This window comes from Mycobacterium sp. 4D054, from assembly GCF_052245755.1.
GTDB lineage: Bacteria > Actinomycetota > Actinomycetes > Mycobacteriales > Mycobacteriaceae > Mycobacterium.
The window spans coordinates 1-43286 of record NZ_JBQQCF010000045.1; the positions used below are offsets into that span (position 1 = coordinate 1).

39 protein-coding genes and 2 pseudogenes are annotated in these 43286 nt (G+C 69.2%); 20 read left to right on the plus strand and 21 right to left on the minus strand.

The annotated features are described in order from the left end of the window. Positions 1 to 200: 200 nt before the first annotated feature. On the plus strand, positions 201 to 1589 hold the full coding sequence (locus tag ACTWP6_RS24315; RefSeq protein ID WP_443189002.1) for a sulfatase family protein: 1389 nt from the start codon (positions 201 to 203) through the stop codon (positions 1587 to 1589). Between the two features lie 51 nt (positions 1590 to 1640). After that, positions 1641 to 2444 (plus strand): trehalose 2-sulfotransferase, encoded by an 804-nt coding sequence (gene stf0, locus ACTWP6_RS24320; protein ID WP_260756534.1) that lies wholly within the window; start codon positions 1641 to 1643, stop codon positions 2442 to 2444. A 4-nt stretch (positions 2445 to 2448) separates the two neighbouring features. On the opposite strand, the gene ACTWP6_RS24325 is transcribed toward stf0, so the two are convergent. Beyond that, the gene (locus ACTWP6_RS24325) at positions 2449 to 3213 is read right to left on the minus strand and encodes a trans-aconitate 2-methyltransferase (protein ID WP_443189003.1); all 765 of its coding nucleotides are present in this window, start codon (positions 3211 to 3213) and stop codon (positions 2449 to 2451) included. A gap of 44 nt (positions 3214 to 3257) precedes the next feature. Here ACTWP6_RS24325 and ACTWP6_RS24330 point away from each other — a divergent pair, with 44 nt between their 5' ends. Together ACTWP6_RS24330 and ACTWP6_RS24335 are read left to right on the plus strand one after the other, a co-directional pair. Then, entirely contained in the window at positions 3258 to 4190 is a 933-nt protein-coding gene (locus tag ACTWP6_RS24330) for an amidohydrolase family protein (protein WP_396884921.1), read from the plus strand. Then, positions 4187 to 5383, plus strand: coding sequence for an alpha/beta hydrolase family protein (locus tag ACTWP6_RS24335; RefSeq protein ID WP_260756532.1), 1197 nt, complete (start codon positions 4187 to 4189; stop codon positions 5381 to 5383). The genes ACTWP6_RS24330 and ACTWP6_RS24335 overlap by 4 nt, the downstream gene beginning before the upstream one ends. On the opposite strand, the gene eccE is transcribed toward ACTWP6_RS24335, so the two are convergent. The 12 genes from eccE to ACTWP6_RS24395 form a co-directional block, all read right to left on the minus strand. Then, positions 5370 to 6254 (minus strand): type VII secretion protein EccE, encoded by an 885-nt coding sequence (gene eccE, locus ACTWP6_RS24340; RefSeq protein ID WP_260756531.1) that lies wholly within the window; start codon positions 6252 to 6254, stop codon positions 5370 to 5372. The two genes, ACTWP6_RS24335 and eccE, sit on opposite strands and share 14 nt — an antisense overlap. Beyond that, the gene (mycP, locus tag ACTWP6_RS24345) at positions 6251 to 7606 is read right to left on the minus strand and encodes a type VII secretion-associated serine protease mycosin (RefSeq protein WP_313901368.1); all 1356 of its coding nucleotides are present in this window, start codon (positions 7604 to 7606) and stop codon (positions 6251 to 6253) included. Before mycP ends, eccE begins: the two co-directional genes overlap by 4 nt. Further along, a complete protein-coding gene (gene eccD / locus ACTWP6_RS24350) occupies positions 7606 to 9066 on the minus strand; it encodes a type VII secretion integral membrane protein EccD (RefSeq protein WP_260756530.1) in 1461 nt (486 codons plus the stop codon). The genes mycP and eccD overlap by 1 nt, the downstream gene beginning before the upstream one ends. Further along, complete coding sequence (locus tag ACTWP6_RS24355; protein WP_260756529.1) at positions 9054 to 9914, minus strand: ESX secretion-associated protein EspG; 861 nt, start codon at positions 9912 to 9914, stop codon at positions 9054 to 9056. The genes eccD and ACTWP6_RS24355 overlap by 13 nt, the downstream gene beginning before the upstream one ends. Positions 9915 to 9923: 9 nt before the next feature. Continuing rightward, a complete protein-coding gene (locus ACTWP6_RS24360) occupies positions 9924 to 10211 on the minus strand; it encodes a WXG100 family type VII secretion target (RefSeq protein ID WP_260756528.1) in 288 nt (95 codons plus the stop codon). Between the two features lie 36 nt (positions 10212 to 10247). Next, entirely contained in the window at positions 10248 to 10541 is a 294-nt protein-coding gene (gene esxG / locus ACTWP6_RS24365) for a type VII secretion system protein EsxG (RefSeq protein ID WP_260756527.1), read from the minus strand. After that, positions 10538 to 12124: a PPE family protein gene (locus ACTWP6_RS24370; protein WP_443189004.1), complete on the minus strand. Its 1587-nt coding sequence runs from the start codon at positions 12122 to 12124 to the stop codon at positions 10538 to 10540. The genes esxG and ACTWP6_RS24370 overlap by 4 nt, the downstream gene beginning before the upstream one ends. 2 nt (positions 12125 to 12126) lie before the next feature. After that, positions 12127 to 12435 carry a PE family protein gene (locus tag ACTWP6_RS24375; protein WP_443189005.1) on the minus strand — a complete coding sequence of 103 codons (309 nt, stop codon included), beginning with the start codon at positions 12433 to 12435 and terminating at the stop codon, positions 12127 to 12129. Further along, positions 12435 to 16421: a type VII secretion protein EccCa gene (eccCa, locus tag ACTWP6_RS24380; protein WP_443189006.1), complete on the minus strand. Its 3987-nt coding sequence runs from the start codon at positions 16419 to 16421 to the stop codon at positions 12435 to 12437. The genes ACTWP6_RS24375 and eccCa overlap by 1 nt, the downstream gene beginning before the upstream one ends. Beyond that, positions 16418 to 17962, minus strand: a complete 1545-nt coding sequence (eccB, locus tag ACTWP6_RS24385) for a type VII secretion protein EccB (protein WP_443189007.1) — start codon at positions 17960 to 17962, stop codon at positions 16418 to 16420. The genes eccCa and eccB overlap by 4 nt, the downstream gene beginning before the upstream one ends. After that, the gene (eccA, locus tag ACTWP6_RS24390) at positions 17959 to 19806 is read right to left on the minus strand and encodes a type VII secretion AAA-ATPase EccA (protein ID WP_443189008.1); all 1848 of its coding nucleotides are present in this window, start codon (positions 19804 to 19806) and stop codon (positions 17959 to 17961) included. Before eccA ends, eccB begins: the two co-directional genes overlap by 4 nt. Positions 19807 to 19972: 166 nt before the next feature. Further along, complete coding sequence (locus tag ACTWP6_RS24395; RefSeq protein ID WP_443189009.1) at positions 19973 to 20887, minus strand: oxygenase MpaB family protein; 915 nt, start codon at positions 20885 to 20887, stop codon at positions 19973 to 19975. 85 nt (positions 20888 to 20972) lie between these two features. On the opposite strand from ACTWP6_RS24395, the gene ACTWP6_RS24400 reads away from it, so the two are divergent. After that, complete coding sequence (locus ACTWP6_RS24400) at positions 20973 to 21602, plus strand: TetR/AcrR family transcriptional regulator (RefSeq protein WP_260756517.1); 630 nt, start codon at positions 20973 to 20975, stop codon at positions 21600 to 21602. On the opposite strand, the gene ACTWP6_RS24405 is transcribed toward ACTWP6_RS24400, so the two are convergent. Then, positions 21590 to 22174 (minus strand): VOC family protein, encoded by a 585-nt coding sequence (locus ACTWP6_RS24405; RefSeq protein ID WP_443189010.1) that lies wholly within the window; start codon positions 22172 to 22174, stop codon positions 21590 to 21592. The two genes, ACTWP6_RS24400 and ACTWP6_RS24405, sit on opposite strands and share 13 nt — an antisense overlap. A 119-nt stretch (positions 22175 to 22293) precedes the next feature. On the opposite strand from ACTWP6_RS24405, the gene ACTWP6_RS24410 reads away from it, so the two are divergent. From ACTWP6_RS24410 to ACTWP6_RS24445, 8 genes are all read left to right on the plus strand, one after another. After that, complete coding sequence (locus ACTWP6_RS24410; protein ID WP_260756514.1) at positions 22294 to 22932, plus strand: TetR/AcrR family transcriptional regulator; 639 nt, start codon at positions 22294 to 22296, stop codon at positions 22930 to 22932. After that, a complete protein-coding gene (locus ACTWP6_RS24415) occupies positions 22929 to 24062 on the plus strand; it encodes an alpha/beta hydrolase (protein WP_443189011.1) in 1134 nt (377 codons plus the stop codon). The genes ACTWP6_RS24410 and ACTWP6_RS24415 overlap by 4 nt, the downstream gene beginning before the upstream one ends. Further along, positions 24059 to 25006, plus strand: a complete 948-nt coding sequence (locus ACTWP6_RS24420) for a 2-hydroxyacid dehydrogenase (RefSeq protein WP_443189025.1) — start codon at positions 24059 to 24061, stop codon at positions 25004 to 25006. The genes ACTWP6_RS24415 and ACTWP6_RS24420 overlap by 4 nt, the downstream gene beginning before the upstream one ends. A 58-nt stretch (positions 25007 to 25064) precedes the next feature. Next, positions 25065 to 27251, plus strand: coding sequence for an acyl-CoA dehydrogenase (locus ACTWP6_RS24425; RefSeq protein WP_443189012.1), 2187 nt, complete (start codon positions 25065 to 25067; stop codon positions 27249 to 27251). Between the two features lie 98 nt (positions 27252 to 27349). Next, a complete protein-coding gene (locus tag ACTWP6_RS24430) occupies positions 27350 to 27532 on the plus strand; it encodes a hypothetical protein (RefSeq protein WP_260756511.1) in 183 nt (60 codons plus the stop codon). A 9-nt stretch (positions 27533 to 27541) separates the two neighbouring features. Further along, positions 27542 to 28747, plus strand: a complete 1206-nt coding sequence (locus tag ACTWP6_RS24435; RefSeq protein WP_443189013.1) for a cupin domain-containing protein — start codon at positions 27542 to 27544, stop codon at positions 28745 to 28747. Beyond that, positions 28747 to 29628: a sucrase ferredoxin gene (locus ACTWP6_RS24440; protein ID WP_443189014.1), complete on the plus strand. Its 882-nt coding sequence runs from the start codon at positions 28747 to 28749 to the stop codon at positions 29626 to 29628. Before ACTWP6_RS24435 ends, ACTWP6_RS24440 begins: the two co-directional genes overlap by 1 nt. A gap of 71 nt (positions 29629 to 29699) precedes the next feature. Then, positions 29700 to 30020, plus strand: coding sequence for a hypothetical protein (locus ACTWP6_RS24445; protein WP_260756508.1), 321 nt, complete (start codon positions 29700 to 29702; stop codon positions 30018 to 30020). Between the two features lie 11 nt (positions 30021 to 30031). Here ACTWP6_RS24445 and ACTWP6_RS24450 read toward each other — a convergent pair whose 3' ends face one another. Next, positions 30032 to 30811, minus strand: a complete 780-nt coding sequence (locus ACTWP6_RS24450; protein WP_443189015.1) for an SDR family NAD(P)-dependent oxidoreductase — start codon at positions 30809 to 30811, stop codon at positions 30032 to 30034. 73 nt (positions 30812 to 30884) lie between these two features. Further along, positions 30885 to 32576 carry a long-chain-fatty-acid--CoA ligase FadD2 gene (gene fadD2, locus ACTWP6_RS24455; RefSeq protein ID WP_260756505.1) on the minus strand — a complete coding sequence of 564 codons (1692 nt, stop codon included), beginning with the start codon at positions 32574 to 32576 and terminating at the stop codon, positions 30885 to 30887. Between the two features lie 55 nt (positions 32577 to 32631). Between fadD2 and ACTWP6_RS24460 the strand changes: the two genes are divergently transcribed. The 6 genes and pseudogenes from ACTWP6_RS24460 to ACTWP6_RS24485 all read left to right on the plus strand — a co-directional run bounded on the left by ACTWP6_RS24460 (position 32632) and on the right by ACTWP6_RS24485 (position 38640). Next, positions 32632 to 33870, plus strand: a complete 1239-nt coding sequence (locus tag ACTWP6_RS24460) for a DNA polymerase domain-containing protein (protein WP_443189016.1) — start codon at positions 32632 to 32634, stop codon at positions 33868 to 33870. Positions 33871 to 34021: 151 nt separating this feature from the next. Next, complete coding sequence (locus tag ACTWP6_RS24465) at positions 34022 to 34429, plus strand: STAS domain-containing protein (protein WP_443189017.1); 408 nt, start codon at positions 34022 to 34024, stop codon at positions 34427 to 34429. A gap of 171 nt (positions 34430 to 34600) precedes the next feature. Further along, complete coding sequence (locus ACTWP6_RS24470; protein ID WP_443189018.1) at positions 34601 to 35785, plus strand: acyl-CoA dehydrogenase family protein; 1185 nt, start codon at positions 34601 to 34603, stop codon at positions 35783 to 35785. Then, the gene (locus ACTWP6_RS24475; RefSeq protein ID WP_443189019.1) at positions 35748 to 36950 is read left to right on the plus strand and encodes an acyl-CoA dehydrogenase family protein; all 1203 of its coding nucleotides are present in this window, start codon (positions 35748 to 35750) and stop codon (positions 36948 to 36950) included. Before ACTWP6_RS24470 ends, ACTWP6_RS24475 begins: the two co-directional genes overlap by 38 nt. A gap of 11 nt (positions 36951 to 36961) precedes the next feature. Further along, positions 36962 to 37219: a hypothetical protein gene (locus ACTWP6_RS24480; RefSeq protein WP_443189020.1), complete on the plus strand. Its 258-nt coding sequence runs from the start codon at positions 36962 to 36964 to the stop codon at positions 37217 to 37219. A 9-nt stretch (positions 37220 to 37228) separates the two neighbouring features. Continuing rightward, a pseudogene (locus ACTWP6_RS24485) lies at positions 37229 to 38640 on the plus strand (NCS2 family permease). An 82-nt stretch (positions 38641 to 38722) separates the two neighbouring features. Here ACTWP6_RS24485 and ACTWP6_RS24490 read toward each other — a convergent pair. Continuing rightward, positions 38723 to 39100 (minus strand): hypothetical protein, encoded by a 378-nt coding sequence (locus ACTWP6_RS24490; protein WP_443189021.1) that lies wholly within the window; start codon positions 39098 to 39100, stop codon positions 38723 to 38725. A gap of 102 nt (positions 39101 to 39202) precedes the next feature. Here ACTWP6_RS24490 and ACTWP6_RS24495 point away from each other — a divergent pair, with 102 nt between their 5' ends. Further along, positions 39203 to 40078, plus strand: a complete 876-nt coding sequence (locus ACTWP6_RS24495) for a LysR substrate-binding domain-containing protein (RefSeq protein ID WP_260756493.1) — start codon at positions 39203 to 39205, stop codon at positions 40076 to 40078. 77 nt (positions 40079 to 40155) lie between these two features. Here ACTWP6_RS24495 and ACTWP6_RS24500 read toward each other — a convergent pair whose 3' ends face one another. The 4 genes and pseudogenes from ACTWP6_RS24500 to ACTWP6_RS24515 all read right to left on the minus strand — a co-directional run. Further along, positions 40156 to 41151 (minus strand): sugar phosphate isomerase/epimerase family protein, encoded by a 996-nt coding sequence (locus ACTWP6_RS24500; protein ID WP_443189022.1) that lies wholly within the window; start codon positions 41149 to 41151, stop codon positions 40156 to 40158. 84 nt (positions 41152 to 41235) lie between these two features. Continuing rightward, positions 41236 to 42108 carry a sugar phosphate isomerase/epimerase family protein gene (locus tag ACTWP6_RS24505; RefSeq protein ID WP_443189023.1) on the minus strand — a complete coding sequence of 291 codons (873 nt, stop codon included), beginning with the start codon at positions 42106 to 42108 and terminating at the stop codon, positions 41236 to 41238. Between the two features lie 3 nt (positions 42109 to 42111). After that, positions 42112 to 43143 carry a Gfo/Idh/MocA family protein gene (locus ACTWP6_RS24510; protein WP_443189024.1) on the minus strand — a complete coding sequence of 344 codons (1032 nt, stop codon included), beginning with the start codon at positions 43141 to 43143 and terminating at the stop codon, positions 42112 to 42114. 11 nt (positions 43144 to 43154) lie between these two features. Then, positions 43155 to 43286 (minus strand): annotated as a pseudogene (locus ACTWP6_RS24515) (2-keto-myo-inositol dehydratase); the annotation flags it as partial.

A 43286-nucleotide genomic window follows, 5' to 3' on the forward strand; every position in this document is an offset into this window, starting at 1 on the left:
CCGCCCAGCTCTTGACGATCACCACCAGCAAAGCTGGTCCCGCCACTAAGGCCCCAGTCACCAAGCGCGCACGTTCACGTGAGGCAACGAATCAGCCTTCGCGCGCATCTTGACATGAGGCAACAGGGACGGCCAACTTATCCGGCTGTGGATAGATTCGGGTTTGGGGATAACGCGCCGTCGCGACGGAAAGGGCATCCGTGACCACACCGCACCGAGACAACGTCCTGCTCGTGCACTGGCACGACCTCGGCCGCCATCTCGGCGCCTACGGCCACGCCGACGTCCATAGCCCCCGGCTTGACCGACTGGCCGAAGAGGGCGTCCTTTTCACCGCCGCCCACGCAACCGCCCCGCTGTGCAGCCCGTCCCGAGGGTCGCTGTTCACCGGCCGCTACCCCCAATCCAACGGACTGGTCGGGCTCGCGCATCACGGCTGGGAGTACCGCGCGGGAGTCCGCACCCTGCCGCACATCCTCGGTGAGAATGGTTGGTACACCGCTCTTCTCGGAATGCAGCACGAGACGTCGTTCCCGGACCGGCTCGGCTTCGAGGAGTTCGATGTGTCCAACTCGTACTGCGAGTACGTCGTCGAGCAGGCCACCCGCTGGCTCACCGACCCGCCGGACAAGCCGTTCCTGCTCACCGCCGGGTTCTTCGAGACGCACCGGCCCTACCCCCACGACCGCTACCAGCCGGCCGACCCGCACGCGGTCTCCCTGCCCGAATACCTCCCCGACACCGCCGACGTCCGCCAGGATCTCGCGGACTTCTACGGATCGATTTCCGTCGCCGACGCCGCCGTCGGCCAGCTGCTGGACACGCTGGAAGCCACCGGCCTGGACCGCAGCACCTGGGTGGTCTTCGTCACCGACCACGGGCCGGCGCTGCCCCGTGCCAAGTCCACGCTCTACGACGCGGGCACCGGCGTCGCACTGATCGTCCGGCCGCCCCGGAACGCCGACGTCACACCTCGGGTCTACGAGGAACTGTTCAGCGGTGTCGACCTGGTCCCGACCCTGCTCGAGCTGCTCGGCCTCGACGTTCCGCCGGACGTCGAAGGACTCTCGCACGCAATGCAATTGACGGCTCCCGACGAGCAGCCGGTCAGGACTGCGGTCTACACGATGAAGACCTACCACGACTCGTTCGACCCGATCCGGGCCGTCCGCACCAAGGAGTACAGCTACATCGAGAACTACGCGCCGCGACCGCTTCTCGACCTGCCGTGGGACATCGCCGACAGCGCGCCGGGGCGTGAAGTCGGGCCGCGGGTACGAACCCCGCGTCCTGAACGTGAGCTCTACGACCTGACCAACGATCCCACCGAGCAACACAATTTGCTGGGCGCAGAGGTCAGCGATACCGCCGACGCCGTGAGCACCGAGTTGGCACTTCTGCTCGACGCCTGGCGACAGCAGGTCAAGGACGTCATTCCGTCGGACTTCGTGGGCACCCGTATCGCCGACCGCTACACCCAGACGTATGCGCGAGTTCAGGGGATCCAAATCCCAAGCCGCTCAGCGAATGCCGCTGAGCGCGGCATCGACCACGCTCGCAGCTCCACGCAAGAGTTCGACTCACGCTGATCGCAAATACCAGGGCTGCCGCGCTCCCGGTTTCCGGTTAAGCTCTCGCGCATGTCAGCCAGTTCGACGGCGTATCTCGTGCTCGCGTCTCAGCGCAGCGGCAGCACGTTGCTGGTCGAATCCCTGCGCGCCACCGGCGTCGCCGGCGAGCCCGGCGAGTTCTTCCAGTACCTCCCGACCACGAGTCAGTCACCCCAGCCGCGGCAGTGGTTCGAAGGCGTCGAGGACGAGTCGATCCTGCGTCTGCTGGATCCCACCGACGAAGGCAAGCCCGACCTGGCGCCACCGGAGATCTGGCGGGACTACATCCGCACCGTCGGGCGTACGCCGAACGGGGTGTGGGGCGGCAAGCTGATGTGGAACCAGACCCCGCTGCTGCTCCAGCGGGCCGCGGGTCTGCCGGACCGCTCCGGCACCGGACTGCTGTCGGCGATCCGTGACGTCGTCGGTAGCGACCCAGTGCTGATTCACGTTCACCGCCCCGACGTTGTGTCCCAAGCGATTTCGTTCTGGCGCGCGGTGCAGACGCGGGTCTGGCGCGGACGGCCCGACCCCAACCGCGACGCGCGCGCCGAATACCACGCCGGCGCCATCGCGCACGTCGTCAGGATGCTGCGCGAGCAGGAGGCAGGGTGGCGTAACTGGTTCGCCGAGGAGAACGTCGAGCCGATGGAGGTGCCGTATCCGGTGCTGTGGCGCAACCTGACCCAGGTCGTCGCCGAGGTGCTGGAGAAGCTCGGCCAGGACCCGCGTCTGGCCCCGCCGCCCGCACTGGAACGGCAGGCCGATCAACGCTCTGACGAATGGGTCGACCGGTACCGCGCCGACGCGGAGAGGGAAGGGCTGCCGATCTGACCGGTCACTTCACCTGGGCGACGACGAATATCCGGCGGAACGGAAAGAACGTGATTCCGTCGGCGCGTTTCGGGTAGTGCGCGTCGAGTACCGGACTCAACTCGGCGCGGTACCGCTGCCAGGCGCCCTCGGTCAGCCGTTCCCGTACCTGGGTTAGCGCGGTACCGGTGATCCAGTCCAACACCGGTGTTTCACCGCGCAATTCGTGTACATAGGTGGTCTCCCAGGCATCCACGGCACAACCGGCGTCGGTGAGCAGACCGGCGTACTCGGCCGGGGTTCCCACCACGTCCGCGTCCCGCCACGGCATGTCGGCCAACGCCTCGGCGAACGGGTCGCGACGGGCCACCTCCCGGATCGCGGCGTGCGACGGGGCCTCGAAGTTGCCCGGCACCTGGAACGCGATCCACGACCCGGGTTCCAGCTGCCCGGCCCAGCGCACCAGCAGATCGCGGTGTCCGGGCACCCACTGCAGCGCGGCGTTGGCGATCACCACGTCGGTGCCGGGTTCGGGCGCCCAGTCCGCGATATCACCCAGACGCGCGTCTACCCCACGTTCGCACGCCGCGGCCACCATCTCCGCAGAAGTGTCCCAGCCCGCCACCTGCGCGTCCGGCCAGCGCATGGGCAGCACCCCGGTCAGATTGCCCGGGCCGCAGCCCAGGTCCACCACCCGGCGCGGGGCGTCGGCCCCGACCCGGGCCAGCAGATCGAAGAACGGCCGCCCGCGGTGGTCGGCGAAACTCAGGTAGACGTCGGGGTCCCACATACCCGCCGATTCTGCTCCCCCACGGCGGTGTCATCATCGACTCGATGGATGAACCCGAATCGGTCCGGCGGATATGGCAGGCTCTCGGCCTCCCCGGCATCGTGGATGTGCACACGCACTTCATGCCGAAGAACGTGATGGACAAGGTCTGGCAGTACTTCGACGACGCGGGTCCGCTGATCGGCAGGCCGTGGCCGATCACCTACCGCAGCGACGAGAACGACCGGTTACGCACCCTGCGCTCGTTCGGCGTGCTGGCCTTCACGTCGCTGGTCTATCCGCACAAACCCGAGATGGCGGCGTGGCTGAACCAGTGGGCGGCCGGCTTCGCCGCGGACACCCCGGACTGCCTGCACACCGCGACGTTCTTCCCCGAACCGGGCGCCGCCCGGTACGTCACCGCCGCGCTCGACTCCGGCGCCCGCGTGTTCAAGGCGCATGTCCAGGTCGGCGGCTACGACCCGGCGGACCCTCTGCTCGACGCCGTCTGGGGCGTGATCGAGGACGCCGGCGTCCCGGTGGTCATCCACTGCGGATCGGGCCCGGCCCCCGGCCAGCACACCGGGCCCGCTCCGATTCGGGCCGTCCTCGACAGGCATCCCCGGCTGCGGCTGATCATCGCCCACATGGGTGGCCCGGAATATCGCGAGTTCCTGGATCTCTGCAACGAATTCGAGCAGCTGCACCTGGACACGACGATGGCGTTCACCGGCTTCATGGAGGAGAAGATGCCGTTCCCGGACGCCGAGTACGGCCGGCTCCGCGACATGGGGCACCGCATTCTGTTCGGCAGCGACTTCCCCAACATCCCGTACGGCTACGCACATGCACTGTCCGCACTCACCGAGTTGCCCGGGGTGGACGATTCCTGGCTGCGTAACGTGTTCCACGACAACGGGGTTCGGTTGTTCGGCCCAACTGGGCCCGACACCGGGGCTACCATCGGGCCGCAACCGGTGAGAAAGGCGGCGCCGTGACCGAATCGCAGGCTCCCGTGGAGGCGCCGCTCATCCCGGTTCCCGACGTCCCCGGCGCCGACGCCACCGCCCGCGGTCTGCCGCGCCGGGTCGACCTGACGTGGCAGCAACGCCTGATCGTGGATTCGTCCGCGATCGCCGACCTGGCGCTGCGCACGTCGATCGCGTCGCTGCTCAGCGCCACGATGGTGCCGTCGGTGGCCGGCGCCCTGCGCAGATCGGACACAAGGGCCGAGCGTGAGCATCTGCGCTTCTACGCCGAGCTCGCCGCCGCCCAGGATCCGCAGACCTCGTTCCCGGCGCCGCAGTCGCCGCCCCGGGTGTCGTCGCGGCCCGCCAATCCGGTCGCGGAATGGGTCGCGCGCGGCAACGTCCGCAACATCCGCTTCCAGAGCAGCTTCCAGGCCGTCAACCCCGCACTGCGCGACCAGTGCGCGGGATTCGTCCGCAACAACGTCGTCCACGCTCAGCACTGGCGCCACGACGACGGCCCGCGCCCGACGCTGTGTCTGATCCACGGATTCATGGGATCGGCATACCTGTTCAACGGGTTGTTCTTCTCGCTGCCCTGGTTCTACCGCAGCGGTTACGACGTGATGCTGTACACGCTGCCGTTCCACGGCCGGCGCGCCGAGAAGTACTCACCGTTCAGCGGGCACGGCTACTTCGCGCACGGCATGGCGGGCTTCGCCGAGGCGATGGCGCAGGCGGTGCACGACTTCCGTTCGGTGATCGACTATCTCGAGTTCACCGGCGTGGACCGGATCGCGCTGACCGGGATGTCGCTGGGCGGATACACCTCGGCGCTGATCGCCAGCGTCGACGACCGCGTCCAGGCCGTCATCCCGAACGTCCCGGTCGTCACCCCGGACCGCACCGTGGACGAGTGGTTCCCCGCGAACAAGGTGGTGGCGCTGCGGGACTGGATCGCCCGCACCGACACCGAGCTCGTCGACGCGGCCACCATGTACTCGTCGCCGCTGAACTACCGGCCGCTGGTCCCGAAGGACCGGCGGCTGATCATCGCCGGCCTCGGCGACCGGCTGGCGCCACCCGAGCAGGCCGAGATGCTGTGGCGGCACTGGGATCAGTGCGCCTTCCACTGGTTCCCGGGCAACCACGTGCTCCATGTCAGCCAACCCGACTACCTGCGCCGGATGACCCGCTTCCTCGGCGGGTTCATGTTCGACTGAGCACCGGCGGCACCGGGCGGGTGGGACCGGGCAACCGCTGATCCGAAGCCGGTGCCAGCGCCGCCAACGCCGCGGCGTGCCGGCCATGTTGCGGGCTCAGCCCCGGCAGCGGCGCCCGGGCTCCCGGTCGTTGAGCGGTGCGCACGGCACAGGCCGCCGCGAACTCGGGTCGCGTTCTGTCCCCGGTGAATTCCACAGCGGTCCAGAGCTCGACCGCGTCGAGGTCCCGGACCGCCGAGAGCATGTCGTCGAGTGGTTCGTCGGAGACGAGCGCGTATGCGGCGAGGTAGCCCCGGCCGTCCTCGACACTGCGCCACCGCTCCTTGGCTTCATCCTGGAGCGGGACCGCCGCGGTATCGTCGACCGACACCTCCCACCCGGTCTCACGCAGGTGGTCGGCGAGCCGACGAGCCGCCAATTCTGCGGTGTCGCGCAACGGGATAGCAGCCGACCGGGCCGACAGCGCCGCGATGTTACCGGCCGCGCCGAGGGTGAGTCCGACCCAGGTGATCCGGGTTCCGTCCGCCTCCCGGCTTGTCACGCGGACCTTGTCGAACCTGATGCCGTAGCGGTCCAGGTAGCCGGCCACCAATGTCAATGCAGGCTCGGCGGTGTCCGATGGTTCAAGCCGTAGCACGACGGTGACGTACTCGTCGGACCTGGAGTCGTCGCGGATCCGTCCGCCCCGCAGCAGGATCGCCAACCGCCGGCCGACGATGGTCGTCACATACCGGCCGCGCCAGCGGGCGAACAAGACGATGACCGCAACCACGGCCACACCGAGCAGCCATCGGTGTGGAACGGTCTGCCACGGGTAGGCCATCACGGCCGGTACGACGAGCAACGCGGCCAGGGTGAGCCGGACGGTCATGACGACGTTTCCTTCCTTCTCGCGCTTGATACCGCTACGGCGAGCACCACGAGCGCCAGCACCCCGGCCCCGGTGAACGCGACCGCGCGCGGGACGGGATCATGCGGCGGCGGTGGCGGCGGTGCGGCGATCGGCTTGACCGCCGCGGGGTCGATGTCGTTGGTGTCGGGCACATTCCAGGTCAGCGCTGCCACGGGGTCGACCCGGCCGGCGCCGACGAGGTTCGACGGGGATCGGGCCGCCGACTGCGCCGTACCGGTCAGACGCTCGATCACCTGCCGTGCCGGCAGCTCCGGAAACCTGCTGCGCACCAACGCCGCGACGCCGGCCACGTATGCCGTCGCATAGCCGGTACCGCGAACGGGGTCGATCCGGTCCTGTTCTGCGGGCAGGCCGTTGGCCAGGCCGCCGGTGTCGTCGTTGCTCACGGACGTGATGTTCTCCCCCGGTGCGGCGATGCCGACCCAGGGCCCGGCCATCGTGAACGACGACGGCCGCCCGTCGGATCCGAGCGAACCGACCGACAGCACATACTCGTGCCACCACGCCGGTATCGACACGGCCGAAACCCCGGACCAGTTGCGCGGATCCGCCGGCAGCGCCGGATCGGAGGGCGGATTGGATTCGCATGCGGGACCGTTGTCGCCGGCGGCAGCGACGATCACCACATCCTTGTCGACTGCGGCGTACCGCAGTGCCGCGCCCAGCCCGTCCTGATCGAAGTTCTTGCCGACCGGCACACAGGTCACCGCGGAGATGCTGATCACCCGGGCGCCCTGGTCTGCGGCGCGCACAATCGCAGCCGCCATCGCCTGAGTGTCGAGTGCCGCGCGGGTGAGGGCCGGGTCCTCACCGCCATCACGGGGCGCGTACCGCGGCGATGCCACGCGGATCGACAGGATGCGTGCGTCCGGTGCGACACCCGAGAAGCCATCTGCGCCAGGCTGTCCGGCGATCAGTCCAGCGACGAGCGTGCCGTGCCCGTCGCAGTCGGTCAGGCCGTCCCCGGAGGCGACATAGTCACCGCCGGCCTCGACGTCGGGCAGCCGGGGTCCGGGCCTGACCCCGGTGTCGAGCACCGCGACGGTCTGCCCCTCGCCCCTGCTGTGGGTCCAGGCCTGGGACAGATTCAGCGCGGACGCATTCACGTCAGAGGCAAAGGGCTCGGTCCCCGGGATAGCGGTGCTCGTCACACACGGATTGCGTTGCGCCAGTGCCCCGATCGGGCCCGCGCTGCCGTTGGGGGTGGGGGTGGCGGGGTCGACCTGAGGCGGCGGAATGGCACCGGCCGGCGCTGCACCGACCGCCAGCATCGTGACCGTCACCGCCAGCGCGGCACTCGCACGCCGCATCAGAATCCGTTCAGCGCCCAGGCGAAAAGCCCGACGAGATAGGCCATCACCGGGATCACCGACGCGTCCACGGCGGCGGCGGCGAAGCCGAGCAGTCGGCGCATCGGCAGGGAGTAGGTCTCCGGTTCGGCGATACGCGGGTTCAACGCCGCCACCACCCACGCCGCGACGACGACGGCGAACGCGCCCGCAGCCCACCACGCCGCATCGTATCGGCCGGCCGCCGCGAAGACGGCGGACAGCACGGCCGAGATCAGGAACGGCTGAGCGAGCAGCCACGCCTTGCAGGAGGACGAATCCCACACGCGGGCACGCAGCACCGCACCGAGCGCGGTCGCGCCGACCAGGAACCATGCCCACGGCGACGTGCTGCCTTGGCCGGCGACGCCGGGCCACACGACGAACACCGAACCGGCCACACCGAGCAGCACACCGGCGGCGATGAACCCGGTCTGGTGCGCGTCGCTCGCACGGATGCGGCGCGGCAGGTCCTCGAGCACCCGGCGCGACGGCGCCGACGGTGCGGGGTCGCCCGGTGCGGGGATCACCGGCACGGGCAGCCGGGCGCAGATGGCCGACAACTGCGCCGCCTGCACCGTGACGATCAGCGCGACCACGATCAGGATGCAGCCGATGTGGACCGGCGTCAGGGTCCAGATCGCAGCCGCCGCGGAGACCAGCAGCACGCCGAGCGCGGACGCCGCCGCGGCGGTGAACAACGCGATGGCCCGCTCACCGACCGTGATGCTGATGATCGACCACGCCGCCACCCCGGCTGCGCCGAGCACGATATTCGAGGCGCCGAATTCGCCGGGCACTGCCAGTGTGAAGGCCGCGGCCACCGAGGGCAGCGCCGCAGCGGCAAGCGCGGCGGCCAACCGCGGCGAGTTGGCCCGGGCCACCAGCGCGCCCAGCACGGCGCCGACTGCGACCGCGCTGACCGCGAACAGGCCGATCATCGAATCGGTGAACACCCGGTGGGCGACGGCGAGGGCGGTGGCCGCCAGGGTCAGGGCGATCACCGCCGCGGTGGCGCCGCGCCGGATGTGCCCTTGTCCCCAGGGCTTCTCACGGGACGCCGAGAAGATCATCGCCGCGTCGGCGATGTCCTCGACGATGCGAGGCGCCGGCGGACCTGCTGGAATCGGCTGCAGCGCAAGCAGATCGCCGTCGACGACACCGACCGTGTTCAAGGTCGCGTCCAGGCTGAAGGGCGCACCGCCGATCGGTGCGAGGCTGAGTCGGCCTGCCGTGCCGTCGTCGTCGCTCGGCGTCACGATGCGCTGCACCGCCGGAACGATCTCGCGCAGCGGGAGATCTGCGGGCAGCGCGATCTCGGTGATGCGTCCGCCGCGGTCCGCGGCGTCCTCGTCGCCCACCGCGGCGGTGAGGACCGCGACGCGGACGATCGGCATCACGGCGCCGGCCGGGCCGAGGGTGTTGGTGTCTAGCGGTGGCATATCTCTTCTCTCTGGCTTCTGCTGTCGAAGTCTCTGGTGACGGACTGGTCGGGGAACCAGGGTCCGTCCGGGAGCGCAGCGGTCAGCCGCTCCACGGCGGCGGCCACGGCCACCGGCTCCCCGGGTGTGAACGTCGAGATCCACTCCCCGTCACGGGCTTTGGTCGGACTGACCAGCACTCGGCCCACCGCGGTGTCGACAACGCTGACACCGACGTCGGTGCTGACGCGGTGCCCGTCGCGATGCTGACCGGCCACGATCTCGACGTAGGTCCGGGCCTGTTCGAACGCGGCCACCACAACAGGGCGCGCGGACGGGGGGACACCGAGGTAGTCGAGCAGGTCCCGCGCCGTGGCACCCCTGCGGATCTGGTCGTCGGCCTTGGCCCCGACCCGGGCGGGCAGCGAGAACTCTGTGAACCGCGCGGGCGCGCGCCCCGACAGGCCGACGGTCAGCACCGGAACCAATGCCTGTGGATGGTCGATCTGCATCTCGGTCAGGGTGATCAGCCCGCCGCTGCGCAGCGCCACGACCGTGCGCATGGCGTCGCGGGCGATGATGCCGCGCAGCATCGCGCCGCGCTCCCCGACGAATCGGAGCTCCAACCACTGCGTGGGCCGGCACACCACCCGGATCCACCGCGCCACCGCGGGATCGATCACCCGGTCGGCAGTCATGACGCTCAGCCGGGCCAGCCGCTCGAACTGTTCCCGCTCGAACTGTGCCCGCTGTGAGTGGTCGCTGTAGGGCGGCGTGATCGCCAGCACCCACGGGAACGTTCCCGCCCCGAGGATGTCTGCGAGAAACCAGGCCGCGTCGGCGTTCAGCTCGACGGCATTAGCGTGCACGGCTACCGGTCAGCCCCACTTGGCGCCTTCGGCCTGATCGCGTGCGGCCATCGACGTTGTGTTCATCTCGTGGGTACTGGCCATCGCGCGGTAGGCCCGGACCAATTCCTCCAGGGCGCCGTTCCACTGCGCCTGCCAGGCCTGGTAGGTCATACCGGTATCGCCCTGCCAGGCGCTCTGCAGCGCGGTCTGCTCGCTGGCGATGTCAGCACCGACCGCGTGCAAGGCGCCGGCGTAGCTGTTCATCTCGCCGGCGTGCGCGAGCATCGCCGGGTAGTTGTACATGATCTGTGACATCGAGGTCTCTTTCCGCTGAGGTGTCGGTCGGCCGGGTCAGATGGCGGTGTAATTGCTTGCGGCGGCGGCATCTTCGGCCACGTAGGAGGCCGCTGCATCACCGATGTTGGCCTGCGCGAGGTCCAGAAGGGCGTTGATCTTGGCCGAGGCCTCCACGAAACGGGCGTGCGCGGCCTGAAACGCCGCCGACGACTCGCCCATGTGAAAGGCCTGGGCAGACTGCGCCGCCTGTTCGGCCTGGGCAATCGTGCTGCGCATCAGCGCGGCCTTGGCACCGAACGCCGCCTCGGAGGCGACCAGTTGCGGGATGTGAGCGTCCAGCATGCTCATTGAGAGTCCTTTCCATTGGATCCATCGTGGTGGTTGCGGTGCTCGTCGGGTTCGGTGTTCGGGTCCCACGTGCCCGGGAGCATCGGCGCTTTCGGGCCGCCGCCGAACGCGTCGCCGGCCAGCGTGGTCAGGCCGCCGGCCTGTTCACCGTCCTTTGACACGGTGCCGGCGAAACCCATCGGCCCTGCGCCGCGCTCGGTCGCCGCGATGCGGGGTTCCTGTCGTGCCGGCGGCTCGTCGTCGGGCTCAGGCTCATAGTCGGCGAACGCGTCGGCATAAGCGCGGCCGGTGATCTCGTCCTTCTGTCTGCGCCGGCGCTTGCGACGCTCGGCCGCCGAGGCGGCGATGCCCGAGGCCGCCGCCGGGATACCCGACGACGGGGCTTTGGCACTGCTGGAATCGCGCACTGTCGGCGAGAACCCCGAACCTGGGTCGCGGCCGGCCACCGCGTAGGGCACAAACGGCGCGGCCGCGGCGGCGGGAGCGCCCGGTGCCGGTGCCGTCCCCGTCGCCACCGTGCCCGCCGTCGCCGCAACGCCGCTCGGTGCCGGCGGAGCCGAGATGGCGACCGCGGGATTCGGCTGGTCGGCGCGGCTGGGAGCCGGCGCAGACGATGCGGCGGGTTCCTCGGCGGGTACGTCCGCGGCGGGCGCCGGAAGCCTTTCCAAGAGGTAGGCACCCACGCCGAGCACGATCGCCAGCGTGGTCGCCACCAGCGGCAGAAGAATCAGCGACGGGTACAGGATCGACGCGCCGACCCATGAGACCGCCTGGTAGGCCACGGCAGCCAGAAACGGGCCCCAGGTGATCAGAGCCTGCGCCGGGTTGGTGAGGAAGTCGGTGATGAGCCTGATCGTGTTGCCCAGGGGGTCGCTCAGGAAGTCGAAGATCGGCTCGAAAAGGAACCTCAGCACTTCGCCGTAGGCGCGGATGAGGTCGGCGATGATGTTGGACAGGTCGAGCGCCGACCCGGCCTCGGCGGCCTGCAGCTGGGCCCCCATCTGCGTCATGTCCGCCATCGCCCTGCCCGCCTCCCCGACGCCGGGTGCCAGCACGAACGGCGCGGGTGTGGCGGTCGGCGCGGCGGCCAGCGCGGCACTCGACACCGCCTGGTAGGTCGCCATGGTGGTGGCCGCCTGGATCCACATCCGGACGTAGTCAGCCTCGTTCAGTGCGATCGGAATGGTGTTGATGCCAAGGAAGTTGGTGGCCACCAGCACGGCGTGAGTGGTGTGGTTGAGTGCCAGCTCGGGCAGGGTGGGCATGGTGGCCAACGCGGTCGAGTACGCGGCCGCCGCGGTCTCGTGCTGCACCGCCGAGGCCGCGCCGGCCGCGCTCTGCTGGGCCAGCCATGCCAGGTACGGCGTGTGCGCGGCGACGTATTGTTCCGAGCTCGGGCCCTCCCACGCCCCGGCCTGTACGCCGGCCAGAATCATGCTGAGTTCCGCTGCAGCCGAGGCATATTCGGTGCTCAATGACTGCCACGCCGCCGCCGCGGCGAGCATCGACCCCGGCCCCGGGCCGCTGCTGAGCAGCGCCGAGTGCACTTCGGGCGGCAGTGCCATCCAGACCGGCGAAGTCATGCTCAGCCTCGGGCGATCAGGTAGGACGATGCGGCCATCGCGTCACCGCCGGCGTAGCTGGCGGCCGACTCGCCGACGCCGATGCCGGACCGCCCGAGTTCATCGACGCCCTGGGCCGCCACGGTCTGGTGTTCGGCGGCGTTGGCGCTGAACCCGGTGGCGGTCTGCAGGGACACCGCGTCGGCTGCCGGCGGCAACACCGCGGTGACCAGCGGCGCGGCGGCGGCGTGCGCCGCGACCATCCGGGCGGTCAGTGCCTCCACCGCCGCGGCGGCCGCCGTCAGGCCTTCGGGGACTACGCGCAGGGTCATCAGCTGTATTCCTTTCCGCTGTGGCCGGATCGGGCGGCCGTGTCCTCGGCGAGGGGGTTGACGAGCTGGACGAACGTCGGGCTGTCTGCATCATCGAGCAGCATCGCCCGCCCGGCCGGGAGCCGGGCGAACCGGTGGCCACGGATCTTGCCGCTGTCCTGGGGGTTGCAGGACAGCAGCAGCGTGGTGGCCTGCAGATCGTTGAGGCGCCGCAGTAACGGCGCGGTCATCACCGCGTGCGCCGAGCCGGCCGCGCGGGCGGTGACGATCACGCGCAGGCCCAGGTCGGCGGCCTGGGCCAGCAGTCCGATCAGCGGCGTCCAGGGACGGTGCCCCGCGAACGGGCCGCTGACGGCGGGACCGTCCGGGATCTGGTCGACGTCGTCGATGATCAGGTAGTGCAGGTGGTTGCCCGCACCGTTATCCGCCGCCCGGAAGTCCCAGCGACTCAGCTCCTGCGGGTTCAGACCTGCTGGTGGACGCCGCTTTTCGAGTAGCGCCGACAGTCCGAGCATGGCAGGGGTGATCCGGTCGATGTTGGGCGTGTACTCGTTGTCCGGGAAGAGCGGTTCGTCGACCAGCTGCAGCCGCCGGTCGATCACGGTGAACGCGACCTGGTCGGGGTGGGAGTTCTCCCGCACCGTGCGGATCAGGTGCCGCAGAAGGGTGGTCTTGCCGGTCTTGGCGTCGCCGAACACCATCATCAGCGGGTTGTCGCCGAAGTCGACGGTGACTGCGGCCAGGTCCTCTTCGCGCTGGCCGACCACCACCCGCTCGGCTGCCGGGTACAGCGTCGGGAACGCGGCCGGCGAGAGGTCGGTGGGCAGCAGCCGTACCGGCGGCGCGCTCTGGTCCGGGTAGCGGGCGTTGAGCGCGGGAATGGACTCCAGCGCCGGGGCGGCGAACAGGAAGTGCTCGGCGGCCATGGTAAGGCCACGCCCGGGCTGATCGGCGGGCACGCTCTCGGCGGGCCGGCGCAACGCTGCGTCCTTGGCCGCCACACGCACGTTGCTGTCGCGCGCGTCGTGCAGCCGCAGCTCCAGCCGCAGCCCGAGGCCGTCGCGCATCGCCAGCGGCACCTCGAGCCAGTTCGGAGTGGTGAGCACGACGTGGATGCCGTAGGACAGACCGGTGTTGACGAGCTCGGTCACCTTCGCCAGCAACGGGTTCCGTGCGTTGAACGTGTCGGTGTTGTCGCGGCTGAACGCGTACAGGTTGTCGATCAGCAGGAAGACCTCACCGTACCCGTCGCGATATCCGCCGTTGCCCGTGGTCGCGCCGTGTCGCTGACGGAGCCGCAGCAGCTGCTCGAGCTCGCCGAACGTGCGGCGGATCCGCTCGGGCTCCAGCGGGGAGGCCACGCTTCCGACGTGGGCCAGGTTCTCCAGCGCGCGCAGCTGGCCGCCTCCGTAGTCCAGGCAGTAGAAGGACACCTCGCCGGGGGCGTGCAGCGCCGCGGCCGACAGCACGAAAGTCTGCAGCGCGCTGGACTTCCCGGACTTCGGGCCGCCGTGGATCACCATGTTGGCCGCCGCCGACGTGGCGTCGAAGACGAGCGGGTCGCGGCGCATCTCGAATGGGCGGTCGATCTCGCCGAGCGGCCAGCGCCACTGCCGCGCACTGACACCGGAGCGCTCCAGCACGTCGCGCAGCGCGATCGGCTCGTCCAGCGGGGGCAGCCACAGCTGGGGTGCGCGGGGCCCGTACTGCGCGAGCTGTTCGCCGATCGTGGTGGTCAGCTTCCTTGGGGGCAGCACCTCGACGTCTGCGCCGTCTTCGACGATGACCGTGTCGGGTTCGGGATCGACCCATCCCGCGCTGAAAAGCTGGGGTTTGGGGATCGCGTGCACCACGACGGACCTGTCGACCCGCGGCGGTTCATAGATGCCGTCGACGTAGGTGCTGCGGAACTTGATCGGCAGTGCGCCCGGTGCAGGCACCAGGAAGCCCTCGCCTTTGTGTTCGCGGCCGGACTCGATGTGATACGCGTCCTCGACACCGATGATCTGCCGGGACACGCTCGGGCTGGCCACCTTCAGACCGATGCGGTACGAGGTGTTCTTGTCGATGTCCTTGATCCGCCCCACGTCGAGCGTCTGCGACGCGAACAGCAGATGAATGCGGAACGAGCGGCCCTTGCGGGCCACGTAATCGAACAACTCGGCGTACTCGGGGTGTTCGGCCAGCATGAGAGTGAACTCGTCGGCGACCACGAACAGCGTGGGCAGCGGCGGCAGGTCATGGCCTTCTGCGATCGCGTTCTCGTACTCGGTGACCGAGTTGAACGCGCTGCCCTGGATCCGGCGGCCGCTCTCCTTGAGCAGCTGTTCGCGCCGGGCCACCTCACCGCGCAGCGTGTCGGCGAATCGATCTGCCAGCGAGCGCTTTTCGGCCATATTGGAGATGACGGCCACGACCTGCGGGAAGTTACGGAAGATGTCCGCACCGGCCTCACCCTTGAAGTCGGCGTAGATCACGATCAGCCGGTCAGCCGGGTGAGTCGTCAACAACGACAGCAGGATCGCCATCAGGGTCTGTGACTTGCCCGACCCGGTCATGCCGATCATCAGGCCGTGCGGGCCCATCCCGCCTTCGGCCTCGTCCTTGAGGTCGAAGATCAGCGGTTCTCCCGTCGCGGTCACCCCGATGGGTACCCGCAGTTCGTCGTCCCGGTTGCGGGGCGCCCACAGTGCCGCGACGTCGAGCGCCGACGCATCCGGAATGCCGAGCAGCGTCGTGAACGCCGCGCCCCCGGTGCTCGCGGACCGGCCGTGGTGCGGGTTGGAGTCCCAGCGGGCCAGCCGTCGCGCGACGTGCCGGGCGTCCTCGGCTGCCATCCGGTCAGCGGTGTCGACGTAGGGCGCCCAGCTTCCGTTCTGCCAGCGCGAGATCCGTCCTGCGGCGACGCGCAGGACGGGCCGCTCCGGATCGGAATACTGGTCGCGGTCGGGGTCCCGGTCGGTGCGGTGGATCACCGTCACGCCGGCCAGCCCCCGGCCGATGAACTGGTCGGGGTCGGCGTCGGGGTCGTCGAGCACGACGAGCAGGTGTTTGGCGTCGGCCGGGCCGTCCCCGGTGAACGGTCCCCGTTCGGCCAACGCCGGGGCCAGCAGCGCGCGCAGCGCGGCGGCGTCGGTGGCCAGATAGCGGGCCGTGCCGACACCGTCGACCTGTCCCGGGATATCGGTGTGCGGCAACCACTTCAGCCATGACCACGAGTCGGACTCCAGCCGCGCACCCGCGAAGGCGACGCCGAGCACCGACGGGTCGTGCCAGGTCACGGCCTGGGTGAGCCAGGCCCGCACCGCGCCGACGACCGCGGCGTCGTCCCCGGTCACGGTGATCCGTGCGACCCTGGTCAGGTCGAGGCCCGTGGGCGCGTCGTGGACGGTGCGCTGGGTGTCGAGAAGGCTTCGTAACGTGCTGTGCGACACCGGTTCCAGGTCGATCTCATCGGCTGTGTCCTTGACCCGCAGCGTGGTGGCCAGCGGCTGGTCGTGCAGTCCGGCGCGCAGCACCAGGAAGTCGGGGTCGTGCGGATCGCGTTCCCACTGCCGGCGGGTTCCCGGGACAGCCACCAGTGCAGCCGGTTCCGGATGCGACCACTGTAGCGCCGCGCGCTGTCCGTCGGCATGCGCGCGTACGTTGTCCCGCACCACCGACAAGTAGCGCAGGTAGTCGGCGCGTTCGGCGTCGACCTCCTCGGTGCGCATCTTGTTGTCGGTCCCCCGGTACAGCGCGGTCGCGGCGAGCAGCAGCACGAACGGGAAGAACAGCATGGTCGGCGATATCATCCGCAGCCCCGTGGCCACGAGCGCGACGATCATGCCGACGATCAGGATCACGATCAGGTACGGCAGCGCCCGCCGCAGCAGCGACGGCGGGACCACCCGCGGCAGCTCCGGGGGCGGCTCGATGGTGATGGTACCTTTCGGGACCGCCGGCGCCGGCACCCGCTTGCGGTGCTCGAAGATCAGCCTGCTCATGGTTTCTCCAACGCAGAGGTGGTCTCCAACCGGGCCGGTGCCGGGTTGGGGGCCAGCGAATCGTGGGCCAGCAGCGCGTCGGTGCGCGACAGCGTCGGGCCGGCGGCGAACTGGGACAGCACCGACGACGGGATGGGCAGCGGCGCGGTGGTCAGCCCTAGCGCGGCCACGGTGTCGATTTCCCCTTCCGCGGCGCCGCCGCCCGTGTCGATGCCGTAACGCACCCCGGTGTCGCTGATCCAGAACAGCGCGCCGCCGCTGTCGACGAAGTAGCCGGTGCCGGGCGCAAGCGCGACCCGGTCGGCGGGACCGCCGGGGGTTCCGGAGCTGACCAATTCCACGGTGCGCACCCCGTCGGCGACCGGCAGCACCGCTCCGGACAGCAGTGTCAGGGAACTCTCCTGTGCGCCTTCCGGTTTGGACCACGCCGCACAGATCACCGGGTCAACGGTCGCGTCGACGAGCGTGATCCGCTGCGTGGGATAGGCCCCGGTGTCGATGCCGGTGGCCTCCGGGATCCTGGCGACGACGTCTGCGTCGAGCCGCGGCGGCTGTGCGAGACCGTAGGAGTTCGCATTGCGCAGGATCGCGGCCACCACCGGCGAAACCGGCTGCAGACCGTCGGCGAGAACCACATGGTGGCGGATCGCGTTGTCGGTGTCGTAGGACACGACGACCGCGCCGACCGGAAGCGGTTCGGGCAGCGGGGCGGCCGACGGCAGTCCGGCTCCCGGGATCGCCGGGACGGTCAGCTGCGGCGCCTCCGGGATCGCGTTGAACAGCCCCGTTGCGATCGGTTGCGGCGCAGCGACATCCACGCCGATGCCGAGGCCGCCGGTGACGGCGCGGTCGGCGAGGTCGATCGGGCTGCGCCTGCCGTCCCACAACAGCCAGGTGCGGCCGCCGTTCTCGACGAGCGCCGCGTGCCCGGCAGGCAACGCGGCGGCACGCTCGCCGCCCTCGGCGGGGCGGCCGGCGATCACGGTGACACCGGTGACCGTGCCGGCGACCGCGTCGCAGACCGTCCAGTACGCGTCGCGGGTGGTGTTGGCAACCATGCGCTCCGGCGCCCCCGGGATGCCGATCATGTTCCCGCGCGGGAAGCGGTCGAGCTCGCTGCTCTTGACCATGGCCGGGTTGTCGGGACGACCGGTGATCAGGCGGGCCGAGGTCAGGTTCAGCACCGGGTGCAGCTGCTCGCCGAGCCGGACGTACAGCGCCGCGGTGTCGCGGTCGGCCAGCACCGCGTCGGTGCCCGCCGCCCCCGACGGACGGATCAGAGAGAACAGGAAGCAGCCGATCAGTCCGGTGACCAGGATCAGCGCGCCCACGAGCACGGAGCGGGACTGGGTGCGCAGCGGGTCGACCAGCATCCTGGTGTCGTGCAGTGCTACCCCGGATGCGATGCGGCGCATGACGAAACGCCAGCCGGTGACCTGGTGACGGGTCACGAAGCCGCGCCGGTAGGCGACGCGGTCGGGATTCTCGTTGTCGGGGGTGCGGGAGGCGAACGAGCGGCGCTCCTCCTCGGGCGTACTCACCGCTGCTCCGAAAGCTCTTGCGGCATGGACAGACCGAGCCCGCGCAGCAGCGGGCCGGCCGAGTTTGACATATCGGTGGCGGTGATCGTCATCAGCTCGTCGTCGGTGAAGTCGTCGTGGTCGGAATGATCGAGCCGGTACTCACGCTCCTCCTCGGAACGCTCGACGAGGTTACGCACGAAGCGGCCGTTGCCGGCGATGTCGAGGCTGCGTCGGTTCACCCCGTTGGCGTCCGGCGTGGTGGCCTGCGCCAGGTACTCGAACAGACGCTCCATGTCCCTGCGGGCCGCGTCCTCGAAGCGCGAATCACGCTTCTCGGCCATGCGTGTGGCGATTTCGACGAGCTCCTTTCCTGAATAGGACGGGAAGTCGATGCTTCGGGTGAACCGTGACCGCAGACCCTCGTTGGTGTCGAGAAACGTGTCGAGGTCCTTGCGGTAGCCGGCGACGATGACGACCAGCCGGTCGCGGTCGTTCTCCATCCGGGCCAGCAGCGTGTCGATGGCCACCAGGCCGAAGTCGTTCTTGGCTCCGGTGGAGACCAGCGCATAGGCCTCATCGAGGAACAGCACGCCGTCCAGTGCGCTGTCGATGATCGCGTTGGTCTTGGCCTCGGTTTCACCGATGTGCTGACCGATGAGGTCGGCGCGGTGCACCTCGCGCACGGTCTCCTTCTTCAACAGGCCCAGACCGCAGTAGATCTTGGCGACCACGCGGGCGATCGTGGTCTTACCGGTTCCGGGCGGGCCCGCGAACACCAGGTGGTTGGTGCGCTGGGCGACGGCCAGGCCGCGCTCCTGGCGGCGGATCGCCATGGCGACCGAGCTTTTCAGGCGGGCCACCTGATACTTGACCTCGTCGAGACCGATGAACTCGGCGAGCTCGGCCTCGGCCTCGACGAGCAGGTGAGCCTTGCGGTCCTTCGCGCCTGGGTCGACGAAGTCCGCCTCGCCGGGTTCGGTGTCCGGGTCCCACGGGTTGCTGCGCGCCTCGATGCGCGCCGCCGTCGTGGTCGGGATCCCGAAACTGTTGTCGGACAACGCCTCTTCGATCTCTGCGTTCTCCGGATTGGCGGCGTAGAGCTCCTGCAGCAGCTCGTGGGCGTCCTCGTCCTCACCCTGGGCGCGCAGCGCCAGCGCCTTGACCAGCGCGCCGTCCACGGCCGCGACGGCCACGGGCCCTTCGGGCCGCTCCAGGTGGGACAGCGCGGGGGCGAACATGCCCAGCCGGGCCAGCGCGGTGCCGAGTGCGACGCGGACCGCGTGTGCGGGCGTCTCGTCGAGGGACTGATCGGCCACCAGCGGGGTCAGCATGCGCACCACATCGGACCAGCGCGCGGTCCGGTAGTGCAACACCGCGCGCACCCACCGCGCCTCCAGCCAGCCCGGCCGGCGTTCCAGCAGGCCGGCGATCAGCTCGTCGGCTTCTTCGTAGCGGGTCGCGTCGCACAGCCGCACCGCGTAGGCCAGCGCGAAGTCGTCGCGGGTGCATGCGAGGAACCGGAGGTACAGGCCGGTGTCGTAGTGGAAGCCAAGCGCGCCGGGAGCCAGCTGGGTCTCCCGCTGCAGCACCCCGAAGGTCGCCGAAGTTTGCCACACCGCCTCGATGACATGCGGTGCGTCGTCGCCGGCGGCGGCCAGCCCGACCCACGCGTCGCACTGGTCGTGCGCGATGCGCGTCAGCGCCGCGAAACCGCTCCGGGCGGCGGCCGGATCGGCCGGTCGCCGGCGGTCGTGCACGGACAACCCCAGCACGCGGCAGCAGGTCGCGAACCGGCTGACGATCTCTTGATCGACGCGCAGGCTGCCGGCCGGAACCGCGATCGTGTCACTTCCGAATTCCATGAACTGTGTTCGCGGTGCCGGACCCTGGTGCTGTCAGGATCGCGCTCCCCCGCATCTCCTTGCGACGACTTCGGTATGGCTAAGCTAACTTTCGCTGAAGTTAGCATTGCATGGCCTAAGTGTCGAGATGCACGGGGCGGCCCGGTTGAGTGAACCGGGTCACCGGTCAGACGAGCGGCCGCCCGGTGCGCATGCGCCAGTCCAGGTCTTTGAGCAGGACGTTGAACGGGAACTGCCGCACGACGCGGGGCGAGACGCGGTTGACCGCCGCCAGCGCGGCCATCAGCCGTTCGAACCTGCGCTGCCGCTGCGGGTCCCACGGCAGCCCCATCTCGTCGCGGAACCGCTGCGGCAGGAAGCCCGTCGTGATCAGCAGCGCCACCTTGTCCGCTTGCCGTTGGAGCGGGCCGGGCAACGTCAGGCCGGGCAGCCGGGACGCCGCGATCGGATACAGGAACTCCCGCACGGTGTCGTCGATGTGCACCTCGTCGAGCGACTTCTGCCAGTAGCGGTCGAACGCGGCCCGGTCTGCGGGCCACATGTCCTGCGGAACCTGCAGCATCGTCCCCAACGCGCGGCCCTGCAGGTAGAGCCGGTCGGCCGTCTCGTCGTCCATCTCGCCTTCGAACAGCCGGTACACGTCGACCACGCCCTTGTAGAGGCAGGCGCCGACCCACAACTGCAGGTCCTTGTCGAAGGCGTGGTACTTCACCGGACTCTCGTCGGTGGAGAACACCTGCGCGTGCGCGCGGTTGACCGCGCGCCGGAACGCCGCCTGCTGTTCGGGCGTGCCGTTGGTCGCCACCGCGAGGTAGGTGAACGTGGTGCGGGCCCGCTTGATCGGATGCCGGTCGATCCGGCCGCTCTCCACCCGGCTCTCCGCCACGCCGTAGCCGACGCCCGGACGGGCGAGCTGCATGATCACGTTCGCCGGTCCGGCCAGCAGCCCCAGCCCGAGCATGCCGTCGTCGGCACCGGCCTTCCTGCGGACGCGACGGCGCCGGGGCGACCGCGACGCGGTATCGCTCACCGGACGTTCGACAAGCGGTACCGGCGCACTGATCGTCTCGTCCAACGTCACGGCGAACACTCCTCTCGGCGGTGGCGGCGCAAATCTGCGAACGCCTGTTTCCTGATATTGGTACCCCGGCACGGGAAGTGTCAATATGGGTGCCATGGCCCAGGTCCGTCCGTACCGCGGGGTGCAGGCCGCGCAGCGGGTCGCCGAGCGCCGCCGTCGATTCCTGGAGGCCGGGCTGGATCTTCTCGGTGGGCGGGACGCGCCCCCGGACCTCACGGTGCGGGCGATCTGCGCGCAGGCCGGCCTGGCGGCGCGCTACTTCTACGAGAGCTTCACCGACAAGGACGTCTTCGTCGGCGCCGTCTTCGACTGGGTGATCGCACAGATCGCCACCACCACCCAGGCCGTGGTCGCGGCCGCGCCGGCGCGCGAGCAGAGCCGCCAGGGCATGGCCAACATCGTGCGCACCATCTCCGACGACGCCCGGGTCGGCCGCTTGCTGTTCAGTGTGCGGCTGGACAACCCGGTGGTGGTGCGCAAGCGGGCGGAGTCCGGCGCGTTGTTCGCGCTGCTGTCAGGTCGGCACGCGGGCACCGCGCTGCAGCTGGAACAGAATGAGCGGATCAGGGCGGCGGGGCATTTCGTCGTCGGCGGCGTGGTCCAGACATTGAGCGCCTGGCTGGCCGGCGACCTCGACTTCACCCCGGCCGAGCTGGCCGACCAGCTCGGCGCGCTGATCGACCAGCTCGGCAATCCGGCGCTCTACCGCGACTGACCGGCGACCGGCACCCGCCGGTCGGCGGCGGTCTTGGGCACCGTGGTGGTGTCGGACTCGCCGAATTCCTTGGTCCAGCAGGCGAACTCGAGTGTGATTCCATCCGGGTCCAGGAAATAGAAGGACCGCACGTACACCCCGGGGTGCACGGTCGCCGACACCTGGACCGCGCTCTCGTCATGGTTGAGAACCGGGCCGACCCGCACCCCCTTGTCCTTGAGTCGCTGCCGGTACTCGTCGAACTTCTCGGCGGGAACGTGGAAGGCCAAGTGGTTCATGGTGCTCACAGCGCTCACGATGTCGCCGATACCCGGGATGGCCTCGGGAGAGGAGATGCCCGGCACCCGGTCGGGCGCGTCGGCGAACCAGAAGAACGCGACGCAGTCGCCGTTGCCGGCGTCGAAGAAGAAATGCTGCCCCATACCGCCGGGCAGGTCGAGCGACTTCACCAGGGGCATACCGAGCACACCGCTGTAGAAGTCGACGGTCTTCTGCATGTCAGAGCAGACCAGGGCCACATGGTTGATGCCGCCGAGCTCGAACTCGGAGTTGGTGTTGCTGGGCTTGATCACGATCCCGCCTTCCTTCGACCCCTGTGACCTGCCGGAATGCGATTTCGGCGCGCGGAATCGAAACTGAATCTAACATCAGATTCAGTTTCAGAGCAATGACCGCAAGGAGCCGTGCACGAGTGAGTGTCAGTCCCCGTGAGGAGCTTCCGACGGTTCGCGGGCGTCAGACGCAGGCCGCGATCGACGCCGCGGCGCGGTCGGTGATCGCCCGCAAGGGCATCCTGGCCACCACCATCGCCGACATCGCCGGCGAGGCGGGGAAGTCGACCGCGTCGTTCTACAACTATTACGACTCCAAGGAGGCGATGGTCCGCGAATGGGCGGTGCGCTTCCGTGACGAGGCCCGCACCCGGTCACTGGCCGCCGCGCAGCCGGGTCTGAGCAACTGGGAGCGGTCCTACCAGGCCGCCGCCGCCCACTGGAGCACCTACCGCAACCGGCTGGCCGAGATCATCGCGGTCAGCCAGATGGCGATGATCAGCGACGATTTCGCCGAGTACTGGACCGAGATCTGCGAACTGCCGATCGCGCTGATCACCTCGCTGGTCCGACGCGCCCAGCGCGACGGCTTCTGCGAGGACAACGACGCCCGCCTGGTCGCGGTGGCGCTGGTGTCGATGCTCAACCAGTTCTGCTACACCCAACTCTCGGGTGTGAATCCCGACGGCCCCGGCGCCGTCGACGACCAGTCCTGCATCAAGACCCTCGCCGACATCTTCTACCGGACCATCTACTACCCGGAGGCCCGCCCGTCATGAGCCGCACAGCCACCCAGACACCCGGCGTCACAAGGGAATTCGTCGGCCTGGACTCGCCCACCGCCCGACGTGCCGGCTCCGGCGGACATCCGTGCCAGGGCCTGTACCACCGCGGTATGGGCCGTAAGCCCAAAGTGGCGATGATCGCCACGCATTACCAGATCGACTTCGCCGAGCACTATCTCGCCGACTACATGGCCACCCGCGGGATCGGCTTTCTGGGCTGGAACACCCGCTTCCGCGGCTTCGAATCCAGCTTCCTGCTCGACCACGCGCTCGTCGACATCGGGGTGGGCGTGCGCTGGCTGCGCGAGGTGCAGGGCATCGAAACCGTGATACTGCTCGGCAATTCGGGAGGCGGATCGCTGATGGCCGCCTATCAGGCCAACGCCGTCGACCAGCACGTCACCCCGCTGGAAGGGATGCGGCCCGCCGCCGGACTCGACGACCTGCCCCCGGCCGACGGTTACGTCGCCAGCGCGGCCCATCCCGGCCGCCCCGACGTGCTCACCGCATGGATGGATGCCTCCGTCGTCGACGAGAACGACGCAGTGGCAACCGATCCCGACCTGGACCTGTTCAACGAACGCAACGGACCCCCGTTCAGCGAGGAGTTCGTCACCCGGTACCGGGACGCCCAGGTCGCCCGTAACGAAGCCATCACCGATTGGGCCGAGGCCGAACTGACCCGCGTCCGTGCAGCCGGTTTCTCCGACCGGCCGTTCACCGTCATGCGCACCTGGGCCGACCCGCGCATGGTCGACCCCACACTGGAACCCACGAAGCGGCCCGCCAACATGTGCTATGCCGGTGTGCCTGCCAAGGCCAACCGGTCCACGCACGGCATCGCCGCGGCCTGCACCCTGCGCAACTGGCTAAGCATGTGGAGCCTGCGCCACGCGCAGACCCGGGCCGAACCGCACCTGGCCCGGATCACCGCTCCGGCGTTGGTGATCAACGCCGAACAGGACACCGGCGTCTATCCGTCCGACGCCCAGCGCATCCACGACGCGCTCGGCGGCGCCGACAAGACGATGTGCTCGATCGACACCGATCACTACTTCACGACCCCGGGCGCGCGGTCGGAGAAGGCCGATACCATCGCCAAGTGGATCGCACGCCGCTGGTGAGAGTGCTCGCCCACTTCGTTCCCGGAGATAAGGTCGCGCGATTTCTTGCCCCGCACACTGATTGGCTCGATGTCCGGTTCTGCGCCGAGGACGACGACGCCACCTTCTACCGGGAGCTGCCCGAGGCCGATGTGCTCTGGCACGTGCTGCGGCCGCTGTCGGGCGATGACCTGACCGGGGCGCCGCGGCTGCGGCTGATACACAAGCTCGGCGCAGGAGTCAACACCATCGACGTGGACACCGCCACCGCGCGTGGCGTGGCGGTGGCGAACATGCCCGGCGCGAACGCGCCGTCGGTCGCCGAGGGCACCCTGCTGCTGATGCTGGCCGCGCTGCGCAGACTGCCCGAACTCGACCGCGCCACCCGCGACGGCCGCGGCTGGCCGTCGGATCCGACGCTCGGCGAGACGGTGCGCGACATCGGCGGCTGCACCGTCGGGCTCGTCGGGTACGGCAACATCGCCAGACAGGTCGAGCAGATCCTGGTGGCGATGGGCGCCGAAGTCCTTTACACCAGCACCCGCGACGACGGCAGCCCCGGCTGGTGCGCGCTGCCGGACCTGTTGACCCGCAGCGACATCGTGTCGTTGCATCTGCCGCTCACCCCCGACACTGCCGGCCTGCTCGGCCGCGACGCACTGGCCCGGATGAAGAATGACGCGGTGCTGGTCAACACCTCCCGCGGGCCGATCGTCGACGAGGGGGCGCTGGTCGACGCGCTGCGTGCCGGGAAGCTGGCCGCCGCCGGTCTGGACGTGTTCAGCGTGGAGCCGCTGCCGGCCGACAACCCGCTGCTGAGCCTGCCCAATGTGGTGCTGACCCCGCATGTGACCTGGTACACCGTGGACACCATGCGCCGCTACCTGGACTTCGCCGTCGACAACTGCGAACGATTGCGTGACGGCCGCGACCTCGCCAACGTGGTGAACCAGGTGCCCAGGTAATCTCGACCCAACCAACCGGTTGGGACCAGTCACGACGACGTGAAGAGGTGCAGCAGCAATGCCCATCGCGATCCTTGAAGAGCACAACGACCTGGCCGATTCGGTGCGCGCCTTCGTCGCACGGGTGGCCCCGTCCGAGGTGTTGCACGAAGCCCTCGAGAACCCCGTCCCCAATCCGCCGCCCTATTGGAAGTCCGCCGCCGAGCAGGGTCTGCACGGCGTGCATCTGGCCGAATCGGTCGGCGGGCAGGGCTTCGGGATCCTCGAATTGGCCATCGTCGCCGCGGAATTCGGCTACGGCGCCGTACCGGGACCGTTCGTCCCGTCGGTGATCGCCAGCGCGCTGATCGCCGCGAACGACCCGGACGCCGCGGTGCTGGGCGGCCTCGCCTCCGGGGAGGTGATCGCCGCCTACGCGATCGACTCGGGCCTGACCGCGACGCGGCACGGTGACGGGCTGGTGATCCGCGGCGAGGTGCGCGCGGTGCCCGCCGCGGCGCAGGCGTCATTGCTGGTGCTGCCCGTCGCGATCGAATCCGGCGAGGAGTGGGTGGTGCTCGATGCCGCCACGTTGGAGATCGAGCCGGTGCGCAGCGTCGACCCGCTGCGGCCGGTGGCCCACGTGCGGGCCAACGCCGTGGAGGTCGGCGACGACAGGGTGCTGGCCAACCTGAGCCGCGGGCACGCCCGTGCGCTGATCACGACGCTGCTGTCGGCCGAGGCGATCGGTGTCGCGCGCTGGGCCACCGACACCGCCTCGGGGTATGCGAAGATCCGCGAGCAGTTCGGCCGCCCGATCGGACAGTTCCAGGCCATCAAGCACAAGTGCGCGAACATGATCGCCGAGACAGAGCGGGCCACCGCCGCGGTCTGGGATGCTGCCCGCGCGATCGACGAAATGCACGAAAACCCAGACAGCGCATACGAATTCGCCGCTGCAGCGGCCGCGACGTTGGCTCCGGTCGCCGCGCAGCACTGCGCCCAGGACTGCATCCAGGTGCACGGCGGCATCGGCTTCACCTGGGAGCACGACACCAACGTGTACTACCGGCGCGCGCTGGTGCTGGCCGCGGCGTTCGGCCGCGCGTCGGACTACCCGCAGCGGGTCGTCGACCTGGCCACCACCAGCGGGATGCGGCCGCTGAACATCGACCTCGACCCCGAGACCGAGAAGCTGCGTGACGAGATCCGCTCGGAAGTGGCTGCGCTGAAGGAGATTCCGCGCGAGGAGCGCAATGCCGCCATCGCCGAGGGCGGCTGGGTGCAGCCGCACCTGCCGGTGCCGTGGGGGCGCGCGGCCACCCCGATCGAGCAGATCATCATCGCCCAGGAGTTCTCGACGGGCCGGGTCAAGCGACCGCAGATGGGGATCGCGGCGTGGATCATCCCGTCGATCGTCGCGTTCGGCACCGACGAGCAGCAGCAGCGGTTCCTGCCGCCGACGTTCCGCGGCGAGATGATCTGGTGCCAGTTGTTCTCCGAGCCCGGCGCCGGATCCGACCTGGCCAGCCTGACCACCAAGGCCACCAAGGTCGACGGCGGCTGGCGCATCACCGGCCAGAAGATCTGGACCACCGGCGCGCAGTACTCCCGGTGGGGCGCGCTGCTGGCGCGGACGGATCCCAACGCGCCGAAGCACAACGGCATCACCTACTTCCTGCTCGACATGAACAGCGAGGGCGTGGAGGTCAAGCCGCTGCGCGAGCTCACCGGCAACGCGATGTTCAACACGGTGTTCATCGACGACGTGTTCGTCCCCGACGAGATGGTGCTCGGCGAGGTGAACCGCGGCTGGGAGGTCAGCCGCAACACGCTGACCAACGAGCGGGTGTCGATCGGCAGCAGCGAGCCGCCGTTCCTGCCCAGCCTGGACAAGTTCGTCGAATTCGTCGGCGAGGGCCAGTTCGACCAGATCGCGCAGAACCACGCCGGTGTGCTGATCGCCGAGGGCCATGCCGCCAAGATCCTGAACATGCGGTCGACACTGCTGACGCTGGCAGGCGGCGATCCGATGCCGGCCGCGGCGATCTCGAAGCTGCTGTCGATGAAAACCGGTCAGGGCTACGCCGAGTTCGCGGTGTCCTCGTTCGGTACCGACGCCGTCATCGGTGATCCCGAGCAGCTCACCGGCCGCTGGGCCGAGTACCTGCTGGCCAGCCGGGCGACCACGATCTACGGCGGCACCTCCGAGGTGCAGCTCAACATCATCGCCGAGCGCCTGCTGGGACTGCCCAGGGATCCGTAGCCCAGTTCGCGTTTCGGGTGAACTTCCGCCGGGCAATCCCATCGCGCGCAGTCCGCGCAAGCAGAATCCTTAGAGATCACAGCGGAAGAGAGACGCTCATGGCACTCGACGACGATGACATGACCACCACGCCGGGAGGCGGCGGAGAAGGCACCGCCGACGGCGGCAGCAACCCCGAGGGCCACGACGGCGGCGCCGACGGCACCGCCGGCGGTGAAGGTCCCGCCGACGGCGGCAGCAACCCCGAAGGGCACGACGGCGGCGCCGACGGCACCGCCTGAGAACCGGCCGTGCTCAGCCGTTGCATCGGCGTCGACGCCGAGGTGTTCGCCGCCGAGTACTGGGGGCGCAAGCCGCTGCTGAGCCCGGCTCACGCGCTGCCCCGCGACTTCTGCGACCTGCTCTGCCCGGACACCGTGGACGAGCTCATCGCAGAGCGCGGGGTACGCGCGCCGTTCATCCGGCTCGCCAAAGAGGGACAGGTCCTGGACAAGGACTCCTACCTCGGCCCCGCCGGCTTCGGCGCGGAGATCGCCGATCAGGTCGACGCGGCGAAGGTGCTGTCCCAGCTGGGGTCGGGCGCGACGGTCGTGCTGCAGGGCCTGCACCGGTTGTGGCCGCCGCTGATCGATTTCGTCGCGCAGGCCGTGGCCGACATCGGGCATCCCGTCCAGGCCAATGCCTACATCACCCCGCCCGACAACCGCGGCTTCGACTTCCACTACGACGTGCACGACGTGTTCGTCCTGCAGGTGTCAGGCCGCAAGCGCTGGATCGTCCACGAACCGGTGCACCGTCACCCGCTGCCGACCCAGCCGTGGACCGACCATCGGGACCGGATCGCCGAACGTGTCACCGGCGATCCGGTACTGGACATCGTGCTCTGCCAAGGAGACTCGTTGTACCTGCCGCGCGGCTGGGTGCACGCCGCGCAGGCGATGGACACCGCGTCGATCCACCTCACGATCGGGGTGTCGGCGACGACGGCTCTGGACGTCGCACGTGCCGTCGTCGACGAACTGGGCCGCTTCGACGAGTTCCGGGCCTCGCTGCCGATCGGCATCGACCCGGCCGACCCGAACGAGATGAGCGCGACCGCGGCCAAGGTGATCGCAGAGGTGGTCGGCCGGCTCCGAGACAACGGCGCCACGCTGAGCACCGCGGCGGCCGAGCGGTTGATCGCCCGGCACGACACCCGCACCCGGCCCGAGGCCGTCCGCCCGCTCGCGATGCTGCGGGCCGCCGACCAGGCCGACACGGTCTGGGTGCGCCGGCGCCGCGGCCTGCTCGCGACGATTCACCGCGGCGTCGACGGCCGCGTGTCGATGCAGCTGACGGACAAGACCATCACGTTTCCCGCGCAGTGCGCGGCCGCGCTGGAGGAGATCCTCACCGGCGGGGTCACCCACGCCGGTGACCTTCCCGGCCTGGACGCCGCGGACGGCGCCGTCCTGCTCCGGCGCCTGCTTCGCGAAGGTGTCGTGGTTCCGACGTGATGTCCGCACAGCGACCGGCGTGCAGCGACGAATCGCTCGCGCGCGACGAACCCATGTACGGGACGGCCTCGGCGGGATCGGTCTGGCTGCTGCTGGAACTGGAAGGAGGCTGGGGTCCGTCGGCCTTCCTGCAGTCACCGGCGGTCATCGACGCCGGCCTGGGGCGGGCCATCGTGCGCCGCGCCGAAGCCGCGGGCATGCGCATCGCGGCGATCCGGCGGCACGGCCGACGCCGGCAGGCTCCGAGGTGGCGGTGGTTCGTGGCCCGATCCGATGTCGGCCGTGAGGCGCTGTTCCACGGCGAGGTCGACGGCCCGGCGGATTATCTCGATCTGGATCTCGAGGGCGCCGACGGCACCGAGACCCAAGGCCCGCTGGTGGCGGTGTGCGCGCACGGCAGGCACGACCAGTGCTGTGCGGTCCGCGGCCGGGCCGCGGCCGCCACGATCGCCGCCGCCTATCCCGAGAACACCTGGGAGTGCTCACATCTGGGCGGCGACCGGTTCGCCGCGACGATGCTCATCCTGCCGGAGGGGCTGTGCTACGGCCGGGTCGACAGCACCGACGGCGCCGAGCTGGTCCGCCTTTATCTCGACGGCAGGCTCGACGACCGGTTCCTGCGGGGTCGGACCTCGCTGTCCGCCGCCGTGCAAGCCGCACAGCATTTCGCCCGGGAAGCCCTCGGCGAGGACCGCATCGACGCCCTGCATCCACTGAGCGTGGAGAGCACCGACGACACGATCCGGGTGGTGCTGGCCGCGGAGACCGGCACGGTCGAGGTGCTGCTGGACGTGGTGATGTCCGAGCCGCTGTTCTCCCAGTGCCGCGCGACCACCGCGGGCCCGGTCCGCACGTTCCGGCTGCGCAAGATCAGCACCTGACCCTTATCGGCTGAGGCGATCGGACGCCGCGGCTGACGCATAGCCCCGCAGAACCGGGGAACACCACCGTCATGACCAGTGATCGTGATTTCGCCGAGAAGCGGTTCAACCACCCCGGGGAATACCGGGCCGCGGTGACCTACACGTTCGTGGTCGTCGTGCTGGCGGCGATCGCGTTCGCCGTCTACGCGTTCGGCGACCGCAGTTCCGTTTTCAGTGCGTCCCTGGTGCCGATATTCCTGTTCGCGGGCGGTGTCGGGGCGCTGCTACGCACCTACCGGCAGTGGAAGAGCGGCGTCGGCTGGACCGCGTGGCAGGGCGCCGGCTGGTTCCTGCTGCTGCTGATGCTGGTGACGCTGGCCGTCCCGGGCTCCGCGGCGTTCACCGAGTAGACGGTCGCGGATCAGGGCAGGATCGCGTCGACATAGCCACCGTCGACACGCAGTGCCCCACCCGTGGTCGCCGACGCCAGCGGGGATGCCAGATAGGTGACCATGTTGGCGATCTCCTCCGGCTCGATCAGCCGCTGGATCAATGACTGCGGCCGGTGTGCCCGCATGAACTCCCGCTGCGCCTGCTCCCACGGCAGCGATTTGTCCACCAGCTGGTAGACGAAATCCTCCACCCCGGCGGTGTGGGTGGGGCCGGCGACGACGGAGTTGACAGTCACGCCGGTGCCGGCGGCTTCCTTGGCGTAACCGCGCGACAGCGCCAGCAGCGCGGTCTTGGACACCCCGTAGTGGATCATTTCGAGCGGCGTCACGATGGCCGAATCGCTGGCGATCTGCAGCACGCGGCCCCAGCCGCGGTCGACCATGCCGGGCAGGTAGTGCCGGATGAGCCGTGCCGCGGCGAGCACGTTGACCTCGAAAAAGCTGCGCCACTGCTCGTCGGTGATCTCGCGGGCCGGGACCGCGCCGAAGATGCCGAGGTTGTTGACCAGGATGTCGACGTCCGGCAGTTCGGCGAGGAGATCCCGGGCGCCTGCCTCGGTGGCCACGTCGGCGGCGATCCCGGCGGCGTCACCGCCGATCTCGGCGACGGCCGCGTCGACCCGGTCGCGGCTGCGTCCGTTCACCACGACGCGGGCGCCGGCGGCCGCCAGCCCGTGCGCGATGGCCAAGCCGATGCCCTGCGTCGAGCCGGTGACGAGTGCGGTCCTACCGGTCAAGTCGATGTTCATGCTGAACTACGACGACCGCACGGCGCCGTGTATTCCGCGAGCGTACGGCGGCCCCGGACACGCCCGGCCGGTGTCAGTCGATCTCCATCTCGCGCAGCTCGCGCTTGAGGATCTTGCCGGTGGGATTGCGCGGCAGCTCGTCGAGGAACACCACCTCGCGCGGCACCTTGTAGCGGGCCAGGTTGTCGCGCACGTAGGCCTTGATCGCGTCCTCGTCGATCGTCGCGCCGTCGGCCTTGACCACGAAGCAGCGCAGCCGGTGGCCCCACTCCTTGTCCTCGACCCCGATCGCTGTGGCCTCCACCACCTCGGGATGACCGCTGACGAGGTCCTCGATTTCGGCCGGGAACACGTTCTCGCCGCCGGAGACGATCATCTCGTCGTCGCGGCCGCTGACGTAGAGCAGATCGTGCTCGTCGAAATAGCCCACATCGCCGGACGACAGCAGCCCGTCGATGATCTGCTTGCCACCGCCGCCGGTGTAGCCCTGGAACGGGAAGAAGTTTCCGACGAAGATCCGGCCCACCTCGCCGCGCGGCACGTCGTTGCCATTGTCGTCGAGGATCCGGACCTTCATGCCCTTGACCACCGGACCGACGGTCGCCGGGTTGATCGAAAGGTGTTGCGGCCCTGCGATCGTCGCGAACGCGACCTCGGTGGAGCCGTACAGGTTGTACACGACCGGGCCGAGTTCCTTGAGCGCCCTGGTGGCCAGTTCGGCGCCTAGTTGCGAGCCGGAGACGAACACGATCCGCAGCGACGACAGGTCCGGTTTCGGGGAGGTCTTGTCGAGCTCGTCGAGCATCCGCGACAGCATCACCGGCACCACGACGATCGCGGTGGCCCGGTGCTTCTCGATGTCGGCCAGCACGGTGGTCGGCTTGAAGCGGCGGCGCAGCACCAGCGTGGTGCCGAGCATCATCGCGATGGTCGCGTGCAGGAAGCCCAGCGCGTGGAACATCGGGGCCGGCAGCGACGTCACCTCCTGCGACTTGAACGGCACCGCCGACAGCACGCCGCCGATCGGGGCCAGCGACGGCGGGGCACTGCGGTTGGCGCCCTTGGGCGTTCCGGTGGTGCCGCTGGTCAGGATGATGATCGACGAGTGCTTGCCGGCCTTCGGCGGCGGGTTGGCGCTGGTGCGCGCGATCAGCTCTTCGAGGGTCTCGTCGGTGCTGCCCGAGGGCTCCTGCTTATCGGGGTTCACCCCGAGCGAGCGCAGCTTGCCCAGTTCGGGATCGGCGGCGGCGACGGCGGCGGTGTACTCGTCGTCGTAGATGACGAGCTTGGCGCCCTCGCGTTCCGACACCTCTTTGATCTGGGGTCCGGAGAATTCGCTGTTGAGCAGGATGATGCGGGCGCCCACCTTGCCGGCGGCGTACACAGAGACGAGAAACCCCCGGTGGTTGCGCGCCAGGATGGCCACCCCGTCGCCGGCCTTGACCCCTTTGGCGAGCAGGCCGTTGGCCACGGCGTTGGCGCTGTCGTCGAGTTCTTTGAACGTCATCTCGCCAAAATCGTCGATGACGGCGGTGCGGGTCGGGTAGCGCCGCGCGTTGAGCGCCGGGATCATGCCGAACTCGCCCCAGCGCCGCATGTCCGCGACGAACGCGGCGATGTCCTGCGGCGGTTCGAACTTCAGCGCACCAGCCTCGAACATCTTGCGCGCGTAGTGCAGCTCGGCCGATCCCCGTTCGAGATACTTGCCAACGGTCTGCTGGACCTTGGCGGCGGCCTGCAACGGGAGATCGCTGAGCTTGGACATGCGTCAACCTTATGTGACGACGGTCGCACCGCGGTTTGGAACCTACGATGAAGAAATGGCCGCCCGCGAGTCGTTCGAGATCGCCGGGCAACAGGTGCCGATCACCAACCCCGACAAGGTGGTCTTCCCCGATCTCGGGCTGACCAAAGGCGACCTGATGCACTACTACGCCGCGGTGGCCGACGGGGCACTGCGCGGGGTGCGGGACCGCCCGATGATCCTGAAACGTTTCGTCAAGGGCATCACGCAGGAGGCTGTCTTCCAGAAGCGCGCGCCCGAGAAGCGGCCGGACTTCGTCGACGTCGCCGAGCTGAAGTACGCGTCGGGCACGTCGGCCAAGGAGGCGGTGCTGCGCAGCCCAGCCGGCTTGATCTGGGCGGTGAACCTCGGCTGCGTCGACCTGAATCCGCATCCGGTGCGCGCCGACGACCTCGAACACCCCGACGAGTTGCGCGTCGATCTCGACCCGATGCCCGGCGTGGGCTGGCGGCAGATCCTCGACGTCGCGTTGGTCGCGCGGGAGGTGCTGGAGGACCACGGGCTGGTGGCGTGGCCGAAGACGTCGGGTTCGCGCGGCTTCCACATCTATGCGCGCATCCACCGCCGCTGGCCGTTCAAGCTCGTCCGGCTCGCCGCCGAGGCGGTGGCCCGCGAGGTCGAACGGCGGGCCCCGGAGTCGGCGACCGCGCGGTGGTGGAAGGAGGAACGCCACGGCGTCTTCGTCGACTTCAACCAGAACGCCAAGGACCGCACCGTCGCGTCGGCGTACTCGGTGCGGGCCACCCCGGACGCGCGGGTGTCCACGCCGCTGTTCTGGGACGAGGTGGCCGGTTGCCGGCCCGAGGAGTTCACCGTGCACACGGTGCCGCGACGGTTCGCCGATCTCGGCGATCCGTGGGAGGGGATGGATGACACCGCCGGAGGGCTGGACGCGCTGCTCGAGCTCGCCGACCGGCTCGGGCCTGCCGAGAAGGCGCCGAAGGGCGCCAGGCAGTCCGACGACGGGCGCCGGGTCTCGGCGATGCCGCTGATCGAGATCGCCCGGACCAAGACCCGCGACGAGGCGATGGCGGCTTTGCAGCAGTGGCGCGAGAAGTACCCCGCGGCGGCGGAGAAGTTGCACCCTGCCGATGTGCTCGTCGACGGGATGCGCGGGCCCAGTTCGATCTGGTACCGGATCCGGATCAACCTGCAGCACGTCGAAGAGGATGTGCGGCCCCCGCAGGAGGAGCTGCTGGCCGACTACAACCCGTGGGCCCACTACACCGGTGCGCAACAACAGCTGCGGCGGTAAGTTACCGACGAGTTTGCTGCGCGCCGCCGCCGCCGCAGTTCTTACCGAAGTATTAGTAGATACACCCAGCGGCCTTAAATTGCCTCACTAACTTGATCTGTGTAGCGCCGCACCGGCGCGCTGTGTCACCACTGGATCGAGGGAGGCTGCGATGTACGGCAATCCGACGTTTCACTGCGATGGCGCAGGTATTCGAGCCCATTGCCGCCAGTTGGCCACCGTCGTGACGATCTCCGGTCATCTCGACGAGGCCAATGTCGAGCGGGCCAGCGAATACACCGACCGATTCATTCTCGTCGAGAAACCCTTCGTTCTCGACCTCAGTGGCGTGGATTCGTTTACCCGCGAGGCCGTTTCGCTGCTCTACGCGGTCGACGACGTGTGCACCGCCGCCGGCGTGGACTGGATGATGATCGCCAGCCGCGCGGTCGAGCAGACGCTGCGCGAGGCGGGCATCGAGTTCCCCGAGGCGGGTTCGGTCCCCGAGGCGCTGAACCACTTCGCCGACGCGGCCGTCGCACGCCGTCAACTGCTTCCCCTCCTGACCAAGACTGCGTAAGGATCACTGTGTTACTTGATGTTCGGTGGCTCCGCTACCTGCTCCAGCGTCGTCACAGGTCCCACGTCGAGCACCTGGCCCTGACAAGCGCCTGACGCGCACCCGGATCTCCGGGCCCCCGACCGACGAGTTGGTCGTCGGTGGCCGCACACCCTGATTTAGTGTGCAGCTATGGGCACTGATGCCGACCGGGTCGCCGAGATCGCCCACCAGGTGGTCGCCGACCACGATCCCAAGACCGTTCCCGTCCAGCAGTTCCTCGGCGCGTGTTTCGACGCCGGGCTGTCCTGGGTGCATTTCCCCCAAGGTTTCGGCGGGCTCGGGCTGTCCCGGGGTCTGCAGGCCGTCGCCGACCGCATCCTGCAGGGGGCCGGCGGGCCGGTGCCGCTGGGCCTCAACCCGATGGGCTACGGCATGGCGGCCCCCACGGTGCGCGAGCACGCCCAGACCGACGATGTGCGTCGCCGGCTGCTGCGGCCGCTGGCCACCACCGAGGAGATCTGGTGCCAGTTGTTCTCCGAGCCCGGCGCAGGTTCGGATCTGGCGGGGCTGGCCACCTCGGCGGTGCGCGACGGTGACACCTGGGTGGTCAACGGTCAGAAGGTGTGGACCAGCCTCGCCCACCGTGCGAAATGGGGTCTGCTGTTGGCCCGCACCGATCCCGAGGTGCCCAAGCACAAGGGGTTGACGTACTTCGTCATCGACATGCACGGCGTTGGTGTCCAGACCCGGCCGCTGCGGCAGCTGACCGGGCACGCCGAGTTCAACGAGGTCTACATGACCGATGCCCGGATCCCCGACACCTACCGCCTCGGCGCAGTCGGCGACGGGTGGCGCGTGGCGATGACGACCTTGATGAACGAGCGCAGCGCCCTCGGCGGCAGCGGCAGCCGGCGCGGTGCCGGCACCATCTCCGACGCGGTCGCGCTGTGGGCGTCCCGGCCCGACCTGCACACCCCGGTGCTGCGGGACCGGCTGACGAGTTTGTGGTTGCGGGCCGAGGCGCAGCGGTTGACGGCCGAGCGGTCCCGCGCGGCGGCGACCATCGGCGGCCCCGGACCGGAGGCCTCGATCGGCAAGCTCGTCGGGGCGGAGCTCAACCAGCGCATCTACGAGTTCTGCATGGATCTGCTGGGCCCCGAGGGAATCCTGTACGACGGCTACGCCATGCACGACGGGGATCCCGAGGACTACCGCGGCCCGATCCAGCAGCGGTTCCTGCGCAGCCGGGCCAACACCATCGAGGGCGGCACGTCCGAGGTGATGCGCAACATTCTGGCCGAGCGGGTGCTCGGCCTGCCGGGAGACCTCCGCGCGGATGCGGGGATGCCGTGGAAGGAGATCCCGCGTGGCTGAGGCTGAGTTCGTGTTCAGCGAGGAGCAGGCACAGCTGCGCGCGGCGGTGCGTAAGTTCTGCGCCGACCACATCGGCGAGAGCGCCGTCCGCGCCGCGATGATGGCCGATCCGCCCTACGACGCGAAGGTGTGGGCCCGGTTGGGTGCGGAGCTCGGCGTGCTCGGGCTTTCTGCCCCGGAGTCCGTGGGCGGAGTGGGCGGCACTCTGATCGACCAGGCGGTATCGGTCGAAGAGCTCGGCGCCGCGCTGGCCTGCGGCCCCTTGTTCGGCACCGTCTACCTGGCCATTCCCGCGCTGGTCGCCGCCTCGGAGCCCGGGGAGCTGCTCGGCGACCTGATCGAGGGCACCCGCACCGCGGCGTTCGCCGTCCCCGACGACACCGCCGCGTTCGACCCCGCAACCGTAACCGTCCATGCGGTCGACACCGGTGCGGGCTGGACCCTCACCGGCACCGTCGAGCGGGTGGTCGACGCCGGCACCGCCGACCTGCTGCTGGTGGCCGCGATCGGGCCGGACGGACCTGGCCTCTACGCCGTCGACGCTGATGACATTGGTGTGCAACGCATTCCGCTGACCACCCTCGACCTGACACGGCGCCAGGCGACGGTCGGGCTGTTCGACGCCCCGGCCCGGCTGGTCGCGGGTCCGGCCGAGGCGGTGCGGGTGATCAACCATGCGCTGACCGTGGGTGCGGCGCTGCTGGCGGTCGAACAGGTCGGCGCCGCACAGCATCTGCTGAATCTGACCGTCGACTACGCGAAGAACCGGTTGCAGTTCGGCAGGCCGATCGGGTCGTTCCAGGCGGTCAAGCACCGTCTCGCCGACGACCTGGTCGCAATCGAGCATGCCCGCTCCACGGCGTACCACGCGGTGTGGTCGCTGGCGCACGAGGCCGAGGTTCCCGACGATCCGGCGCTGGCGGTCAGCATCGCGCAGGCAACCTGCACGGCGGCGCTGGTTCAAGTTGCGACCGACACCATCCAGGTACACGGTGGTATCGGTTTCACCTGGGAGCACCAGGCGCACCTGTACTACAAGCGGGCCTACACCGACGCCGCCCTGCTGGGCAGCGCCGAGCAACACCGGGCCAGGATCGCCGAGCTGGTGCTCGACGCCGCGCCCGACAAGTCCGCGCCGCGCGTCGCCACCGGCATGCCGAGTTGAGAGGAAGCGAAGTGACACAGAGGATTTCGCGCTATCTGGGGGCGGCGGCGGCCGCCGCCGCGGTGGCGGCGCCATTCGCGGCGTCCGCTTTCTCAGCCCCGGCGACCTCGACCGCGCAGTGCCCGCCCGGACAGACGGGCGTGATCTACGGCTGTGCGCCGTTCTGCGTGGAGGGCAAGTTCCTCGACACCCAGACGGGGCTGTGCACGCCCATCGCGGCGCCGCCTCCTGCCCCCGCGTCACCGCCCGCCCCCGCGCCGCGGTTCTAGGATCCGCCCGTGAACGCAGTGGACCGATTCTTCGAGATCACGGCCCGCCAGTCCAGCGTGGCCACCGAGATCCGCGGTGGTCTCGTCACGTTCATCGCGATGGCCTACATCATTGTGCTGAACCCGATCATCCTGTCGGGATCGGCGGACGTCGACGGCAACCGGCTGGACTTCGCGCAGGTGTCGGCGACGACGTCGCTGGCCGCCGGCGTGATGACGATCCTGTTCGGGCTGATCGCGCGGCTGCCGTTCGCGCTGGCCGCCGGGCTGGGCATCAACTCGTTCCTTGCCACCACCGTGGTCGGGTCATTGACGTGGGCCGAGGCGATGGGCTTGGTCGTGATCAACGGCCTGATCATCGTGCTCTGCTGGCGGTGACCGGGCTGCGGCGTCTGGTGTTCGACGCGGTGCCGATGCAGCTCAAGCTCGCGATCACCGCGGGCATCGGGTTGTTCATCCTGTTCATCGGGGTGGTCGACGCCGGGTTCATCTCCTCAACGGGTGCGCCGTCGCCGCCGGTGGGGCTGGGCAGCGGCGGTGAGGGCTCGATCAGCACGATCCCGACGTTGATCTTCGTGTTCACGCTGCTGCTGACCGGGGTACTGGTGGCCAGGAAGGTGCGCGGCGGCATCCTGATCGGGCTGGTGGCCGGCACCGTGATCGCGGTCGTGGTGGAGGCGATCTGGCATCTCGGGTCGGCGGTCGACAAGCCCGGCGGCTGGAGCCTGTCGGTGCCCACGCTGTCGGGATCGCCGTTCTCGCTTCCGGATCTGTCGCTGGTCGGCGAGTTCAGCCTGAACAGCTTCAGCCGCATCGGCATCCTCGCGGCCGTGATGCTGGTGTTCACCCTTGTCTTCGCGAACTTCTTCGACGCGATGGGCACGATGACCGGTCTGTCGCGCGAGGCCGGACTGTCCGACGACAAGGGCACGTTCCCGCGCCTGCGCGCCGCCCTGGTGGTCGAGGGCGCCGGGGCGGTCGTCGGCGGTGCGACGTCGTCGTCGTCGAACACGGTGTTCATCGAATCCGGCGCCGGCATCGAAGAGGGCGCCCGCACCGGCCTGGCCAACGTGGTCACCGGTGTGCTGTTCCTGGCGTCGATGTTCATCTCGCCGCTGGCCTCGATCGTGCCGACCGAGGTGGCCGCGGCCGCCCTGGTGGTGGTCGGGGCGATGATGGTGTCGCATCTGCGCCACATCGATCTGTCCGAGTTCTCGGTGGCGCTGCCCGTCGTGCTGACCGTCGCGGTGATGCCCTTCAGTTACTCGATCGCCAACGGCATCGGCGTCGGCTTCATCAGCTGGGTGGTGATGCGCACCGCCGCAGGCAAGGCCCGCGAGGTCAGCCCGCTGCTGTGGGTGGTGGCAGCCGGTTTCGCGGTGTACTTCGCCCGTACACCGCTGGAATCGCTGATCGGCTAGCGGCTGCCTTCGCCGAAATCGCATTCCACGCGGCACTTTCGCGCTAGCGCCCGCGTGGAATGCGATTTCGCCGGCGTTGGGGTCAGCGGGACTCGGCGCGCTCTGCGGCCACGCCCAGCACCACCGCGCGGATCTGCCGTGCGATGTCGTCCCGGCTCAGGCTTTCGGATGAATCGTTGGCGAAGGCGAACACCAGCCCGCCCAGGTAGGTGAGCACCACCGAGGCCTGCTCGTCGAGCAGGGCGCGGTCCAGTGCGGCGCCCTCGTCGTTCTGCATCGCGATGACCAGCCGCTCCGCAAGCCCCAATGTCGTCACCGAGATCAGCAGTGCCGCCTGCGACGGGGCCGCCGCCACGTCCGCGGCGATCTGGGGAAGCAGGCCCTGGGGCGCGTACATCGCCGCGAAAGCGGCCACCCCCGCACACCACAGCGTCACGGCGAGCCGGCGCTCGGCGGACACGGCGGGCGATGCGGGCCAGGGAAGCACCCGACCATTGCACTCCGCATCATTTATCGTGTGAAGGTCTGATTTCATAGTTGCAGTTATAGGGACGCCATATCAATGATCGAAGTGCGCGAGGCCCGGTATTTCATCGCGGTGGCCGAGGAGCTGAACTTCGGCAGGGCCGCGGAGCGCCTGCAGATGTCCCAGCCGCCGCTGTCGGCGGCGGTGAAGGCCCTCGAGAAGCGACTCGGGGTGCTGTTGCTGAACCGGACCACGCGCCACGTCGTGCTGACCCCGGCGGGAACGGTCTTCCTGGACCGGTGCCGCCGGATCGTGGCCGCCGCGCAGGACGCCGGATCCGCCGCCCGTCTGGCCGCCGAGGGGCAGCTGGGCGAACTCCGGATCGGCGCTGTGACAACCTCTTTCACTCGCGTTCTGCCGACCGCGCTGGCGACCCATGCCCGGTCCCACCCGAACGTCAAGGTGCGGGTCCGCGAGGTCGACACCCACCTGGGCTCAGAGCTGCTGCAGCGCAGGGAGATCGACATCGCGGTCGTCCGGCATGGCCCGGCGCGGCCGTGGCTGCACCACATCACGTTGACCAGAGAACCGTTCGCGCTCGCGGCGCCGGCCGACTGGACACTGCCGCCCGGGCTGCGGGCAGACCTCGCCAAGGCAGCCGAACTGCCCTGGGTATGGATCCCCCGGTCGGTGACGCCGGACTACCACGACCAGGTCGCGGCATGCTGTCGTGGCGCCGGGTTCTCCCCCACCGCAGAACACTTCGCCCAGTCGATCAGCAGTCAGCTGGCCATGGTGGCCGCCGGTCTGGGGGTGGCCCTGGTCCCGGAGAGCTCGGCCCAGACCCAGCCGGGCATCACCGTGGTGCGGGTCCGCTCGCCGTTGCGGATCGCGATGAGCGCGCTGTACCGGACCGACGCCGATCTGCTGGTCGACCAGTTCGTCGACGCGCTGACCGCCGCCGCCCGCTGACGTCCCTCATGCGCCGAAATCGCATTCCATGCGCCGTTTTTCGCGTTTCGGCCGCGTGGAATGCGATTTCGGCAGGATCAGACGTGTGCCGAGTTCGCGGACCTCAAAGTGTCGGCGGCGACCCTCAACCCCTCTATCGGGCCGAACGCGACGTCCTCGTGTTCGATGTTGACCCACATGTCCGGATCGACGGCCTCCAGCGCACGCAGGAACCGCGACCAGAAGTCGACGTCGTGACCGCGGCCTACTGCGACGAAATCCCAGGCCGAGTCCTCCGGCCACTTGTTCACCACGTGCCTGCCACCGAGACCGGTCGGATTCTGCTCCAGCGGGATTCGGGTAAACCGCTCATCGAGCACGCCGTAGATCCGGCAGTTGTCGTTGATCCGGGTGTCCTTGGCCGCAGCGTGGAACACCAGCGGGCCCAGCCACTCGATCGCGGCGACAGGGTCGATGCCCTGCCAGAACAGATGCGACGGGTCCATCTCGGCGCCGATGTGCCTGGCGCCGGTGTGCTCGACCAGCCGCTTCAGAGTGGCCGGGTTGAACACCAGGTTCTGTGGGTGCATCTCGATCGCGACCTTGACTCCGTGCTCGCGGGCCAACGCGTCGATCTCGGTCCAGAACGGCAGCGCGACCTCGTCCCACTGGTAGTCCAGCGAGTCCAGATAACCTGAGTCCCAGGTGTTCACGTTCCACGCCGGCCATCGACCGCCGGGATGTGCCTGCGGCAGTCCGGACATCGTGACCACCCGGTCAACACCGAGCAGCCCGGCGACGCGGATCGCGTTGCGCAGGTCGTCGGCGTCCTCCGGCCCCACCTCGGGGTCCGGGTGCAGTGGGTTGCCGTTGCAGTTCAGCCCGGCGATCGACACACCCGTGCCGTCGAACGCCGACAGATACCCGCGCGGCGTGACCTCACCGGACAACAGTTGCGCGACGGGCAGATGCGGCGTCGGCAGGAACCCGCCGGCGTTGATCTCCGCACCGGTCAGCCCGAGTGATGCGATGATCTCCAGCGCTTCGGCCAGCGGACGGTCATGCAGGATCGCGGTATGCACACCTAGTTTCATGAGTTTCCCTTGCGCCGAAATCGCATTCCATGCGCCGTTTTTCGCGTTTCGGCCGCGTGGAATGCGATTTCGGCGGGTCGTTGGTCAGCGGTACTTGTCGACGTAGTCGGTCATGGTCGCCAGCTGGTAGCGGGACACGTCGCGGGCCTGCTCGTCTTCACCGAACACGCTGGAGACCATCACGGTGTCGTCGCGGTGGTAGAAGCCGAGTTTGCCTAAGCCGCTGAAGAACTCATCCCAGTCGACGTCGCCGTCACCGATCTTGAGGTGCTGGTGCACCCGCACCGGATTGCCCGGCGGATTGGTGATGTAGCGCAGTCCGTGCGACAGGTGATGGTCCATCGAGTCCGCGACGTGCACCAGGCGCAGCTTGTCCCCCGCCGCGGCCATGATCTCGGCCATGTTGCCCCCCATGTGGAAAGCGTGGCAGGCGACGAAAACGAACCCGATCTTCGGGGAGTTCACCCCGCGGATGATGCGCAGCGCCTCCAGTCCGTCCTCGACGAAGTCATCGGGGTGCGGGTCGATCCGCACGTCGATGCCTTCACGCTCGAAGATCGGGAGCAGCTCCTCCATCGACCGGAAGAACGCCCGCTCGGACTCCTCGGCCTTCTCCGGGCGGCCGGAGAACTCGGTGTTGATCACGTTGACGCCGAGGTCGACGGTGATCTGTACGACCCGTTTCCAGTTGCGCACCGCGGCTTCGCGGGCGTCCTCGTCCGGGCCGGACCAGCGCAGCACCGGCAGCACCGACGCGATGCCCACCCCGGCATCCGCGCACGCCTTGCGGAAGCTGGCCACCAGGTCGTCGTCGGCGCGCGGGTGGTTGTAGAACGGGATGAAGTCCCGGTGCGGCGTCAGCTGCAGATACTCGTAGCCCAGGTCCGCGACGAGCTTGGGGAACTCCAACAGCGAGTAGTCGTGGTGGAAGGGCGTCGGATCGAGTGCGATCTTCATGCGTCAGGCTCCCGGAATCGAGGCGCGGTCGGCCATGCTGACCGCGACGGGCTGTCCGGACTGCAGGGCCTGCACGCCCGCTTCGCACACCGCCGTGGCGGCGTAGCCGTCCCAGGCCGTCGGCCCATCGGTAAAGTCGCCGGTTTCGCCCCCTCTGCGAACCGCGTCGACCCACCGTTGGATCTCGGTGTCATAGGCGCGGCCGAACCGCTCCTTGAAGCTGGGCGTGATGGTGCCGCCCCAGGTGCCCGGCGCACTCTTGCGCACCAACCCGACGTCCAGACCGATCGTCGCGCTGCCCTTTTCGGCGACGACCTCGGTGCGCACCTCGTAGGCCACGCCCGTGGTGACGAAGAGTTCGACGTCCACGTGCCTGCCGCTCGCGGTCCGCATGATCGCGATCTGAGGATCGAACAAGCCCTGCCGCGCCAACGAATTCGGGGTCGGTTTAATGATCTGGATCGAGGTGATCTCCTCGTCGAACAGGAAGCGCGTCACGTCGACCTCGTGGACCAGTGAATCGCGAACCGTCATCGCCGAGTCGAAGTGGTCCGGCACCGCAGGGTTGCGGTGCACGCAGTGCATCACCAGGGGCTCGCCGAGCTCGCCACCGTCGATCAGCGCCTTGAGCTGCGCGTACTCGTCGTCGAAGCGGCGCATGAAGCCGACCTGGATCAGCCGCACCCCCAGCTCGGCCTCCCGCCGGACCACCTCGAGCGAGGTCTCGACGTCGGTGGTCAGCGGCTTCTCGCACAGCACCGGCTTGCGGTGCTCCAGGCAGGCCAGCAGCTGCTTTTCGTGCGTCGGGCCCGGCGTCGCCAACAGCACGGCGTCGACGTCCGGATCCGCGATCGCGTCCAGCGGGTCGGCGATCGCCCGGCAGCCGGGAATGCTCGCGGCCAGCTGCTCGGCCTTCTCGGTGACGTAGTCGTTGACGACGGCGACGCGGGCGCCGGAGATACGGGAGGCCAGGCGCGCGACGTGATCTGCGCCCATCAGGCCCACACCTAGTACTGCTATGCGGATTTCGGACATGCTCGTGACCCTTACTTGAATGTGACGGACGGGATGCCGCACGACCCGAGGTAGTTGCGGGTGCGCTTGGCGATGGGCAGCGGGGCGTCGGCGAGGCAGGGATACATGTCCTGCTCGACGATCGCGAACACGTCGATGCCGAG

Excerpts from the sequence above, each read along its gene's own strand:
- fadD2 (WP_260756505.1), bottom strand. The coding sequence starts at position 32,576 with ATGTCCAAGCTCAGCGATCTCCCGTTGCAGGCCGCCGCCAAGGTCCAG.
- ACTWP6_RS24415 (WP_443189011.1), top strand. The coding sequence starts at position 22,929 with ATGAGCCGCACAGCCACCCAGACACCCGGCGTCACAAGGGAATTCGTC.
- ACTWP6_RS24360 (WP_260756528.1), bottom strand. The coding sequence starts at position 10,211 with ATGTCACAGATCATGTACAACTACCCGGCGATGCTCGCGCACGCCGGC.
- ACTWP6_RS24505 (WP_443189023.1), bottom strand. The coding sequence starts at position 42,108 with ATGAAGATCGCACTCGATCCGACGCCCTTCCACCACGACTACTCGCTG.
- ACTWP6_RS24375 (WP_443189005.1), bottom strand. The coding sequence starts at position 12,435 with ATGACCCTGCGCGTAGTCCCCGAAGGCCTGACGGCGGCCGCCGCGGCG.
- ACTWP6_RS24325 (WP_443189003.1), bottom strand. The coding sequence starts at position 3,213 with ATGTGGGACCCCGACGTCTACCTGAGTTTCGCCGACCACCGCGGGCGG.
- ACTWP6_RS24370 (WP_443189004.1), bottom strand. The coding sequence starts at position 12,124 with ATGACTTCGCCGGTCTGGATGGCACTGCCGCCCGAAGTGCACTCGGCG.
- ACTWP6_RS24470 (WP_443189018.1), top strand. The coding sequence starts at position 34,601 with ATGGGCACTGATGCCGACCGGGTCGCCGAGATCGCCCACCAGGTGGTC.
- ACTWP6_RS24450 (WP_443189015.1), bottom strand. The coding sequence starts at position 30,811 with ATGAACATCGACTTGACCGGTAGGACCGCACTCGTCACCGGCTCGACG.
- ACTWP6_RS24445 (WP_260756508.1), top strand. The coding sequence starts at position 29,700 with ATGACCAGTGATCGTGATTTCGCCGAGAAGCGGTTCAACCACCCCGGG.
- eccCa (WP_443189006.1), bottom strand. The coding sequence starts at position 16,421 with ATGAGCAGGCTGATCTTCGAGCACCGCAAGCGGGTGCCGGCGCCGGCG.
- ACTWP6_RS24475 (WP_443189019.1), top strand. The coding sequence starts at position 35,748 with ATGCGGGGATGCCGTGGAAGGAGATCCCGCGTGGCTGAGGCTGAGTTC.
- ACTWP6_RS24510 (WP_443189024.1), bottom strand. The coding sequence starts at position 43,143 with ATGTCCGAAATCCGCATAGCAGTACTAGGTGTGGGCCTGATGGGCGCA.
- ACTWP6_RS24330 (WP_396884921.1), top strand. The coding sequence starts at position 3,258 with ATGGATGAACCCGAATCGGTCCGGCGGATATGGCAGGCTCTCGGCCTC.
- ACTWP6_RS24400 (WP_260756517.1), top strand. The coding sequence starts at position 20,973 with ATGGGTGCCATGGCCCAGGTCCGTCCGTACCGCGGGGTGCAGGCCGCG.
- ACTWP6_RS24465 (WP_443189017.1), top strand. The coding sequence starts at position 34,022 with ATGTACGGCAATCCGACGTTTCACTGCGATGGCGCAGGTATTCGAGCC.
- stf0 (WP_260756534.1), top strand. The coding sequence starts at position 1,641 with ATGTCAGCCAGTTCGACGGCGTATCTCGTGCTCGCGTCTCAGCGCAGC.
- ACTWP6_RS24500 (WP_443189022.1), bottom strand. The coding sequence starts at position 41,151 with ATGAAACTAGGTGTGCATACCGCGATCCTGCATGACCGTCCGCTGGCC.
- eccE (WP_260756531.1), bottom strand. The coding sequence starts at position 6,254 with ATGACCGTCCGGCTCACCCTGGCCGCGTTGCTCGTCGTACCGGCCGTG.
- ACTWP6_RS24495 (WP_260756493.1), top strand. The coding sequence starts at position 39,203 with ATGATCGAAGTGCGCGAGGCCCGGTATTTCATCGCGGTGGCCGAGGAG.
- eccD (WP_260756530.1), bottom strand. The coding sequence starts at position 9,066 with ATGCCACCGCTAGACACCAACACCCTCGGCCCGGCCGGCGCCGTGATG.
- ACTWP6_RS24440 (WP_443189014.1), top strand. The coding sequence starts at position 28,747 with ATGTCCGCACAGCGACCGGCGTGCAGCGACGAATCGCTCGCGCGCGAC.
- ACTWP6_RS24460 (WP_443189016.1), top strand. The coding sequence starts at position 32,632 with ATGGCCGCCCGCGAGTCGTTCGAGATCGCCGGGCAACAGGTGCCGATC.
- eccA (WP_443189008.1), bottom strand. The coding sequence starts at position 19,806 with ATGGAATTCGGAAGTGACACGATCGCGGTTCCGGCCGGCAGCCTGCGC.
- esxG (WP_260756527.1), bottom strand. The coding sequence starts at position 10,541 with ATGAGCATGCTGGACGCTCACATCCCGCAACTGGTCGCCTCCGAGGCG.
- ACTWP6_RS24430 (WP_260756511.1), top strand. The coding sequence starts at position 27,350 with ATGGCACTCGACGACGATGACATGACCACCACGCCGGGAGGCGGCGGA.
- mycP (WP_313901368.1), bottom strand. The coding sequence starts at position 7,606 with ATGCGGCGTGCGAGTGCCGCGCTGGCGGTGACGGTCACGATGCTGGCG.
- ACTWP6_RS24425 (WP_443189012.1), top strand. The coding sequence starts at position 25,065 with ATGCCCATCGCGATCCTTGAAGAGCACAACGACCTGGCCGATTCGGTG.